Source organism: Prevotella sp. HCN-7019, from assembly GCF_037890215.1.
In the GTDB taxonomy this organism is placed as follows: Bacteria; Bacteroidota; Bacteroidia; order Bacteroidales; family Bacteroidaceae; genus Prevotella.
Window position 1 is genome coordinate 807,402 of sequence record NZ_JBBKBO010000001.1, and the last position, 57,671, is coordinate 865,072.

Below are 57,671 nucleotides of genomic sequence, written 5' to 3' on the forward strand. Positions count from 1 at the left end.
CTTGAAGATGTATTCGCTCTTCACTTTGTCCTTATATACGGTCACAATCTTGTTTATGCTGTCGCTTACGGCCTGTACGTTGAGCGCCGGATCGGCCACAATGTCGTTGATGTTGCGCTGGAGTTGCATCTGCATGAGCGTGAGTTCCTTTATCTTGGAGCAGTCGTAAGAACCCTTTACTTCATATGCGGAGGCCATCGAAGGATAGGCAGCCTTCACTTCTATGGTCTCGGTGGAGTCGACTGCGATGTTGATTATCTGTCCAGCGATGCGCAGACGGTAGAACTCCGGCGTGCCCATGTCTTTTCCGCTGAATGAGAACGAACCGTCCTCGGCCAGTTTCACCGAGTCGGATGTGACAGGACCGTTGAGGCTCATGTGCTCAAGATAGAGTATGGAGTCCTTGGCATCGGTGATGTTTCCTGTTATCTGGAATTTTCTTTCGTTGCATGACGATACGGCCATGAGCATGGCGACGATTGCAGCAAAAGTGATGTGGCTGTAGCGATTGTTTATCTTCATATACTGTGTGTTGTTTTCATTTTCTGTCTGCAAACTTAACAAATTTTTTCGTATATAAGGCGCTTCCACAGATATTTTTTGCTTATACGGACAAAGGGCAGGCCCGCGGGCCTGCCCTTTGCAGTTTTATCGGTATCGGGCGCTGTGGCTCAATATCTTATTTTGATGAACTTCACGCCGTGTGTCGGGATGAAGTAGCGTGTGTCTGTGGTGCTGATGTCCTTCTGACGCCACAGGTCGCGGGCGTAGCTCAGACGGCTGATACCGAGTTTGTCGAAGTAGGATGCGAAGTCAACGGTAGCATTTTCGCTGCCCACGTTGAATATACCTACAGCATAGCTGCCGTCTGCCAGCGGGCGTTTCCATATCTGTATGTCGCCATCTACGATCTCGCGCTTGGCCTGGCGGCCGAGGATATCCTGGTTGACGGCGTTCACTTCGTTGTTGCAGAGCAGTCCGAAAGTGAAGTCATCGATGCGTGATATGTCGCAGCCTATGAGCATGTTTGAGGCAAGGAGCGACCACAGGGAGATGTGGCTGTACTGCTCTTCGGTGGTGAGGCGTGTCTCACGCAGGTTGGCACTCCAGCCCACCATGCCTACGATGAGCATGTCGGGATCGTTCCAGCAGCCGGGTTCGGCGTAAGGATAGAGTTCGGCTTGTCTCACGAACCCTATGTCGTAGAGCGATTCCCAAGTGTCGGTGATGTCGCCTGTGGTGCGCCATGAGTTGGCGTCAACGGCGTGTCCCCACTTCCACACGTCGGCCATACCGTACTGACAGAGGCTGTAGAAGATGTCGCGCGGCTGTTCGCGCAGATATTTCTGCATGTGGAGATATGGTCTTACGTAGGCAGCCACGCTGCGGTCGCTTGATTTTTCGAACTCGCGTGAGTAGCCGCACCAGTCATATTTCAGATAGTCCACGCCCCAACTGTTGTATGTCTTGGCGTCCTGTTCCTCATGACCGAGCGAACCAAGATAGTTGCCGCAGGTGCGGTCGCCCGGTGAAGAGTAGATTCCGAATTTCAGACCGTTGGAGTGGAGCCAGTCGCCCAGACCTTTCATGTCGGGGAACTTGTCGTTCACGGCGATGGTACCGTCTGCGTTGCGCTCGGGAGCTTCCCATGCGTCGTCAACATTGATGTAGCTGTAGCCGTAGTCGGCCAGTCCTTTTTCGATGAGGGCACGCGCCGACGACATAACTTTCTCCTGCGATACGCTGAGGCCCCAGCAGTTCCAGCTGTTCCAACCCATAGGTGGTGTGAGCGCAATCTTGTCGCCCACCTTTATTGTGAATTTCTGTTCGGTCTTGCCTTTGGCGTTCTCGCCGATGATGGTCATCTCGTAGTCGCCGCGGTCTTTGATGCTTCCGCTTATGACACCATTTGCAGCATCGAGCGTCAGACCTTCCGGGAGATGTGTGACGGAGAACTTCATCGGGCGCTCGCCTGACATCGGTATGCGGAAGATGACGGGTGAACCGGGACGCACACCATAGACCAGCGGACCGTTGTAGCGCGGTGTGGCCGGAGCGGCCGGTGTGAGAATGTATTTCGGAATGTACGTGGTTACGTTCTTCTTGCCGGTCACGGCGTCAGTGCATGTCACTTTTATCTGTACACATTTGCCTTTGCTGTATGCCAGGTCGAACGATTTTGTGCCGTTGCCCTTGACAGACAGTTTCTTGTTTATGTGCTGCAGGCTCTCTCCGTTTTCGGTATCGGTGACGTCGATGTCGAGAATGATTTTGGCGGTAGAGCGGTTTGTGTTTTTAAGTGTGGCGGTGCATACCGGATTGTCGCCGAGCGATTTCTGTGCGAAAACAGTCTTCATGCCGTCTATGCGGTTGGGCACGCTGATGCTGACACCGCTTCCAAACATGCCACCGGGATCGTTGCCGTTATACACTCTTACGGCAAGCACATTCTCACCGTCCCATTTTATGGCTTTGTTCTTGGCGGATACGGAGTATGTACGTACGCTTTCCCATGCCGAAGAGTATCCGCCCTTGTCGGCAGGAGTCTGTCCGGTCTTGCCGATAAGCACTCCGTTGAGGTATGTCTCGTCGGCATCGTCTATCTTGCCCATGTTGAACAGCACGGTCTCCTTGACGTCGGAGTCGTCGAGCATAGACTGCGGCATGGTGAAGCGTATGCGGTACCATGCATAGTTGTTGGGATTCTGTGTGCCCTGTTCGTTCCATGGTTTGAGTATGGACATCGACTGCCAGCCGCTGTCGTCGAACGAACTGTTTTTCCATTCCATATTGTCGCCTTTATGGAATCGGGCTTCCTTCAGTTTCAGAGTCTGGGCCGTCGTGCTCAACATAGTGGCTACCGACAGGCACATTGTCAGTAATATTTGTTTTTTCATATCAGGTAGAATGGTTTGATTGTTTTTTCTTATGACAGGATTTTTAGGTTTTTGTGTAAAGGCAGGGGCTGAATAAGCGTTTGCAGATGCAGGATAGACCTGCCTGTAACATATCCACAAAGGTACAATAAAATTCAACAGATGTGTCGCAGGATACATGTTTTTTTGTTTTTATTCTATCAAATAACAGGGCAAACACAGGCTTTGCAGGAAATCAACGGTGATAGTTGTCAATAAAGCGCCGGCATCAGTCGCGTACATGTGTTGTTGCTTGCGGCTGAAAATGAAGCCATCGGGGACAGTTACGAATTTTCAGTGTCCTGCGGTTTTTCCGTCGGAGTTTTCAGTTCTACCCCAAAAAATAAGCGAGTATTTGCGGACAGACTCTCCTTCGGACGCAAATTCGCGAAAAATAAGAGCTATGCTTAAAATATTGAACATCAATAATTTATCTTCAGGATATATTTTCAAGTCCTGCAATAAGCACCATTTCAGCATGCGATTAAGTACATATCAGGGGCTGAAATGCTTAATATTACACCCTGAAACAGACGTAACCGTAGGCTGAAACGGGCTTAATCGGAGTGAAAGACGGATTATACGGGATGGCGCTATGGTATATACGTCATGGCTGTAAAGCCCGAATGGGCCTTCGGAGTGTTGTATTTAACAATTCTTTACATCTCTTTTGCGAAAATATTTTGTCAAAAAAAAGTCAAGAAAATCTGTAAGTCCGTCGCCCGGGTTTTCTTGAAAAGAGCCGATATTGTGTGTGAAGCGACGCACGGGAAGCATGTGCCTCACCGGAGTTGATGACAGACCGTTAGTGGCAGCGTGAATTTATTGATACGTGAAGAGATTTGCTTTACGGTTTATACCGCTCCGCGTTGTCCGGAACTTTTCTTCGTTCTGTGATACTTCATGAATAAAACCATGCTCACGGAATGTCTGAAGAGTCCGGGCGCAATGTGAATACATACGTCGTATTGGGAAGAAATGTGTTTCCGGTGCAGTATTGTGCAGAAGCGTGATATGCCACAAAAAAGGGACGCACCATTACGGCGCGTCCCCATATTGAATGATTTCCGCTTGCGCGGGCTATGGCCTTAGTATTTGATGATCTTCTCGCTGGACGATCCAGACTTGCTGCGTACATTCACGATGTAGAGTCCGTCAGGAACATCGAATACGTCAACCTCGACGCTGCCTTCACCCTTTCCTGATTTCATCTTCTCACCATGAACAGTCACGAGCTGCCATTTGAATTTTCCGCTGTCGTTTGTTGTGATGGTGAACTTGTCGTGTACTCTGCGCGGGTTCACGGTCATGTTCTTGTTTCCGGCAGCACTCTCTGTATCCTTGATGTCGGTGGATGTCTTTATTATAGGACGTTCTGCAGTGACAGAAGGACGCAGGTTTTCTATTACAGGCCATCCGTCCTTGTCCCATGTCACCTTGTCGAGGAATACTTTTCGGCCAGAACCAGTGTCTTTGGCATCATAGCCGTGATACAGCATCCAGTACTGGCCTGCATCGTCGAGTACGAGTTCGGAGTTATGTCCCGGACCTACAACGTCAGGACTGCGGTAGAGCAGGTTGGAGAACTGATTGTCGAGTGCGCGTTCGCCTACTTTGTTGACATACGGACCCATCAGATTCTCAGAGCGTGCCACCATTACATGGTATGTACTGTTGCCTCCCTCGCAGCAGGAACCTGCCGATCCGAAGAGATAGTAATAGCCGTCACGCTTGATGATGTAAGTGCCTTCTGTGAGTGTACCTGCTATCTTCACTTTCTCAGCTCCTTCCTTAACGGACAGTCCATCGTCGGAAAGTTCTATGGCATATATGCCGCGGAACGAGCCCCAGAAGAGGTATTTGCGACCGTTGTCTTCAATGTAGAACGGGTCAATACTGTTCTGAACGCCTATCTCGTTGCTCAGGAACAGTTTCTTGGCGTTGAGGAACGGACCTTCCGGACTGTCGGCAACGGCGCATCCGATACCGCATTCCCATTCCTTGCCCCATTCAGATTTGGAGAAGTAGAGCACATATTTGTCGCCTATCTTGTTGATGTCGGGTGCCCAAAGACCGCCGTTAGGTACCATCGAAGGACGTGTGGATTCTGTGAATGCAGTTCCGATGAAATCCCAGTTAACAAGATTCTTTGATTTGTATATCGGTGTGTTGCGTGTGTCCTCTGTACCATAAAGATAGTAGTTACCGTCTTCGGCACGTATCACAGTCGGGTCGGGCACGCTGACGTTTATCACCGGATTGCTGTATGTATCGGTGCTCTTCTCCGGAACTTCAGGCTTAACCATTTCTTCCGGTACACTTGCTGTGCTGCCTGTCACCTCTACACTGACAGTGCTGAATGCAGAACCGTTGTATGAGGCATTCACTGTCTGCACGCCTACAGTATAGCTTCCGTCCGGAACATTCAGTGTCACCTTGCGGGCATTGTATGCGTTTCCCGGCTGGTTTACCTTGCGCAGACCGTCTTTTTCGCCTCCTATGAACGAGTTTCCACCGGCTATCACCTTTCCGTCTGCATTCATGACATAATATTCGAAAGTCTCGTTGCCTTTGGCACCTTCGGGCATATCCCATGTCAGAACGAGTTTTCCGTCCACTGTCTCAGCTTTCAGGTTCTCGGGTTTCTGAGGTGTTATGACGGTTGTATTTGTGTTTCTGGTGGTAGAGAAGATGTTTGTCAGACCGTCGATGCCGGGATAGAACGAACCGTCAGAGGTCTGTGAGAGTGTCACGTAGTCGTTCACACCGTCACCATTGTAGTCAACGAATACCACGCATCCTTCAGAACCGCCACCAAGACGGAAGTTTTCTTTGAACGAAGCGTTGCCGTCGCCTATGCCGATGAAGCATGTCTGTGTGCTGAGTCGTGTTGACCAGCCAAGGTTGAAGATGTCGAAATTGCCGTCGCCGTCCCAGTCCATTACGCCGTACTGGCGGTTGGTGCTGTTCTGTCCGCGCATTTCTGACAGACCTGATGTGCCCTTTGATGTGTAGCTTACGGTTCCGTTGTCGGCTATTGTGGCGGTATATACACCGTAAACATATTTTCCGCGTCCGTTGCCGCTCCATCCGGAGAGGAATATGTCAGGTGTTCCGTCGTTGTTGAAGTCGGCCACAGCGATGGCTCCTTCGGACATAGCCGGGATGTCGCCGTCGGTCACATACTGTCTGCGGAACTGTCCCGGATGCTCCGGATCGTTGAGGAACAGATCAGTGAAATGAGTGTTGTCGCCGTCGGTTGTTCCAAGTTCGTCACGGTCGTTGGAGTTTGAGTTGACGAAGAAATCCACATATCCGTCGTTGTTGAAGTCGTAAGCAAGAACCTGTCCGCATTCGAAGTGATACTTCTTGCCGTCCTGTCCGTATTCAAGTACATAAGGATCTGTGAGGAAATAGGATACTTCGAATACTCCTCCGCCTCTGTTCAGCAGTATGACATTGGCGTCTGTGTATGTTGTCGGATCATTGCTCTTGTTTGTCTGATAGCCTATGCCGACGATGTCGGGCAGACCGTCGTTATTGAAATCGGCCACATCTCCCGAAAGAATCATGCGCATGTCGAACTCCACAGGGTTGCCTTCAGAGTTGACGAATTGTGGCTCGAACTGTACAAAAGTTCCGTCGCCGTTGCCGAGGAATATTCCTTCGCGGCTGATGTTATCGACATATGGCTCTTCGTTATAGGCTCTTCCGGATGTCTCGAAAGCCACTATATCCATTATTCCGTCCTGATTCATGTCGCACGCGGAGATGGAAGGTCTGTCTGCCACGTTGATGCTTATGCCATCGTTGAAATATGACAGATCGTTGTAAGTGTTTCCTACTACGAACCATCTGTATCTTTTCTCCGGATCGATGGTCAGTACGTGCGTCATTCTTGTTTTTTCCCAGCTTTGTCCGCCGGCATTGTTTGTTGTGTATGTACCTATTCCGGCAACCACAAGGTCGCGCATTCCGTCGTTGTTCACATCAATGGCGACGGCATTGGAATTGTGCGCTCCCCATTCTTGTCTTGTAGCACTGTTGGGCAGGTTTGTCTGTGCCTGTACGGCAGACACTGCCAACAGCATTCCGATTAATGTTGTAGATTTCTTCATGTTTTTGTTTTTTGAAAATAAACAAGTAATAAGTTAGGTTATGCAACTGAATTTTCATTCAGTGGATATCCGGCAGCCGAAGACGGGATGTTATGTTTTTCTTCGGTTTGGGTATCCGTTTCCGGCTGCCGGATATTAAGAGTGATTCATGCGTATTGCCTGCTTTGCAGCAGCATGAAAATGCTTATGAATGTCCCGTACGATGAATGTTGTATGTTCAAAATTTGTGTTTTGTCAAGTATCAGCGGGTGATTCATCTGCTACGGGATTCTTTTCAGTATTCTTTATTTCTCTATGTCGGCCGATGGGGGAGCGGCTTTCTTGTCAGCGCCCCATGCTTTGTTCGGATGACGTCCCATGACCAGGACGAGCTTACCGCCGTTCTTTATATCGTCATGGCTGAACCATGGCTTGTTCCATGTCTTGCCGTTGAGAGTAGCACTCTGTATGTATTTGTTCTCGTCAGAACAGTTCTTGGCTTCTATTTCGAATATCTTGCCGTTAGGCAGTGTCACCTTCACGTTGTTGAACAGCGGACTTCCGATGTTGTATGACGGGAATCCGGGTGTTACAGGATAGAATCCTATCGAAGAGAAAACAACAAATGAAGTCAGACCGCCGCCGTCCTCGTCGCCAGGAATACCCATGACGTCGTTGCGGAACCATGTCTTGAGCACTTGTCTTACGCGTTTCTGGGTTTTCCACGGCTGTCCTGCGTAGTTATATAAATAAGGAATGTGCAGTGACGGTTCGTTTGCCATGGTAAACTGTCCGATGTTTCCTGTCTGGTCGGGCAGTTGCTCGTAGAACTCACGTTTGCCTCTTCCCATCGGTTCTGCGAATGTCTGGTCGAGATTTCTTGCAAAGTTGTCGCGTCCACCCATGAGGTTTATGAGATCCGCCATGTTGTGCTGTACATCCCAGCGGTAGGTCCATCCGTTGTTCTCGTCGTATGCGTCGCGTGCTCCCAGACCGCCAGAGAAACGGTAGTCGAACGGTTCCAGGAAGTTTCCGTCCTTGTCTTTCGGATGGAAGAAACTTGTCTTGCTGTTGAATATGGTGCGGTAGTTGCGTCCGAGTTGTGCGTAGTGGTTTGCCTTTTCGGTGTCACCCATGAATTCGGCTATGCGTGACAGACACCACATGTCGTATGCTGTACCAAGTGTAACGGCCACCGGCTGTCTCTTTTCAAATCCTGATACATTCGGGTCTGTCTCCTTTTCGCCTTCACGCAGTGCCGGGATATATCCGTTCTGTTTGTAAAAATCGTCTATCCATCCGGCCTTGTTGCCCGACCATGGAGCGAGGGTCTTTTCCTCAATTCCTTTTCTACAGTATTCGAATGCACGGTTTGCATCTACCTTCACTCCTTTAAAGAGAGCGTCGGCCACCATTGCCACACCGTGGTTGGAGTTCATTCGTCTTGAATCACCTGTTATTTCCGGGAAGGTAGGCATCCATTCTGTGCCCATCTGTTCGGCCATACGCAGGTAAGATTCTATTATATGGCTCTGCTTTTTCGGCTCAATGAGTGTGCGCAACGGATGTGCGGCGCGGTATGTATCCCAGATCCAGTCATCTGTGTAGAACGGTATTCCGCCGTCCTCATGCACCTGACCGTCGTACGCGCTGAAGTAACGGCCGTCCTCGCTTAGGCATACCGGACGTTCGAATGTGCGGTAATACGATGTGTAAAGTACTGTTTTCTGGTCTTCGCTTCCTCCTGTGACTTTGATCTTAGACAATGCGTCGTTCCATATCTTGCGTCCTCTTGCAGCGACCTTGTCCACATCGTAGCTGTCCTGTTCGCGCATCAGGTTCTTGCGGGCCTGGTCTTCGCTGATGAAAGATACGCCGTAGCGCAGTCTTACCTTCTGTGTTCCGTCTTTATATCTTAACACCGCGCAGGCATTCTCGCCCTGTGCCATAGATGTTCTGCCGTCAAATCCGTCGGCTGCGAGTATTCCTGTGGATGTAGGTGTTGTTTCTGTTTCTAAATATATGTATACTTTTGTTCTTTCGTTGAGCTGCTGATATCCGCTCACGTAGTTCTTTCCTATTTTTATCATGCCGTTGGCTGAGTTGACAATGACATATACCGGTTTGTCTTTTTTGTAGAAGTTAAGCTCGTATACGGCACTCTGTCTATCCACGGCATAGCGTGCTCTCATTGTGTTGTCGTCGAGTTCGATGTCGAACGAATACGGTGTTATGCGCTCATTGTCGTAGTTCACCGATACCACCGGATGCAGTGTCTCTCTTTGGCTTGGGCTGATGCTGAATGCTGAACGCTCGCGATGGTTTGTTACAATTACCGGCAGTCCGTTCACGTGTTCTGATGTGTAGTCGGCTCTTGCCGGATAGACTCTCAGCATACTGTTCGGAAGTTGTACCGTGGCGAATGTAGGTACGAGCAGATGACTGATGTTTCCGATGTAAGGGTTCACATAATCAACGGGTTCTTTTGTCTGTGCTCCGATCCTGTTGCACACCGTAAGGCACATGGCAATAGCCATAAGTGCGATAAAGTTTTTTTTCATGTAATAAGTCCGGGTTTTAATTTTATGGTAAAAATAAAAGGATTGTTCTTTTTCGGATCTGTTTTTGTGAATGAAAATCCCCGCACAAGTACGTGCCTGTGCAGGGATTTTTTAGTCATATGTTTTTTCAGTCTATGTCACTGTTGTGATCAAGACTGTCATTAAACGGTTTCGGTTCGTGTTTGTCGTTTCCTTCTGTCGGCTTGTGTTCGAAGCGGCGCTGTCCTCTGCGTTCACCGTTCTCGCGTCCCGGTCTTGGGCGACGCTCGCCACGCTCAGGTCTCGGACGACGCTCATGCTCAGCATATCCTTCCGGTTTCGGAATGAGTACGCGGTGAGAGAGTTTGTACTTACCGGTCTTCGGGTCGATTTCCATCAGTTTCACTTTTATCTTGTCGCCCTCCTTTATTCCGGCGTCCTCAACTGTTTCGAGGCGTTTCCAGTCTATTTCAGATATGTGGAGCAGTCCGTCCTTGCCCGGCATTATTTCAACGAAGCATCCGTAAGGCATTATCGAACGTACTGTACCGTCGTAGATTTCACCTACTTCAGGTATTGCAACAATAGCCTTTATCTTGCTCATTGCAGCGTCGATGCAGTCTTTGTTTGCAGCGCTCACCTGTACTTTGCCTACACCGTCCACTTCATCTATTGTTATGATGGCACCGGTATCTTCCTGTATCTGCTGGATGATCTTACCGCCCGGGCCTATCACAGCGCCGATGAATTCCTTCGGTATCTCTATCTGTACGATACGCGGAACCTGCGGTTTCAGTTCTGCCCTCGGTACTGCTATTGTCTCAGTGAGTTTGTTGAGGATGTATTCACGGCCGGCCTTTGCCTGCATGAGAGCCTTCTCCAGAATCTCGAAGCTCAGTCCGTCGCACTTGATATCCATTTGTGTTGCAGTCAGACCGTCCTTTGTTCCGGTTGTCTTGAAGTCCATATCGCCGAGGTGGTCCTCATCGCCGAGGATATCACTCAGTACGGCATACTTATCTTCACCCGGGTTTTTGATAAGTCCCATTGCAATTCCGCTAACCGGTTTCTTCATTGGAACACCGGCATCCATCAGTGCAAGAGTACCTGCGCATACGGTAGCCATAGATGAAGAACCGTTGCTCTCGAGTATCTGCGAAACGAGGCGCACTGTGTAAGGGAAGTCCTCTGGAATCTGACCCTTAAGTCCGCGCCATGCCAGATGGCCGTGACCTATCTCACGACGTCCTACTCCGCGCTGTGCCTTTGCCTCGCCAGTACAGAACGGCGGGAAGTTGTAGTGCAGCAGGAAGCGCTGGTAGCCGTGGTCGAGTACATCGTCAACGAGTTTCTCGTCAAGTTTTGTTCCCAGTGTACATGTTGTGAGGCTCTGTGTCTCTCCACGTGTGAAGATTGAGCTTCCGTGAGGCATTGGCAGTGGTGAAACCTCGCACCATATCGGACGGATCTCATCAGTCTTACGTCCGTCGAGACGTTTTCCTTCGTCGAGGATGCAGCGGCGCATAGAGTCGCGCATCACGTCGTCGTAGTAACGGCTTATCATGCCGTGCTTCTCTTCGAGTTCTTCAGGTGTGAGTTCTGTGTGTGCGGCGTCGTATGCAGTGGTGAATTCCTCGATGATCTGCGAGAAAGCCTCCTCGCGTTTCTTCTTGTCGTGGTCGCCTGCTTCGGCAATAGCGTAGCATTTGTCGTATGTCTGGCGGCGTACTTCCTCACGCAACTCGTCGTCGTTTACCTCGTGGCAGTATTCGCGCTTCACGTCGGTGCCGAGTTCCTTCGACAGTTCCACCTGCAGTTCGCACATCGGCTTGATGGCGTCCATGGCAGCCTTGAGCGCACCGATCATGTCCTGTTCCGACACTTCTTTCATCTCGCCTTCCACCATCATGATGTTCTTGGCTGAAGCACCAACCATGATGTCCATGTCGGCACTCTTCATCTGCTCGAATGTAGGATTGATAACATACTGTCCGTCAACACGTGCTACACGCACTTCAGAGATTGGACATTCAAAAGGAATATCTGAACAAGCCAGAGCGGCTGATGCTGCAAATCCTGCCAGAGCGTCGGGCTGATCAACGCCGTCGGCGCTGAGAAGCATGACGTTCACATAAACCTCTGCATGGTAGTTGGAAGGGAAAAGCGGACGCAGCACGCGGTCAACAAGACGTGATGTGAGAATCTCGTTGTCGCCGGCCTTGCCTTCGCGCTTGGTGAATCCGCCCGGGAAACGTCCGGCGGCGGCATACTGCTCTCTGTAATCTACTTGAAGAGGCATGAAGTCTGTTCCGGGAACTGCATCTTTTGCGGCACAAACAGTGGCGAGGAGCACTGTGTTACCCATGCGGAGCACACATGATCCGTCGGTTTGCTTTGCCACTTTCCCGGTCTCAATGCTGATGGTTCTTCCATCAGGCAATGATACTGTTTTCGTAATTACGTTCATCTAATATAACATCTAATAAAATAAAATCGGACAAAGATAATTAAATAATGTTGAATGAACTACAAATCAGCCGTTTTATTATTATTTTTTATGAAAACAAATATATGTCTTTCTGCCATGTTGTATGGAGGTTCTGGTCTTGCGTTTGCAGAAGGTGTGATCAGTTTATCTTTTCTCTGCTATCTTGTGTGCTTTTCCATGCTGTGCTTCCTTGCGCTTATATGATAGGAAAATTGTTGCATTTTTACATTATTTTCGTTAAAATCGCGCCATTGTGAATACAATATTTGCATATTTTGCCTATCTTTGCATTTCTCCCGCTTCGGTTATGCAGGTTGCTAGAACGTGGGGCGGGCATTGTTTCTTTTAAAAATTTAAACGTATGAGAAAACTTCTACTTTCGTCACTTGTGTTTATCAGTGCCTCACTGAATGCACAGACAAGTTTTAAAAACGGTTTGCTCACCTACACGGTGACAGGTGCTCAAACAGTTGAAGTGTCCGGTGCCGACAGCAAGGATGAGTCGGACGCACCTGTTTATGATTATGTGGTACCCGAAACTGTTGAGAACGAGGGCGTCACATATAATGTCACAGCCATTGGCGAAGACGCTTTCTATTGGAGCGACCTCAAGTCGATCACTCTTCCGGAAAGCATTGAATCTATCAAAAGCGCGGCTTTCAAGTCTACAACAAATCTTACTTCCATAACACTTCCTTCCAACCTGAAGTATATCGGCGACTATGCTTTCAACTCTTCTGGACTGACAAGCATAACAATTCCCGCTTCAGTTGAGGAGATTGGTTCCAGCGCTTTCTTTACCTGCAACTCACTCGCTTCAGTGGAGTTGGGTAGTGGTCTGAAGACCATCGGTTCTTCGGCGTTCTACAAATGTCCGTTTACCACAATCGAACTTCCTGAAGGCATTAAGAACATTCCGACTGCGCTGTTCTACGGATGTGCCAATCTTACTTCGGTGAAGATGGCGGCTGATGTCGATTATATCGGCGACCGTGCGTTCCGCGAGTGTAGATCTCTCCCGTCAATAGACATTCCTTCAAGTGTTACATACATCGGTGAAGACGCGTTCCTCGGCTGCACCTCACTCACAACTCTGCAGCTTCCGGCATCGCTTGAGGACGTGGGCGTGAACTTTGCGGCCAACAGTGGCATCACATCTCTCACCGTTGAGGAAGGCAACAAGAACTTCGTGGCAGAAGGAGGAGTTGTTTACAGTGCCGACAAGAAAGTGCTTTACGCCGCACCAACCAAAGGCCTCTACGAACTCACCCTGCCTGCCGCATGTATCGGAATTTATGGCGGAGCCTTCTCTGGCAGCGAGATAAAGAGCGTCACACTTCCCGAAGGATTCCTTGCAGTGGACGGTTTCGCTTTCTGCGAGTCTGCACTTGAGAGCATCAATCTGCCGTCATCAATCGTTATGATAGGCGAACAGGCTTTCGCGGCTACAAAGCTCACAGAGGTTACACTGCCCGATCGCACAGAGGAACTCTACAGTGCCGCTTTTGCAGGATGCGACAAACTCACCACAGTCACCATTCCTTCCGGTCTCAAATTCATGTATAACCGTGCATTCCTCGGCTGTACAGCCCTGAAGACCCTCAACTGTCTTGGAGCTACTGCGCCCGAACTCGAAGAGATATATGAGGAATACGAGAGCCAGTTCTACGGCGTATCAGGTGCTACACTCTACGTTCCGAAAGGCTGCACCGCATCTTATCGTGACGCCGGTTATGCTTCATACTTCACAATAGAAGAGACAGAGAACGGTGTATTCACACATGTTTCCACAACTCCTGCCGAAGGAGCTACGGTAGAACCGGGCTGGATGCCGATGTCATTCGAGGTTGAATTTGCCGAGCCTGTCACAGTTGTAAACGCCACACCTGCCGCAAGTCTTCTTGACGGACCGCTGGCCGGAGGTTCTGAGATTCTGCCGGACAATGGATGGAACGCCACAGTGAGCGACAAAAACAACAACACACTCGTGCTTTGGGGCTCTGACTACGACGGATTCACATGTTCGTTCAAGGCCGAGAAAGGCAAGGAATACACAGTTGTCATTCCTGCCGGAATCGTAAAGAACGCCGCTGGTGACCTCAACGAGCAGATTGTTATCAAGTTCAACTGCGACGAGTCTACAGGCGTTGGAAACGTAGATGCTTCTGAAAATGTAAAGGTTACAGCACGCTACAACATCAACGGCCAGAAACTGAACACAGCCGTTAAGGGTATCAACATAGAGAAGATGTCAGACGGAACAGTACGCAAGGTGCTTGTAAAATAACATGCTTATGTTCTGATCGCATGGTTTTCCGCCTGCGTAAGACGGCATAATTCCAAAGGGAGACAGACGTTCCGGAATACAGTTTCCGGCGCCTGTCTCCCTTTTTCTGTATATACGTTTTTTGTTAATTGTGTTAAAACCGCACCAGCAGCGCAACAACGTCAGCATATAATGACTATATTTACGGCATGTTGGGTCCACGCATGCAGATGACATGAACTGTGTGGAAATGTAGTTCCTTAATAATAAGACTTATGAGAAAGTTTATGCAGTTGTCGCTTGCGCTTGTTAGTATCGCACTGAACGCGCAGACAAGTTTCAGAAGCGGTCAGTTTACCTATACAGTGACAAGTCCCCGAACGGTTGAAGTGTCGGTTGCCGACAACAAGGATGCGTCGGGTACGCCGGTCCATGATTATGTCATACCGGCCACGGTGAGGCACGAAGGCACCACATACCGTGTGACGTCGCTTGGCGAGGACCTTTTTTACCGCAAGGACCCAAGGACGGTCTCCATTCCAGAGAGCGTCGATTCGATAAAGACCGGAGCCTTTCTCTCTGCCGATAACCTTACCTCCATTGCTTTTCCTTCAGGGCTGAAGTATATCGGCGGTGCCTCTTTCAGCTCTTCCGGACTGAAGAGTATCGTCATACCTTCCTCTGTTGTTGAGATAGGTGAGAACGCGTTTTTCTCCTGCAAGTCTCTTTCTTCTGTCCAGCTTGGCAAGGGACTGAAGAAGATAGGCAGCGCGGCGTTCTTCGGCTGTGCACTGTCTTCTGTCGAGCTTCCCGAAGGCATTGACAGCATACCCGAGGCCCTCTTCCACTGTTGCGCCAGTCTCCGTTCGGTGAAGATGGGTTCCGGCGTCTCTTACATAGGCGACCTTGCATTCCGCGAGTGTTCCTCGCTCACGTCGATAGACCTTCCGTCCGGTGTCACCCATATAGGCAACGACGCCTTTCTCGGCTGCACATCGCTCACAAGTCTGCGGCTTCCGGCGTCGCTTGAGATTCTCGGCACATGCTTCGCTGCATGCAGTGGTATCACGAAGCTCACTGTGGAGAAAGGCAACAGCCACTTCGTCACGGACGGCGGAGCCGTGTATGATGCCGGCAGAAGAGTGCTTTATGCCGTGCCGTCAAAAGGACTTCAGAGCATCACCGTGCCGTCCGGATGTCTCAGAATATACCGCGGCGCGTTCTGGGACAGCGACATAAAGAGCGTGACATTGCCTGAAGGAATACAGAAGATTGACGATAAAGCCTTCCTCGGGTCGGCACTTGAGGACATCAATCTGCCGGCGTCCATAATATATATAGGCGAGAGGGCTTTCGCTCATACTAGGCTCACCGAGGTGACACTGCCCGAACAGATCGATAGGCTCAGCGACGCTGCCTTTGCGGAGTGCGCCGGACTTGCCACCGTCACCATGCCACAGGGACTCAGGTACATCTGTCACCGTGCGTTCATCGGGTGTCCTGCACTTAAAAGGATAAACTGCCCAAGCACTACGCCACCCGAATTTGAAAAGGAGGAATCAGAGCAACTGAAATCCTTTACCCTCGTCACGGGTGCCACGCTCCGTGTCCCGAAGAACTGTTCGGCGTCTTATCGCGATGCAGGATACGCGGAGTTTTTCGACATAACGGAGATGTAGTAGGATGTATCTGTCAGGACAGTGAGGCCAATGGGTACGTTGAGGCTGTTCCTGCCTTTCCGGATTGACGGCTGTCTGAAGGGCGGAAGACGTAAGAATGTCTGTTTTGCGGCAAATAAGCATGGCCGCGGTGCGTTTCGATAAGAAATAATCATTAACTTTGTCCGACACAGATATTATACACGAAAAACAAAGTTTATGATTATGAGAAACCTTCAACGCCGGTCTGCCGCATTCTTCATGGCGGCCCTCATATTGCTTGCCGACCTTGTGCCGCTGCCGACTCTTGCAGCCCGTAGTACAGATACTGCCGCACGGAACATGGCCGACAGCCAGTGGCGCGGCCGTCGAGTGGCATTCCTCGGCGACTCCATCACCGACGCGCAACGCGTGGGCACCACCCGCTGCTACTGGGAATATCTGGCCGATATGCTCGGCATCGTGCCGCTGGTGTATGGCATCAACGGCCATCAGATGAGCGATCTTGCCGGTCAGGCACGCCGTCTGCTCGAGGAACGTGGCGACAGCGTGGATGCCATAATGATATTCGCAGGTACAAACGACTACAACTGTGGCGTGCCCGTGGGTGAATGGTATGAGACGGGCGAGCGCGAGACCGTTGTCGGCGGAGGCGGAAAGGCCGTGCGCAAATACCGTACGCCCGTTATGAGCGACGCCACGTTCAAGGGTCGCATCAACATACTGATGAATTTTCTCAAGACAAATTATCCCGACAAACAGATAATACTGCTCACGCCTATCCACCGTGCCTACGCATGTTTCGGACCGGACAACATACAGCCCGACGAGCGTTTCGCCAACAGCATAGGCGTGTTTTTCGACGAGTATGTCGAGGCTGTGAAGGAAGCCTCCGGCGTTTGGGCTGTGCCGGTGATAGATCTCAACAGCCTGAGCGGGCTCTATCCGCTCAACGATTCGCACGTACGCTATTTCAGCAATGGCAAGACCGACCGTCTGCATCCCAATGCCGCAGGCCACAAGCGTATGGCTCAGACCATTGCCCGTCAGATGTTGGCACTGCCGGCTGTGTTTGATTAATATACAGCGGCCGTGTCTGCATTTTGTTGTGGTAGCATTTCCGGCATCAGGAACAGCCGCGCGCATATTCCCGTGTGGATGTCATTTCGGGGAGAAAAATGCAAGATGATAATTGATTATCGTTAATCATATACAGGCCGAATGTTAAAATGCGATGCGTGAGAGTCGCGTTTTTTTGTCCGGTCTTTGTTTTTATGCGTAAAAACAGAGTTTTTTCATACTTCTCATAATGGGTTGATATTCAGATAGTTTTCTGCTTGCGATGTTTTCCTGATGCTTCTTCGGGCTTGCGAAACAGTCTTTATTGCATGCCGAAACAGGCCGTTTCGGAGCATGATACGGTCCATTTTGCGTGCCGAAATGAACTTTATGACGTGCCGGAATGGACCGTTTTGCAAGCCGGTGGTTGCCTGGCCGACTCTCTGTTGCGTCCCCGGTGTATGTCGGAAAGCCTTTTGGGGTTCTCCCGTGCAGTTTTTATGACGGCGTGAGATGAACTCTGGCGGGGATTTGTTTTAACTTAAAACTGTTAATTTTGTGCTGCATAAAAAGTGAAAGAATATTGCTTTTCCGTCTGCCATGGTGCCTGTATCTCACTATGATATTATATGAGGCAGGATAATGTCCGGCATTATAAAAAATGATAAAACATGCTTCTTTCATTTGCTTTTGCATCCACCTTTCACTATATTTGCATTCGCGTAACCGGCAGAGGCGTCCTTGCGCTGCCGCCTGTCGTTACAACCTGCACTACTGACATAAACCGAAAAACATGAAACACAGACTGATTATTCTTATTGCATTGCTCCTGAAGGGCTTTGTTTGTATGGCCGGCGATTTTGTTCCCGGCCGAGGTGTGAATATTGCCCACTGGCTTTCGCAGTGCTATTACAAGGACATCCCGAGAGAGAAGTTTGTCACTGCCGACGATTTCAAGGAGATAGCACGGCAGGGATTCGACCATGTGCGCCTGCCGCTCGACGAAAAGGAACTTTGGAATGCGGACGGTACACGTAATAAAGAGGTGTTCGGCATACTGCACGCCGGCATAAAGAGCGCGATAAAGAACGGTTTGAAGGTTGTCGTGGACCTGCACATTGTGCATGCACACGACTTTAATGCCGGAGCCGAGGGGCGTACCAACTCGTTGTGGGACAGTGAGGCGGATCAGGAACATCTGTGTCGTCTGTGGGAGGAACTGTCGGACGAACTGCACAAATACAGCAACGATGATGTGGCATACGAGATAATGAACGAACCGGTGGCCCCCGACCATGAGGCGTGGAACAGGCTGGTGGCAAAGGTGTACGACGTCATCAGGAGCCGTGAGAAGCACCGCCCGATAGTTGTGGGTTCCAACATGTGGCAGCAGACTGCTACGTTTGAGCATCTGCGTGTGCCGGAAGGCGACGACAACATTATCCTGAGCTTCCATTTCTATGAGCCTTATTTCTTCACACACTACAAAGCCGGATGGACCGAACATAAGGATTTTGGTGGAACGGTACACTATCCCGGAGAGATTGTCACCGCCGAGGAGCTGGCTGCCATGACCGGCCGCGACCGACAGCTGGCCGAGGGTTGGGTTACTGTGTGGGACCGTCAGCGTCTGAAGGATAATGTGATGAAGGCAAAGAAGAAGGCCGACGAACTGGGACTTGTGCTCTACTGCGGCGAGTTTGGAGTCTATAGCCGTGTGCCGGAGGCCGATGCCCTGCGATGGCTTGGCGACCTTACGGGTGTGCTCGACGAGCTTGGCATATCGTGGGCGTTGTGGAATTACAAGGACGGTGGCGGCTTCGGCCTGCGCAACATCAGGACAGGCGAGTGGAAGACGCGCTATGTCGACGCTCTGATGCACCGTTGAGGCCTTTATGACATGTCTGCGTCTGACGCGCACATATATAGATATGTATTGTCCGCTGACAATATCACGGCATGCGCCGGTTCCGTTTTCGGGGCCGGCGCTGCTGTTTCCATCGGTCTTGAATGGACATGCCCGGGCAGCCGGTATCGAATCAGTAAAACGGGTATTTATGTCCGTTAAGAAGGTATCGGGCCGTTGGAATAATAAGAATAAATTTGCAGCGTACAATAAAAACAGACTGATATTATGAACATAAAGACTGTAATGATGACGGCTGTGCTGGCTGTCGCGTCGGCGGCCGGTGCTCAGACAGCCGGTAAAAACAAGATTGATATGGAGAAACTGGAACTTACACAGGAGTGGGACAAGACGTTCCCGAAGAATGAAAAGGTTGTTCATGAGAAGGTGACGTTCTGCAACCGTTACGGTATAACGCTTGCGGCCGATCTGTATAAGCCTGTAGGAGCAGAGGGCAAACTGCCGGCCGTGGCGGTGAGTGGGCCGTTCGGTGCTGTGAAGGAGCAGGCGTCGGGACTCTATGCGCAGGAACTGGCCAGCCGTGGATTTCTCACCATTGCCTTCGATCCGTCGTTTACGGGTGAGAGCGGCGGCAGTCCGCGCTATGTGGCATCGCCAGACATCAACACCGAAGATTTCTGTGCGGCAGTCGATTTTCTGTCGGTGCGCAACGATGTCGATACAGCCCGCATCGGTATTCTTGGCATCTGCGGATGGGGCGGCATGGCTCTCAACGCGGCAGCGGTAGACACCCGCATAAAGGCTACGGTGGCTTCGACCATGTACGATATGAGTCGCGTGACGGCAAACGGATATTTCGATGCCGGCGACAACGCCGAAGCACGTCAGGCTTTGCGCCGTCAGCTCAGTGCCCAGCGCACCGAGGACTACCGCAACGGAACGTATGCGCGTGCCGGAGGAGTGGTGGATCCGCTGCCGGAGAATGCACCGCAGTTTGTGAAAGACTATTACGCATATTACAAGACGGAGCGCGGCTATCACAAACGGTCGCTCAACTCCAACGACGGATGGAACACAACGTCGTCGCTCTCGTTCCTCAACATGCCGCTGATGACATACATAGGCGAGATAGGCAGCGCTGTCATGATAGTGCACGGCGAGAAAGCGCACTCGCGCTATTTCGGTGAGGACGCCTTCAAACGTCTGAAGGGTGACAACAAGAAACTCGTGATAGTGCCGGGAGCCAACCATACCGACCTGTACGACAACATGGAGAAGATACCTTTTGACGGGATTGAGGAGTTCTATCGCACGTATCTTCGTTGATGCATACAGCCGTGTGGAAGTCTGTGCGGGTAGGCGATTGCTGCATGGCGGACTTGGATATATGGATGTTTTGCAGTGGAATGATATCTAAAACTATACAATATGAAGTATCTTATACAGTTTGTCGTCGCTCTTTCGATGGTGTGTCTGGCAGGCGGTTTCGCAGCCTGCTCGGAGGAGAACGGTGCGGCGGCCGGGACAGTTCAGCCACCGCCCGGTACTGACGGCGGAGGAGCAGATGAAGGAAACAGTGATAATGATGAAATAAACGATACTATTATGAACAACAGAATAAACATAACCGTGGGCGGCCGGACGTATGTTGCGACGCTGGCCGACAACGCTGCGGCACGGGCTTTTGCAGCCCTTATGCCACTTACAGTAAGTATGAACGATCTGAACGGCAACGAGAAATATCATTATCTTGAAACGTCGCTGCCGGTGGAAAGCAGCAGGCCGGGGACTATACATGCCGGTGACCTGATGCTTTATGGCAGTTCGTGCGTGGTGCTTTTCTATGAGACGTTTGCTTCCGGGTACAGTTATACGAGGCTGGGAAGGATAGACAACCCTGAAGGACTGGCCGGTGTGCTGGGCAGCGGAAGCGTGAATGTGACGTTCAGCAGGACGGACAGTGGAAAGTGACGGCCGGAGAGGAAGTGTTCCGGAGTGTTGCGGAAGAGATATAACAGGTTGATATATAAAAGCAAGACATCCTGCGCGTCGGGTGATGACGGCAGGATGTCTTGCTTTTATTTGTGTATATGACGTGAGGTGTCGTGCGTTTGGCAGACACGTTTGCGTCATTCTTTCTTCTCGGCTTTGGGTTGCAGTGTCGCCGCATATTCCTCGGGCGACTTCAGCAGACGTATGGCCTCCTTCAGCTGTTTGTCGTAGCGCAGGCTGTTCTCCAGGGCTCCGCGCTGGAAGTAGTAGGCCGTTATGATGTCGGAGGTGAGCATCTGTTTTATCTTCTGCTTGTTGTAGTCGAAGTCGAGGTCCTTTGCAATGTTGTGCTTCAGCTTTTTCTCCAGTGCCTCGAACTCCGGTTTAGCATCCTCGTAGTAGCCTTCGAACTTGGCAAGTTTCACAAGTTCTTCGAGACATTTCTCGCTCACGCGGTCGTAAGTGAAGTTGCTGTTTATGACACGCTGCTTGAATTCCTCATAGTCGGCGTCGCTTATCTCGAACTCTGAGGCCGGAGCTATCGTAGGATGGTTCTTGATGTAATCCACCACATAGTTGAACATGAGGTCTGTGGTGTCCACGCGCTGCAGATAGTATGCTATGTTGGGCAGCGAGTCCGGCTCAATCTTGATGTCCGGTTCGATGCCTCCGCCGTCGTGCACTATGCGTCCGTTACGTGTGCGGAACTCTCGTGTGAGCGAGTCGGGCACGTGCTCGGTGTATCCGCCCTGCGAGTGTTTGTAGTTGATTGCCTGTATGCAGCGTCCGCTCGGGGTGAAATATTTGGCAGTGGTGAGTTTCAGATTGCCGTTGTATGGCAGCTGTACGTTTGGCACCTGTACTAGTCCCTTGCCGTAGGTGCGTGTTCCCATTATCACGGCGCGGTCGAGATCCTGGAATGCTCCGCTGGTTATCTCGCTGGCACTTGCAGTTATCTCATTCACAAGCACTACGATAGGCATCACCGTGTCGATGGGTTCGACGGTAGTCTTGTAGTTCTGGTTGGAACGCTGCATCTTGCCCTTCATCGACAGCAGGTCGGTGTTCTTTGGGATGAAGATGTTGAGAATGGCCAGCGCTTCCTGCACAGAGCCTCCGCCGTTGTTGCGCAGGTCGATCACCAGACCCTTGGCTCCTTGCTTCTTCAGATCGATGAAGGCGCGGCGGAAATCCTTTGAGCAGTTCTCGCCGACGTACGAGTCGAGGTCGATGTAGCCTATGTCGCCGTCCTGCATGCCGTAATATGGCAGGTCGGGCATCTGTATGGCCTTGCGCTGTATTTTGAATGTCATGTCCTTGCCGGTTGACGGACGGTGTATCTTCAGCTCGAGTGTGGTGCCCGCATCGCCGCGCAGATGCTCGCTGACGTATGCGTTTGTCTTGTCGGTCATGTCCTCACCGTCGATGCTAAGTATGATGTCGCCTTTCTTCAGACCCACTTCTGCGGCAGGCATGTTCTCGTAAGGTTCGTTTATTACGACGCGTTTGCGCGTGAAGTTATAGCTTATTATCGAACCTATGCCGGCATATTTGCCCGTGAGCATCTGCTTGAACTCAGCCGATTTGTCCTCCGGATAATATTCCGTGTAAGGGTCGAGGCTGCGCAGCATGGCCTTTATGCCGTTGCCGATGACCTCGTCGGCGTTGAGCGTATCGACGTACATGAGGTCAAGATTTTTGTATATGGCATTGAATACGTCCAGATTTTTGGCCACCTTGAAGTTGTGGTCGTCGTTTTTCTGTGCAAGAACCGTCGCGGCGCCAAGCAGCATCACGCAGAACAATATGGTTTTTCTCATAATCGGCTTTTATATTAATATAATGTGGTAAGTCTTTATAAAGCGTTGCAAAGGTAATGTAAGTTGCGGGCAGTACAAAATAAAAAGTATTTATTTTTCATAATGCGACGTGGCGGAAAGCCGGATTTTGTGTGTCGGAACGGTGGCGGAATGCGAAAAACGGAGTATGTTTGTCATATCGATATTATATATTTTGCATCATAAAAATGTCCGGATGAGTCCTGAAAATGCTGTTTTTATGCCCGAAAAGGCCGATAAACACGTTTTTTTGAAATAAATTTGAAATTTTTCGCGAAAATGTTTGGTGGTATGAAATAAACGCTGTACCTTTGCATCGCAATTAAGACAAATGCTTCAATAGCTCAGTTGGTTAGAGCACCTGACTGTTAATCAGGGGGTCGTTGGTTCAAGCCCATCTTGAAGCGCACTAAAGGAACTGCATCAAGCGGTTCCTTTTTTGTTTATATATATTCCGTAAACATGATGGTTTGCGGTTCTCGTATCATTGTCATACCCGGCTTTATGTGGAAAGGCAGCGCATTGCTTATGTCGCGATATGAATGATATGGTAGAGCGTCCGCGGTGCTTTATCTTTTTGTTTGAATAAAAAATCCGGCCTCGTCCGATAAGTATTGGGAGAATGAAAGTTGCGCACAAATTCCGGAAAATCAGAAAAAGAGGAGTCTGAATATCATGAACATTTTGCTCTGTTTAATATTTCCGCATGATATGCGTATGCTTTTCGTGTTTCTCCTTACGGCCGATATCCGTGTTTTCATTGGAAACTCGGACGACGTACTTACAGTTTTTCTTGACTTTTTTTTGACAAAATATTTTCGCAAAAGAGGTGTGAAGAAATGTTAAGTACGGCATCCCGAAGGCCCGTCCGGGCTTTACTGCCATACCGTATATACCGCAGCGCAGTGCCGTATAGTCTGTCTTTCACTCCGATTAAGCCTGTTTCAGCTTCCGGTTACGTCTGTTTCAGGGCGTGACATTAAGTATTTCAGCCTCTGATATGTACTTAATCGCATGCTGAAATGGTGCTTATTGCAGCACGGGAAAATGGTTACTGAGTGTAATTGCTTGACATTCAGTGTTTTGTGATAATCTCTTATAATTCGCGAATTTGCGTCCGACTGAGAGTCTGTCCGCAAATATTTGTTTATTTTTAGGGGTAGAACAGAAAACTCGGACGAAAAAATCGAAGGATACTGAAAAACAGTAAGTGCCCCATATTGTTTTGTGTAACCATAGGAAACATTTTCGTGGAGTTGGTGTTATGTATTTATTCGCCCGTCAGCATGATTATTCGGTTCTGTGACCGGAGGTTTCCTGATTGGCGGCATGAGCTCCGCAACTGCGTGTCTTATAGTGAATTAATTTGCAAAGCTTTTGCAGAAAAGACGTAAAATATTTGTGCACATGCGGAATAATTCGTAAATTTGCAGCATTCAGAGGAATGAGGGGCTCCGATACAGAGCTCCTCATTTTATTTAATCAATGATATATGATAGACAAAAACGTCGTAAAAGGTATTGTAGAACAGTGGCTGGAGGACAAGGACTATTTTCTTGTCGATGTTGAAGTCAGCCCGGATGATAAAATCGTGGTGGAAATAGACCATGCCGACGGTGTGTGGATCGAAGACTGCGTGGAGCTGAGCCGTTTCATAGAAGACCATCTCAGCCGCGACGAGGAAGATTATGAACTTGAGGTAGGATCTGCCGGACTGGGCCAGCCGTTCAAGGTGCCGCAGCAGTATGCGTGCTTTGTCGGCAAGGAAGTCGAGGTACTCGACGGCGACGGACGCAAGGTCAAGGGCGTGCTGAAAAGCGTCGATGGCAACACGTTCGTTGTGAGTGTGGCCGAGAAAGTGAAGGTCGAGGGCAAGAAGCGTCCGCAGATTGTCGAGGTTGACCACACGTACGAAATGGACAAAGTGAAATATACAAAATACTTAATAAACTTCAAATAAAGCTATGGCAGCAATGAAAAAAGAAACGGTCGTGAGCATGTTCGACTCTTTCAAGGAATTCAAGGAGACGAAAAACATTGATCGTACAACGTTGGTGAGCGTGCTTGAGGAGAGTTTCCGCAACGTTCTTGCCAAGATATTCGGCAGCGACGAGAACTTCGACGTCATTGTCAATCCTGACAAGGGCGACTTCGAGATATACCGCAATCGCGTGGTTGTGGCCGACGGCGAGGTGGAGGACGACAACAAACAGATATCTCTGACCGAGGCAAGAAAGATTGAGCCCGACTACGAAGTGGGTGAGGATGTTTCGGAACGCGTCGATTTCACAAAGTTCGGACGCCGTGCCATCCTCAATCTGCGCCAGACTCTGGCTTCCAAGATACTCGAACTGGAGCACGATTCGCTTTATAATAAATATAAGGACCGCGTGGGACAGATCATCGCCGGTGAGGTTTACCAGGTGTGGAAGCGCGAGGTGCTTGTGGTGGACGATGAGAACAACGAGCTCATACTGCCCAAGATGGAGCAGATTCCGAGCGACACATATCATAAGGGTGAGACTATCAGAGCAGTCATCCACCGTGTGGACAACGAGAACAACAACCCGAAGATCATCCTTTCGCGTACAAGCCCCGTTTTCCTCCAGCGTCTGCTCGAGGCTGAGGTGCCTGAGATTGCCGACGGATTGATATCTATCAGAAAGATTGCGCGCATGCCGGGAGAGAGAGCTAAGATTGCTGTTGAAAGCTACGACGAGCGCATTGACCCGGTAGGAGCCTGCGTCGGAGTGAAAGGAAGCCGTGTGCACGGCATCGTGCGCGAACTGTGTAACGAGAACATCGACGTCATCAACTATACCGCCAACACCAAACTCTTCATCCAGCGTGCGCTCAGCCCGGCAAAGGTTTCGAGTATCAACATCGATGAGGAGAACCACAAGGCAGAGGTGTTCCTCAAACCTGAGGAAGTGAGCCTGGCCATCGGACGTGGCGGACTCAACATCAAGCTTGCTTCGATGCTTACCGAATACACCATCGATGTGTTCAGAGAGATCGACGACAACGAGGCCGACGAGGATATCTATCTCGACGAATTCTCCGACGAAATAGACCAGTGGGTGATCGACGCCATCCGTTCTATCGGACTCGACACTGCGAAGGCCGTACTCAATGCGCCGCGTGAGATGCTTGTCGAGAAGGCCGACCTTGAGGAAGAGACCGTTGACAACGTGCTCAGAATTCTCAAGGCAGAATTTGAAGGATAGTGAGGCAGAGCGTGGTCCGCAAATGATGCGGGCTGCGCCTTGCAGTTATAAATCAGCTGATTAGTTATACGGATTTTAGAAGAAAGAATAGAGAAATGCATCGGTCGCGTCTGTTTGGCAAATACTTCGCGGCGTGTGCATCATGAAAAAATAAAATATGAGCATCAGGTTAAATAAAGCATTACGTGAATTGAATATCGGACTCCAGACGGCAGTGGAGTTCCTTGAAAAGAGAAGTGAACTGGGCGAAGTGAAGCCGGAACCGAGCTTTAAGCTCAACGACGAGCAGTATCAGGCCCTTATGCATGAGTTCCAGCAGGACAAGGAAGTAAGAACGCAGGCCGAAAAACTTCTGCTGAAGAAGCCGAAGGAGAAGAAGCGTGCGCAGGAACCGAAGGAACAGCGTGCGGAAAAACTTCTCACTGCTGCTAAACAGCAGCAATACAAGCCATTGGGCAAGATAGATCTCGACAGCATCAACAGACCGGCTGCCGCGAAGAACAGTTCTGCGCCTGATGCGGAAAAGGCTAAGGAACCCCAGGCTGTTGCCGTCAGTCAGGTGAAACCCGTTGAAGAGAAAGAACCTAAAGTAACAGAAACCATTGATGCTCCGGCAGCAGAAACAAAACCGGCTGCCGTCGATGCACCCGTTGAAGAAAGTGAAAAAAATAATACCGACAACGTGATTGAAGAAGCAAAACCGGAAAAGAATGTCGTGAAGGCAGAACCGGAAGTGGTGAAGACTGAGCCTGAGAAGAAGGAGGATGCTGAAAAACAGCATGCCGAAGAGGGCGCCAAGGCCACTACCACCATCTTTACGACCAAGAGTGAGAAGAAAATCCTGAATGCTCCTAAGGTGAATGTGCTCGGACGTATTGACCTCGACTCGCTCAATCAGAGCACACGTCCGAAGAAAAAGACAAAAGAGGAGAAACGCAAGGAGCGTGAGGAGAAAGTGATGCAGCAGCGTGGCGAGAAGAAGAAACGCGAGCGCATCAACAAGGTGAGAGTGGACATCAACGCCGCATCTCAGCAGGACATGCAGCGCGCTGCCGACAACAAGGCCGGCGCCGGAAAGAAAAAGAAGAACAAGAACCGTAATCATAAGCCCATCGAGGTGAATGAGGAGGACGTTGCACGCCAGGTTAAAGAGACGCTTGCAAGACTTACCAACAAGCAGAACCAGAACAAGAAAGGCGCCAAGTACCGTAAGGAGAAGCGTGAGGCAGTGCAGGAGAAGCTCAACGAGGAGCGTCTCGAGGAGCGCAAGGAGAGCAAGGTGCTCAAGCTGACCGAGTATGTCACCGTGAGCGAACTTGCCAACATGATGAACATCTCCGTCAACCAGGTCATCGGAACTCTTATGAGTGTCGGCATCATGGTGTCGATCAACCAGCGTCTGGATGCAGAGACCATCAACCTCGTGGCTGAGGAATTCGGATTCAAGACCGAATATGTGAGTGCCGAAGTGCAGGAAGCCATCACCGAGACTGAGGATGACGAGAACGACCTTGTGCCGCGTGCACCGATCGTTACAGTCATGGGTCACGTCGATCATGGTAAGACTTCGTTGCTCGACTACATACGCAAGACAAACGTTATCGCCGGTGAGGCGGGCGGTATCACACAGCACATCGGTGCCTATAACGTGAAACTGGAGGACGGACGACGCATAACCTTCCTCGATACTCCGGGACATGAGGCCTTCACAGCCATGCGTGCACGTGGTACACAGGTAACCGATATCGCCATCATCATCATCGCTGCGGACGACAGTGTGATGCCTACAACCAAAGAGGCCATTGCTCATGCACAGGCAGCCAACGTGCCGATGGTGTTTGCCATAAACAAGATTGATAAACCGGGAGCCAATCCCGACAAGATACGTGAGGACCTCGCCAACATGAATCTGCTTGTAGAGGAGTGGGGTGGAAAGTACCAGTGTCAGGAGATAAGCGCAAAGAAAGGTATCGGTGTGAAGGAGTTGCTCGAGAAGGTGCTGCTCGAAGCCGAGATGCTCGACCTCAAGGCAAATCCTGCGCGCAAGGCTACGGGTTCCATCATCGAGTCTTCACTCGACAAGGGCCGCGGCTATGTGTCAACCGTACTCGTGTCCAACGGTACGCTGAAAGTGGGCGACAATGTCATCGCAGGAACCAATTACGGCCGTATCAGAGCCATGTTCAACGAGCGTAACAGCCGTATAGAGAGTGCAGGACCGGCTGAACCGGCAATCATTCTCGGTCTGAACGGTGCGCCGACAGCCGGTGATACATTCCACGTTCTGGAGACTGAGCAGGAAGCTCGCGACATTGCCAACAAGCGTCTGCAGCTCCAGCGCGAGCAGGGACTTCGTACACAGAAGCGTCTTACGCTCTCCGATATCAGCCACCGCATCGCCCTTGGTTCTTTCAAAGAGCTCAACATCATTGTCAAGGGAGACACCGACGGAAGTATCGAAGCGCTCAGCGATTCGTTCATCAAGCTCTCTACAGAGAAGATCAAGGTGGATGTTATCTACAAGGCAGTGGGTCAGATCTCCGAAAGTGATGTCACACTGGCCGATGCTTCTGACGCCATCATCGTCGGCTTCCAGGTTCGTCCGTCAGCAGCAGCACGCAAACAGGCCGAGCAGGACGGTGTTGAAATCAACACATATTCTGTCATCTACGATGCCATCGACGACGTTAAGTCAGCCATGGAGGGTATGCTCGACAAGGTGAAGAAGGAAGTTGTGACCGGTCAGGTGGAAGTACGCGAGGTTTACAAGATATCAAAGGTCGGAACTGTTGCCGGTGCTTACGTCACAGAAGGAAAGGTTCACCGTACCGACCGCGCACGTGTCGTTCGCGACGGAATTGTGGTTCATACCGCAGATATCAATGCTCTGAAGCGTTACAAGGACGACGTTAAGGAAGTTGCAACCAACTTCGAGTGCGGTATCAGCCTTGTCAACTTCAATGATATTCAGGTTGGTGATATTCTCGAGACATTCACAGAGATTGAAGTACAGCAGAAACTCTGATCGGGAGTTCTGCACAAAGCAGACCGGAATTCATAGAATAACATCATACTTACACCGGGAAAGTGTCTTTAAAGGATGCTTTCCCGGTGTTTTTTATGCCTAAAAACCTGAAAAATATCCATTTCATCGGCTATCGTACCGGAGTATCCTGATTTTATATCACCACCGGATAACCTTCTTTTAATAGTGCGGCAATTATGGGAAATACAGTTTCTTGTTTCGCATGGAGGGCTGTGTGTAACACATATTACGCGGTTTCGCTGCAACATACGCCATTTTTTCATTATATTTGTAGAACGTAAGATGCAGTCCGTCCCGGCTGTTATACAAAACAGTATGTGCATTCCTGCTGCCATTGCATCAGCTTTTCCTCGTATCTGCAATGCGTAGTTGTCTGCCATAAGTGCTGGTCCGGTGTTGCAGGACAGATGTCTGCCGTACGCCATATGAGTAAAGTCTCTGTAATGTATGAACAATCGAGTATAATGTAAAAAAGATATTGGCTTATGAAAGGATTCTTTTCAAAACTTCTTGCACTTGTCGGATTCGGTGAGAAGGAAAACGAACTGTCGGTCGTTGATAATTCTACGGTGAAATCGCTCGATTTGAACCGTTTTAAGGGAATGTGGTTTGAGATTGCCCGTTACGACCATTTGTTCGAACGCGACATGACTCATGTCACGGCAACCTACACACTCAAGCCAGACGGAACCATCGACGTGCTCAACGACGGATACCGCAAAGGCATGCACAAAAGCATCAAGGGAAAGGCAAAAATGCCCGATTCCACCGAACCGGGCAAGCTGAAGGTATCGTTCTTTCTGTGGTTCTATGCCGACTATTATGTGTTCGACATCGCGCCTGACTACAGCTATGTGGTCATAGGAAGCAGTTCGCCCGACTATCTCTGGATAATGAGCCGCACGAGCAGTCTGCCCGATGAGACTATGCAGAAAATACTTTCAGATCTCCGTAGCCGTGGTTACGACACGTCGCGTCTCATTAACGTCAAGCAGGTTTAGCTCATGCATACGGCCGGAATGTTCCTCCTGTGGTTCTCGCGTGCTTCTTTTGTTATGCGCGTGTGCTTTATGTCTGTCTTTTTTCTTGTGTTCACGGTTTCGGCAAAGGCCGGCAACCTGCCGGTGATATATATCGACACGCCTGACTCTTCGACCATAACATCGCGTGATGTATGGACAAAAGACTGTCTTGTAAGGATAGTTCTGCCCGATGGAACCGTGGATTTTTGCTCACAGAACGTCGATATCAAGGGGCGTGGACATTCCACGTTTGCCAAACCGAAGAAACCGTATGCAATAAAGCTCGACGGCCGTCACTCTATTCTCGGCATGGCTCCCGGCAAGCGTTGGGCTCTGCTTGCCAATTTCATGGACCACAGTCTGCTGCGCAATATGCTCGCCCTCGAGGTGGCGCGCCGTACGTCGCTGGCCTGGACTCCCGACTGCCGGCCTGTCGATGTGGTGGTTAACGGCCGGCCACAGGGATGCTATCTGCTTTGCGAGCAGGTGAGAGTTGCGCGCAACCGCGTTGAAATCGACGAAAACCGCGGTTTCCTTTTCGAACTAGATAGCTACGATGACGGCGATCCACGTTTCGTTACTGCATGCCGCCGACTGCCGGTCAACATCAAATCGCCCGACCCTCTGACTGAAGAAATGAAGGAAAAGGTGCGCCTTATGTTCGATGAAATCGAGCAAAAGCTCTATTCTCCACATCCGGATATGCGCGAAATATACGATAAATATATCGATGCCGAATCGTTCGCTGACTGGTGGCTGGTGCACGAGATAGCACAGAATGCCGAACCGAACGGACCGCGCAGCTGCTACATGTATTGCGATGAAGGCGGCAGGCTGACTGCCGGGCCGGTTTGGGATTTCGATCTTGCTTTCATCACCGTGGGAGTGGACGCCGGAGGCGACTTGCGTCCGGCGCGTCTCAACCGTAAAGACGTGCGACTGCTCACCACCGACAGTCTTTACAACCGCAACGCGTTGTGGTACAACCGTCTGCTGTCTGATCCTGATTTTGTTGCCATTGTGAAGCGTCGCTGGCAGGAACTGAAGTTACAAATCCCCGATGTAATCGCCCGTTTTGACAGTTGGCGCACTATGATTGAGCCTTCCGCCATTGCCGACGAGCACATGTGGGCGGCGCACGATCCCGCCCGTTTCGACACGTTCATAACCTTCCGCTCATCTTCTGAAAACCTCAGACGGACATTTCTTGAGCGCGTCAGCCGTATGGATAGTCTGATAGAATCGCTCTGACTGTGCAACACTGAGGCCGGGGATCGTGCTGCGCCCAACGTCGACAGGAGTAAGACTGAAGCTGTAACCGTAGCTTTTAATAGTTCAGGGATCGGGTTACCAAACGGTTGCCTTATGTTCTGATATCCCGTTGAAATCGTTTGTTTTTGCATAAATATACAAATTCAAAAGTAAAAAATTTTGACAAAAATTTTTCGCGAAATAGAAATTTGAGAACACTCTGAGGCTTGCAAAATGGTGCTTTCTGCATCGCCGCGTCGTCGCGGAATTTTGTCGGCGCAGCTCAATTTTCGAAGGTGGTTTGCGAAAATGCCTTTATGACGGTGCGAAACAGTCTGTTCCACACCACAAAACAGACTGTATTGGGGCGTGATATGGGCCGTTTTGCATGCCGGAATGGCCTCTTTTGCATTGCATTCCGGATGTTGTTGTTTTGTAGTTTTGTTTAATATGTTGTGTGACAACGCGTTACGTAACCCTCTCAAAACTCGCGAATTTGCGACCGGACGGACGCCTGCTCGCAAATATTCGATTCTCGTGAAGATATCGATGTATAAATATTCATTCATGTTTCTTATTCCTGCATATTTATGCAGTTTCTCTTTTGAAGTTCCTGTCCGCCTTCATTGACGTCCGTGTAAAAGTCGGTGCGCATGGTGTCTTTTTCCTGTGACGTGTCAGGCGAGCCGTCAACACATTGATTTTTATTGAAATACTTATGTACAGTATTTATTTTTTATTATCTTTGCACGATATAAACAAATGCCGGAAGGGAAGGTTTCCGCGACCGGCCGTGTGAAAAGATGGATAGCAAAAACAACAATCAGAATGAATTTGTGCGCAAGGTGGCCGAGCAGAAATATGCTTTCGGCTTCACCACTGACGTACATACGGATATAATAGACAAAGGACTTAACGAGGACGTGGTGCGTCTCATTTCGCAGAAGAAGGGCGAACCAGATTGGATGCTCGACTTCCGCCTCAAGGCATTTGAGTTCTGGAAGACGCAGAAGCAGCCGTCGTGGGGACATCTCCATCTGCCGGAGATAGACTATCAGGCCATTTCCTATTATGCCGACCCGATGGCAAAGAAGAAGGACGACGGCAAGAAGGAGATAGACCCGGAGCTGATGAAGACGTTCGACAAGCTGGGTATTCCGCTCGAGGAGCGTCTGGCACTGAGCGGAGTGGCTGTGGATGCCATCATGGACTCGGTGTCGGTGAAGACCACGTTCAAGGAGAAACTGGCCGAGAAGGGCATCATATTCTGCTCGATAGGCGACGCCATAAAGAATCATCCCGACCTCGTTCGCGAGTATCTTGGTTCTGTCGTGCCCTATCGCGACAACTTCTTCGCAGCGCTCAACAGCGCTGTGTTCAGCGACGGATCGTTCGTATATATCCCCAAAGGCGTGCGCTGTCCGATGGAGTTGAGCTCATATTTCCGCATCAACGCCCGCAATACGGGTCAGTTTGAACGCACACTGATAGTGGCCGACGACTCATCCTACGTGTCGTATCTCGAAGGATGCACCGCCCCGATGCGCGACGAGAACCAGCTGCACGCCGCAATTGTGGAGATAGTGGTGAAGGACAACGCCGAGGTGAAATACTCAACCGTACAGAACTGGTATCCGGGCGACGAGAACGGACGCGGCGGTGTGTACAACCTTGTGACCAAACGCGGCGACCTGCGCGGCGTAAACTCCAAACTGTCGTGGACACAGGTGGAGACCGGTTCGGCCATAACGTGGAAGTATCCGTCGTGCGTACTGCGCGGCGACAACTCGCAGGCCGAGTTCTACAGTGTGGCTGTTACGAACCATTATCAGCAGGCCGACACCGGCACAAAGATGATACACATGGGCAAGAACACCCGCAGCACAATCATAAGCAAGGGCATCAGCGCCGGACACAGCCAGAACTCTTACCGCGGACTGGTGAGAGCCACGGCCGGAGCCGACAATGCTCGCAACTACAGCTCGTGCGACAGTCTGCTGCTCGGAAGCGAGTGCGGCGCGCATACATTCCCTTATATGGACATACACAACGACACGGCGGTGGTGGAACACGAGGCCACGACGAGCAAGATAAGCGAGGACCAGCTGTTCTACTGCAACCAGCGAGGCATCTCTACCGAGCATGCCATCGGACTGATAGTGAACGGCTACGCCAAGGAAGTGCTCAATAAGCTGCCTATGGAGTTCGCCGTAGAGGCTCAGAAGCTGCTCAGCGTATCGCTTGAGGGCACCGTGGGCTGATACATATTTTCTATATTACCGTAAAACGATTTTCAATATGAGAATAACAGGTGCTGCTGTTTTGATACTCGTTATGTGTATGGTTGCCTCCGACATGAGGGCGCAGGACGATGTCACAAGACGTTGGGCCTTCGATATAAGGATAAGTCCGGTGAAGCCGGTCGTATCGCTCAACGAGACGCCATCAAAGCAATATGACCCGATAAGATCGGGTGGAGGACCGAATTTCTCGGCACATCTCGAATATTTCATACCGCATACAGGTTTCTCGCTTGTGGGCGGTTATGATCAGGAGACGATGGATTTCTTTGCGGGTGACGTGTCCGCGGAGTTATCGCAGATAATGTTCGGTGGCAGATGGTATTTCCTTTCGCCCAGCAGTCCGCTGCAACCATACCTCGGAGCAGGCACCTATTGGAATGTGGCAGGACGTAAGTCGTCGGGAACAATGAGTATGTCCGGCTCGCAAAACTATGAGCGGAACTATCGCGTCAGCTGTCCGTTGTTGAGCGTGGCGCCATCTGTCGGGCTCGATGTCTATTTCTTCTCGTGTCTGGCTGTGGAACTTGACTACGGTTTCCGTTTCGCTATTGACGGCCGTACTACGACAGAGACAAAATACAACGGTGACGGACAGACCTATGCCGTGCGCTCCCCGATGCACCGCCACGCCTTTTCGGCTGGACTGAAAGCTTCGTTCCCGTTCCGCTTCACGGGCAGCGATTTCAGTGGTTTGCTCGATTCCATATTGGGGATAGAGCGTAGCGGAGGCAGCAAAAAGGTAAAATTAAATTTGGATAATTATTAAACACTTACGTCAGAAATACAAACAGTTATGTTAGAGATAAAAGACTTGCATGCCAAAATAGGCGATAAAGAAATATTGAAAGGTATCAACCTTACGATAAAGGACGGCGAAACACACGCCATAATGGGCCCAAACGGTTCGGGAAAATCTACTCTCAGCGCGGTACTTACGGGCAATCCGCTCTATGAGGTGACCGCCGGCACGGCCTTCTTCAACGGCAAGAACCTGCTGGAGATGAAGCCGGAGGAGCGCGCCAACGAAGGAATATTCCTTTCGTTCCAGTATCCTGTGGAAATACCGGGCGTGTCGATGACCAACTTCCTGAAGACCGCCGTCAACGAGAAACGCAAGTATCAGGGGCTGCCGGAGCTGAAGACTGCCGACTTCCTGAAGCTCATGAACGAGAAACGCAAGATTGTTGAACTCGACAGCAAATTCACACGCCGTTCGGTGAATGAAGGATTCAGCGGCGGAGAAAAGAAGCGCAACGAGATATTCCAGATGGCAATGCTTGAACCGAAGCTCGCCATTCTCGACGAGACTGACTCGGGTCTGGATGTCGATGCGCTGCGCATCGTAGCCGAAGGTGTAAACAAACTGAAGACACCGGAGTCGAGTACAATCGTCATAACCCACTATGAGCGTCTGCTCGATATTATCAAACCCGATGTGGTTCACGTGCTCTATAAGGGTCGCATAGTCAAGACCGCCGGACCGGAACTGTCTAAGGAAATTGAGGAAAGAGGCTACGACTGGATCAAGGCTGAAATCGGAGAGGAGTGATTATGGGAAGTGAGAAACAGTATATAGACCTTTACAATTCGGGACGCGACGCGTTGTTCGGCCATAGTGCCGCAGCTCTCAACGCTGTGCGCGATAAGGCCTTCGACGACTTCTGCCGTCTCGGATTTCCCACACGTAAGGTGGAGAAATACAAATACACCGACATCAGCGAGATATTCAGTCCTGACTACGGTCTCAATCTCAATCGTCTGGACATTCCTGTGAATCCTTACGACGCTTTCCGCTGCGACGTTCCGAACCTCAGCACGTCGCTCTATTTTGTGGTGAACGACGCTTTTTACAGCCGTCTGCTGCCCAAGTCTTCGCTTCCCGAAGGCGTGTATGTGGGCTCACTTAACGCTTATGCCGCTGAAAATCCAGATTTCATCGCCAGATATTATGCCCGCATTGCCCGCACTGATGCCGATGCCGTGACAGCACTCAACACCATGTTGGCCCAGGACGGACTGCTCGTCCACGTGCCGCGCAACGTGAAGGTGGAGCGCGCCATACAGGTGATAAACATTCTTCGCGCCGATGTCGATCTGATGGTCAACCGCCGTGTGCTCATCGTTCTTGACGAAGGAGCAGAGGCCAAACTGCTTTTCTGCGACCATACTGCCGACGAACGCCGGTTCCTCGCCACTCAGGTGACGGAGGCTTATGTCGGAGCCAATGCGTCGCTCGAGCTTTATTGCATGGAGGAGACACACCATCTGAACAATCGTGTGAGCAATGTCTATATCGATCAGCAGGCAGACAGCCGTGTGAGCCACAACGTCATAACCCTGCACAACGGTGTGACGCGCAACTGTTTGGAGCTTGCTCTTCGCGGTCAGGGCGCTGAATGCAACGTCAACGGATTCGTCATCGCCGACAAGAACCAGCATATCGACAACAACACTCTCATCGATCATCAGGCGTCGCATTGCACGAGTCATGAGCTCTACAAGTATGTGCTCGACGGCCATTCCACCGGTGCTTTCGCCGGAAAGGTGCTTGTTCGTGAGGGTGCTCAGAAGACAGTGTCCGACGAAGTCAACCGCAACCTGTGCGCCACAAAGGAAGCACGCATGTACACTCAGCCTATGCTCGAGATTTATGCCGACGATGTGAAATGCTCTCACGGTTCTACTGTAGGCCAGCTCAACGATGCGGCGCTGTTCTATATGCGCCAGCGCGGTATCTCGGTTAAGGAAGCCCGTCTGCTGCTCGAGTTCGCCTTCATCAACGAAGTGGTCGACAAGATTACGCTCGAACCGCTGCGCGACCGTCTGCATTATCTCGTGGAGAAACGCTTCCGCGGCGAATTGTGCAAGTGCGAGGGCTGCCGTCTGTGCAAATAAAATATGTTCCAATCATAAAAACAAAATCATGGCATACGATGTAAACACCATCCGCAAGGATTTTCCGATACTTTCCACCACTGTCTATGATAAGCCGTTGGTCTATCTCGACAATGCCGCCACGACGCAGAAACCGCTTTGTGTGCTCGACGCCATGCGCCATGAGTATCTCAATGCCAACGCCAATGTGCACCGTGGAGTGCACTATCTGTCGCAGCAGGCTACCGAACTGCATGAGGCAGCGCGCGAGACGGTACGTAGTTTCATCAATGCCGGCAAGACTGAGGAGGTGATATTCACCCGCGGAACTACCGAGAGCATCAATCTCGTGGCATCCTCTTTCTGCGACGCATTTATGAAGGAGGGCGATGAAATCATCGTTTCCATGATGGAACATCATTCAAACATCGTGCCGTGGCAGATTCAGGCTGCTCGTCGAGGCATTGCCGTTAAGGTGATACCTATTAACGATAAGGGCGAGCTCGACATGGAAGCGTATGCCGGTCTGTTCACCGAACGCACGAAGATTGTAAGTGTAGCCCATGTGAGCAACGTTCTCGGAACGGTAAATCCGGTGAAGGACATCATACGTATTGCCCACGAATACGACGTGCCGGTGCTTATAGACGGTGCGCAGAGCACGCCGCATTTCAAGGTGGACGTGCAGGATATGGATTGCGATTTCTTCGCTTTCAGTGGACATAAGATATATGGTCCTACCGGCATAGGTGTGCTTTATGGTAAGGAGAAATGGCTCGACCGCATGCCGCCATATCAGGGTGGAGGCGAGATGATAGAAAGCGTGACTTTCGAGAAAACCGTTTTTGAACATCTTCCGTTCAAGTTTGAGGCCGGAACTCCCGATTACGTGGCCACCCGCGGACTTGCCGTGGCACTCGATTACGTGAACGGAATAGGTATTGATAACATCTCTGCGCACGAACGTGAGCTGACGTCTTATTGTATGGAACAGATGCGCACTATCGATGAAATCGCGCTTTTCGGCACGTCGGAGCATAAAGATGCTGTTGTATCGTTCCTCGTCGGCAACATCCATCATCTGGATATGGGCACCTTGCTCGACCGTCTCGGCATAGCTGTGCGTACCGGTCATCACTGCGCACAGCCTGTGATGCAACACTACGGAATACAGGGCACTGTGCGCGCGTCCTTCGCCATGTACAACACGAAGGAGGAAATCGACGCGCTGGTAGAAGGTGTCAGACGTGTGAGCCGTATGTTCTGAGTTTCTGAAAATGATTCCGCTTTTTCACGAAAAACTAAATTCTATCTGTTGTTACGACTCTTTCCGTCGTGCAGGAAAGTGTCGTAACATTGTTGTAAGGTATTGTAAAGGACTGTCATTCTCGGTTGTTTTCATTCTTTTTTTCTTCATTCCATCGGTTCTTCCGGCAGAGCCAGTTCAGAGCGAGGGTCATCGTACTTATCTCAAGGCGCTTTCGCTGACCGAACACGGACAGAATGCCAAGGCGCTGTTTCTGCTTAACCGCCTTTCGGACAGTCTGTCAATGACAGGCAAGGGCCATTCTGACATAAAACTACTCATGGATGTCAACCGTCTGAGAGCGGAAAATTATCAGTCGCTTGGAGACCTGGACAAGGCACTGCGCCTGTATCGCAGTGCGATGAAAATGGCCAAATCGTTGTCTGACGACCGCAGTTACGCACGTCTGTGCAACGATATCTTCGGTATATATTATTCTTCCCGACGTTTTTCCGATGCTGTGGATCTGCTACGGCGTGCTCTTAAGATAAACATATCTTTAAACGATTCTGCCAGTATACGCAACAATTATAATAATCTTGGACTTGTATTTTACGACCGGAAAAAGTACAGAGAAGCGCTCTGTTACATGGACAGTGCCTTCAGATATACATCGTCCGGTGACAGGCTCGGGCAGTCGTTGATATACACAAATCGTGCCGAAGTGTTCTGCAAGCAGGGCAATTATGCACGTGCAGAGGCTGAACTGTCGAAAGCATCACGCCTTCAGACCGGATTGAAATTCAATCCTGACATACTTCAGACAATGCTTAACACAGCCTATGTCAAGGCTTTGCTCGGCAAAGAGAGTGATGCTCGCCGTACGGTAAAGCTCATTCATGCCCGTCTGCCAGAAACTCCGCTCACGGTACAGACACGTTCCTATAGGCAACTTACCGACATATCGTTCATTCTTGGCGATTCCATCGAGGCATTGCACAATATTCTGAAGTATGAGGAAACGGGTGATTCTGTTTGGCGTGACAATAGCGACGAGCAGTTGCGGCAGCTTCTTGTAGCCTACGACTCCGAACGTCTGAAAAACATGAACAGCAGTCTGGAGGCATCGGTTGATATTTATCGAACCATTGCAAGCCGTCGTACGCTCATGGTATGCATCGTAGCCGTGTTTCTTGTTATACTTGCTGTGCTCATTGTTCTGCTTTTGTTGCGCATCCGTGCCGATCGACGCAAGAACCGGCTGATAAATCTCCAGCGTGACAGACTGCTGCTTTATGAACAGCGTGAGCACGAAAGACGCCAGCGGGAAATGAACCACCAGCTGGACAGCAAGAACCGACAGCTCACTACTTACACTATAGATCTTGCATCGATAAGCGAATTCCATCGCAAATTATGCGACGAATTAACTGAAGTTCGCGATGGAATGGCAAAAAACAAGAACCTGGACCACACAAAGCTCAACGAGATAATACACGCCCTGCATCATTATAACGATAAACCTGTGAGCGAGGATTTCAGAGTGTATTTCGATGAAGTGCACCCAGATTTTCTCAATCGTCTGTCGCAGCTTTATCCCAATCTCAGTAAGATAGACTTGCGTCTGTGCGCCTATCTGCACATAGGTATGTCAACAAAGGAAATTTCCGCTCTTACCTGTCGCGAAGTACGGAGTGTCGAGTCGTCGCGTCATCGACTGCGTAAGAAACTCGGTGTGCCTCCGGGTGTGAGTATTCACGAATTTCTTGCCGATATTGCGGGATAACGATATATATGCAGTGGTAATGCAGTGGTGCCGGACATCTGCATAAAAAGGGAATTAATGTAATTTTGTGACGTTAATTCTTTAAAAGTAAAGCAAATGTACAGAATTCCACGCTTTTTTATTAAAAGACACCTGTTTGTGGCTTTCCTGGCTCTGGCTGCAAGCGGTGCCCGTGCCGATAGCGGTGATGTGGTGTTTGGAGAGACTTTCGACACCGAAGACGATTTTGCCCGCTGGACACTTGTTGACAACAACGGCGGACGCACATGGGAATTTCTCAACGGTGCGGCGGCCTACATGTTGGATTATCAGACCGGCCTGCCGGGCGATGACTGGTGCATCTCTCCGGAGTTCCATCTTTCTGCCGGAAGAGTGTACGAACTGAAGTTCTATCTTGGAATAAATTCGATGCCGGAAAATCTGAAGGTTTTTCTTGGTACTTCATCCGAACCTTCAACATTCACCAAAGAGCTTGCCGATTATAATAATGTCACTTCTTCAGACTCCGGAACCAAGACGCTGAAGATATATGTCAACGCTGACGGAAACTACCGTCTGGGCTTTTACGCATACAGTCAGCCGAATATGCATCGTATAGACATAGATAATGTGTCTGTGACGGACATCGCTTCGGCAGGTGTGCCTGGTGCAGTTGCAGGTCTGACAGTTGTTCCGGCGGAGCTTGGTGGTATGTCGGCCGATCTGTCGTTTGTGGCTCCTGACGTTACTGCCACAGACGAGACGCTGACAGCAAATGTTGATATCAACATCTATCGCAATGGCGGCGAAGAGCCTGTAAAGACATACAAAGATGTGAAACCAGGCGCACCGTTGACCTGGAAAGACACAGAACCTGCCCACGGATTCAACACCTATCGTGTTGTAGCAGCAAATGCAGAGGGCGAGGGTGCTGCTTCCGAACAGAAAGTTTTCGTAGGACTCGACACTCCGGTGGCTGCCACCAACGCCGTGGCAAAACTCAATGCAGACAAGAGCGTCACTGTTACGTGGACTGCTCCGGCTGCTTCGGTCAACGGCGGATACGTTGATTTCGACAACATGACATACACTATATCCCGTGGTGATGAGGTGATTGCAACTTCGCACAAGGGTGAGAGCTATACAGACAAGGTTCCCGTGGAGCACGGCCAGGCTCTTGTGGCTTACACCATTACGCCTGTCGCAGGCGGACAGAGTGGTGAACCGGTTGTGTCATCGTCGGTTCTGAGTGGTGTTCCGCTTGTGTTCCCCTACAAAGAATCGTTTGCCGGACAGAAGCCAGTTGTTCCATGGTATGTTGATGGAACTGTAGCCGACTTCGAATGGCATACCATCGGTGACGATGAAATGGGCGAATTTGAAGAGGTTATGACGCAGGACAGCGACAATGGAATGATAGTTGCCGAGTCCAAATATGCTGATTATGGCGCTCGTTCGCGCTATGTGTCGCCGCTCATCGATCTTTCCGGTGCAGTAAATCCCGAACTCCGCTTCTGGTTCTACAAGGCCCGCAGTCCATGGTATGACCCGGAGTGGGACGGAGAAGTGAACGACCGCCTGCAGGTTCAGATATCTTTCGATGGCGGCGAATGGCAGGACATCGACAATGCGGTGTTCTATCAGAACGAGAATTCCGACGGATGGGTAGAGTGTGTTGTCAATCTGCCGAAGCAGGAAGCATCGTTTGTGAATATCGGATTGCTCGCTACGACCGAAGCTGATGCCGGAGCATATCGAAATATGTATGTTGACAACATAAGCATTGACGAATCCGAATATGTCAATGACCTTGCCATCACATCGTTCACGGTCGACAATAAGCGTGCCGGCATAGGCGATGAAGTGACTTATACAGCCTCTGTCTTCAACCGTGGTGGTAACACAGCCGCAGGCTATAAGGTTGATTTCGTGTGCGACGGTGAGGTTGTGGCCACGGCCGACGGAGCTGATGTCGAGCCGGCCAATACCGTAAACGTCACATATAAGGTAAAAGCCACACCGGCCGATGCCGTTGCCGACAGCCACGAATGGCAGGCTGTCGTGAAGTATGATGCCGATGAATTCGACGGAAATAACGCTTCCGAGACACTTTCCACATCTGTGCGCCGCTCCGATCTTCCTGTTGTTGACGGACTTTCTGCTACAGGAACGCCCGGTAATGCATCGCTCACATGGAATGCTGCCGCCTCAATCCCGGCTGTGGAGCATGGCGAAATGCAGACTGTGACCGACGATTTCGAGGATTACGAGCCGTTCATCATCGACAATATCGGTCTGTGGAACGTTTACGACGCAGACAAATCGACCACCATGGTGTCGCCCCGTATCCCCAACAGCTACGAGCATCAGGGCGAGCCGATGGCCTTCCAGGTGTTCAATATTGAACAGGCAGGTGTATGGGTTGATGGCAACATGGATGACGCCTTTATGCCAGTGAACGATGCAAGCAGCCAGATGCTTGTGTGTCCATCTGTCGACTGGCCTGCCGAAAACGACGACTGGCTCATCACTCCGCGCCTCGACGGCCGTCAGCAGACAATATCGTTCTATGCCAAGGCCGCTACATACGATAGCGAATGGATAAACGTATATTACTCTACGACAGACAACCACCACGACAGCTTCGTCAAACTGAACGAAGACGACCACATCGCCGTTAGTGACGGATGGCGTAAGTACACATACACCGTGCCAGAAGGCGCGCGCTATTTCGCCGTACGATGTGTACGCCGCGTGGTGATGCTAATGATCGACGACTTCACATATGCTCCTTATGACGGCAGCCAGGAAGCAGCAGAACTGCTCGGCTACAACGTCTATCGCGACAATGTCAAGATAAATACAGAGCTTGTGACCACCAATAAGTTCACCGACACCGAAGCTGGACATTCCGAAGCCGTATATACGGTTACGGCAGTTTACGACAGCGGTGAGAGCGCTTACTCCAACGAGGCTGTGCTCACAACCAACGGTATCAGCCGTCCAGATGCTGACGCCACGGCTACTGAAAGTGCGCGCTATGCCATTGACGGCCGCCGCCTCGATGCGCCTGAGCGTGGTGTGAACATTGTAAGAATGACCGATGGAAAGGTACGTAAAGTTATTGTGAGATAAAGCAAATGCGTTAATAGCAGGATGGGGAGCTCGCCGTGAGGCGGGTTCCCTGTTTCGTTTTTACAGGAACGGATAATGGCTGTCTTCTTCCGGGGCGACAATTCCTGGATGCGTCTGCAGTGTTTCCGTCTCCGGTTGTTTTTCGGCATGTTTATTTGTTCTTCCTATAAGAATATGCATATCGCACGGACGGCAACTCCTCGAGAGACCGTTAATTGCAGACGGATGGCCTACAACACGCATATACGCAGATTATGAAATAATAATGAAACTATAATATATATCAGTCTGATATGTCTGTTGTACTGTCTCCGCGCGATGTATTCCCTTTTCGCATTGTGCCATAAGGTCTGTTTCGCATCGTAAAACAGTCTTTTTCGCCTGCCGATATAGCCTTTATTGCACGATGAAATGGACTGTTTCATGGCGTGATTAAGCCTTTTCTGCATCGTGGAAGTATGCCTGTCGTCTTCTCGCAGTGTTTTTCCCTCGTTTTCTTATTGCCTGTATTGACTTTCTGCTCTGTTTATGATGTACTGCCATCATTGTTTTCAGATTTCGTTTGTCAGAATATTTTACTTGCTGCTTTGCATGTTTATGCGTTTTTATTGGTCTGTAGTAAGTTTCTGTCTGGTTCATTCTGTGGCGGCAGGAAAAACGTCAGTTCGACGCTATAATGATAAAAATGTGACGCATGAAGAATATTTTGTACCCGAAAATGGCTATATTTGCATTCGGTCTTCGTCTGACTCCGAATGACCTTCTTTTGTTTTACTTTATACGATATACCGTGAAAACCGCGGCATGAATGTGTCGTGGCAGGAGAATACAACTATTATTCATAACACTAAAAACCTACCAGAAAATGAACAGATCAATCATTGTGTCAGCATGTATGCTGATGTTTGCCTCACATTCTGCTGTTGCGCAGAAAACGGTTTCCGGATTCTCAGAAGTCAGGATTACCGATGGCGACAGCAAACTTATTGACGGCCAGGAACGCACAGAGCCCGACATCTATTATATCCCGAAAGATGACGGTACCTATCACGCTGTACGTCTGACTGTAGCACCCGACGGACGGTCGGACATGACCGTGCCGTATATCTACATGAATACCTCGCGTTCGGTGTGCGTGAGTTGGAAAAGTTCGGCCGACGGTGCGGGCTCGGTGGTGAGATACGGTCGCGATGAAAGCAGTCTGACCTCGTCGGTGGAAGCCGGATCCAATCGTATAGCCGGTACATACTACTGGAATTCGGCTGTTATAGACAATCTTGAGCCAGATGCTGTGTATTACTATCGCGTAGAGAGTAAGGCCGGAACGAGTGCCATTTACCGCTTCCGTACTATGCCGTCACCTGGCTCAAAAAAGAAAATACGTGTGCTGATGATAGGCGATCACCAGCGCAACGAGCGCTCGGATTACGAGTGGATGATCAACGCAGCGCGCCGGACTGTGGCTGAGAGATATGGCGACGCGCCGTTTGAGGACAACATAAGTTTTATAATGAACGTAGGTGACCAGGTGGACGGCGGCTTGAGCGAACTGTATGAGACGGTGCATCTGTTCAAGTCGAGGTCGGTATCGCCTTCACTTCCCACAATGACTGTAGTGGGTAACCACGAATATCGCGAAGATCCGGACCTGCGTTTGTATAAAGGCCATTACCGTTACGACACGCTATCCTACGCAGGCATCAGCAGTGGCACGGCCTCATACTATGCTTATCTGGCCGGCCGCACACTCTTTGTGGCGCTCGACTCCGACGACCCTTCAGCCGCTCAGAAGATGTGGGTGCGCAAGGTCATCGCGGCTGCTGCGGCCGATGAAAATGTCGATTTCATCGTGAGTGTACAGCATCGTCCGCTCTATGCCGAACAGTATTCAGGTGACGTATCGCCGTGGATGCTCAATGAGATAATGCCAATTCTGTCGTCCACGCCCAAGCATGTGCTCAACTATTCCGGTCATCATCATCTCTATGCCCGCGGACAGATGACCGATACGCCTGTCTATCATATCATAAGCGGTGGCGGAGTAGGCACTTCGGCCGAAGGTTACGAACAGCTTTGGGGCAAGACTCCCGACAATTTCAATCATGAGGAGGTGCAGAAGACAATCGACCACTGGACTTATCAGATAGCAGAATTCGACCCTGTAGAGCTCACTATGACAGTAGAGACATATTCAATAGGCAACTCACGTCTGGCTCTCGACAATGTGCTGGTTGACCGTTTTGTGCGTCGTCTTGGCGACAGCAGTGCTCCTGCAGTGCCTGTCGTGAAGGCTGTGCAGGGTGATGTTACCTTGCCTTATGTCTTTACTCAGGAAGCTAAGGATGACGATGTGGCTGCTGTGGAGTATCAGATTTCAAAAAACAGTGACTTCACCGATATTGTGCTCGACCGTCTTACCACCTTTGAGGACTTCTACGGAGTGGATGACAAGTACATGCCGCTTGATATAAACGCCGGTAAGGACATCACGCGTCTGTCGTTAGAGAATGGTTCTCTGCCTGACGGCACATATTATATACGTACCCGCAACCGTAATGACAACTTGCAGTGGTCGGACTATTCCGCTCCGGTCAACTTCACTGTAGTCGGTTCTACCGCACAGGCCGCTTTGTCACTCGACGGTCGTTTCTTCCGCACCGGCAGTGAGGTTGCGTTCAAATACGATGGTGCTCCGGTTGGAACAGATGCCTGGGTGGGTGTATATGTTTATGGTAAGACTCCCGGAACGGCCGACCTTTCATACCATTTTGCTTATACCGACGGTGTGTCGGGCACGTGGCGCTGTCGTATCGACGACCCCGGGGCCTATTTCGCAGTGCTCTTCAAAGATGGCGGATATACGGAGATAACCGACCGTGTGGAGTTTGTGGTGAGCGATAACTGCGACGACCAGACACTGCCTACCATCAGTACGGATAAGAAAGTGTACGCTGAAGGCGATCCGGTTGTGGTGAGCTATGACAATGCACCGTGCATTGACCGCGACTGGATAGGACTTTATGAACGCTCGGCGGTACCCGTCAGCTCAAGATGTCCCACTTATGCTTATGTTGGAAACACTCCGCAGGGCAGCCTTACGCTCAATGTGGCAGGTACAATCAATTTTGAATCGCCTCTCAAAGCCGGTGTTTACTTTGCCGGATATTTCAACGCTGACGGTTATCATGAGTCGTGCGGACGTGCATCCTTTGTCATCGGCCGTCCTGTGATACTCGAGGCCGGTCGCTCCGAATATGCTTCCACTGAGAATGTGGAGGCCTTCTACGAGGGTCTGCCGTGCTTCGGCGACGAGCAGGTGGCTGTTTATGGCAGCGACGGACTCTACGGATGCTTCCCTATGAGCGGTGTTGGTGGCAAGGTGGATATAGGCCGTCTGCCTGCCGGACGTTATGAACTGTGTGTTGTTACTGATGGCATGATCGAGATTTCCGAACGTACATCTGTCACAGTAACCGCATCGACATCCATCAGCGATGTTTTTTCTGCCCGTGCGGAAGTGACTCTTGTGGGAGACAATCTGCATGTTGTGTCTCCTGAAGGAGTGCACAGTGTAGAACTGTATGGCTCAAATGGCACTCTGTTTGCATCCCATCGTGCTGACGGTTCGGAGACCGTTGTCCTGCCTTTTCGCGGATACACTGGTGTGTGTATAGTGAATGTGAACGGCCGTGTGGCCGGCAAGCTGATGTCAAAATAAGGGGAATATGACACAACGGATATTTTAACATAGCGTCACCGACTTCTGCCGGTGACGTTTTTTGTTATGTTGTGTTGCGTAATATGCCAAAAACACTTATTTTTGTAAGTGTTTACAAAAAGGAAGCTTTAACAAATACCGGATATAATGAAATCTTTAAGACATTTTGCAGCCGCCCTGGCCTTAGTGGCAGCGGGCGCAGCATGTATGCCTGCCACGGCCGGCGATCTGATAACTTATGTTGATACGAGCATCGGAACCGGTGCCAACAACGGCGACTTTTCCCACGGCCGCGAACCTTTGGGACAGTGTATGCCGGCGGTGCTTGTGCCATATGGTATGAACTTCTGGACGGCGCAGACAGAAAGTTCGGAAGGTCACGGCGTGAGTCCTTACTATTACAACAAGACGCGCATGCACGGATTCCGCAATTCCCACTACATAAGCGGCGGCAGCACGCAGGACTACGGCACAGTGTCCATAATGCCTCTGCTTGACACTCTGAAGTGCATGCCTGAGGACAGAGCGTCGGAGTTCAGCCATCTCGACGAGGTGTTGCGTCCCGACTACTACTCGGTAGAACTTTTCGGCGGCAATATCAAGGCCGAGATGACGGGCACATCGCGCACCGGCATATTCCGTTTCACCTACCGCAAGGCCGGTACTGCCTATCTCGTCATTACTCCCAACAGCGACGAAGGACAGGGACAGGTAAACATAGACGCGGCGCGTGGCGAGGTGACTGGCTGCAATCCGGTTCACCGTATGTATCTGCGTACCGGCCAGCCGGCCGGCTTCAGCGGCCATTTCCTGGTGCAGGTGAAGAATAAAGTCGTCGGCTGCGGTACTTACGACGGCCGTACGATATACGCGGGACGGACCTCTGACGGCGGACGCAAGAACATAGGAGCCTACCTTAGCTTCAAGGTGAAGGCCGGCGATGAGGTGATAGTGAAGGTGGCCTCGTCGTTCTGCGACGTAGAAGGCGCACGCAACAACATGCAGGTGGAGAATCCTTCGTGGAACTTCAACAAGGTACGCTCTTCCCTGACACGCATCTGGAAAGACCATCTCGGCACTGTGAAAGCCGAAGGCGGCACCCGTCAGGAACTCGTTAAGTTCTACACCTCGCTCTATCATGCCTCTTTCAGTCCCAACGCGCTGAGCGATGCCGACGGACGTTATCCCTCGTTTGCCGGTGGAAAGACCATAGAGCGCGCCTCCGGTGTCTATTACGACAACTTCAGCCTATGGGATACGTTCCGTGCTCTCCATCCGCTCATCACGCTGCTACAGCCCCGTCTGTCGGGCGACATGATGCAGTCGTTTGTCAACAAATACGAGCAGAGCGGTTGGCTGCCCATGTTCTCGGCTTGGAACAGCTTCACCCAGGAGATGATAGGCGACCATGCGGCGTCGCTCATAGCGGAGGCTTACTTCAAGGGTGTGCGCAATTTTGATGTGGGTAAAGCCTATGAGGCGCTTGTGAAGATGGCGTTCGAAACGCCCGAAAAATACGAAGACTACGCCGACGGCAAGGGACGCCGCGCGCTGGACGATTATATCAAATACGGATATATACCTCTTGAAAATCCTGTGAAAGAGGCTTATCATGGCAAAGAACAGACATCGCGTACGCTCGAATATGCCTACGACGACTATTGCGTGGCGCGTCTGGCGAAGGCGTTGGGCCACGATGACGTGGCTGAAAAACTGCTCCAGCGTTCCAAAAACTACCGCAACGTATTCGATCCGCGAACAGGTTACGTCAACGGACGCCACGCCGACGGACGCTTTGCCGATGGAAAGAGACCCGACCGCGGCCATTCGTTCATCACCCAGGGCACGCCTTGCCAGTACAGCTGGTATGTTCCGCACGATGTGTATGGCATGATGGAGTGTATGGGCGGACGCGAGGAGTACATCCTGAAGCTCGACTCCATGTTCTCGTGCAACCGCATGTGGCACGGCAACGAGCCCGGACACCAGATAAGTTTCATGTACAACTACGCCGGACAATCGTGGAAGACCCAGCGCGAGGTGCGCAACATAATGAACACCGAGTATCGTCTGGGAGCCAACGGACTGTCGGGCAACGACGATTCTGGGCAGATGTCGGCGTGGTATATCTTCGCCGCCATGGGCTTCTATCCCGTATGTCCGGCTGCGGGATACTACAACATATCAGGCCCGACGTTCCCCAAGCTCACCATAAAGATGGGCAACGGCCGCAAGTTTACGATTGTGGCGCGCGGCGTGTCCGACAAGAACATATACATACAGAGCGTCACGCTCAACGGCAAACCCTACGACAAGAGCTACATCAACCACGACGACATAGCCGCCGGCGGCCGCATGGAGTTTGTCATGGGCGACACACCCAACAAGGAGTGGGCAAGTTCTAAGGAGAGCTGTCCGCCGGGACTGAGCCTGTAAGGCCTCTGCCTGTCGTGTGATAATGGTTCCGGCAGCGACGGCCGGGACCATCAGCGGCGGCATTTGAGCAGTGCGCAGATGAGCCACGCGGTGCATACGGCTCTCGCTGTGAGCGGAGCTTCCACCGGAAAGACTGCCGCCACGAATGCCAGTTGGGCGTTGATGAGCCGCCACATGCGTCCGTAGCTCACTTCCTCCTCAAGCACATCGGAGTAGTATTGACGGAGTTTCTCAAACGGTTTGCATACTGTTTCGATCAGGTTCAACGGGCTTTTGACGTTATCGGTCTTGCTCTGCGAAAGGATGATATTCTTTTCCATATTGTCTGTTATGCGTTTAAAGTGTATGTTTCTTATTTGATTTTGCAAACGTAATGCATTATCTGGAAATAACACTTCCACTTTTTCTGCGAACAGTTAATTAAAGTTATAAACACACATAAACATCATTCAGATACGATATAAGATGCTGAAACCACACTTTTACGAAGGACTCATAGAGGCCGGATGCGACGAAGCGGGGCGCGGATGCCTTGCGGGCAGCGTGTTTGCGGCCGCCGTCATACTGCCTGCCGACTACAATAACAGTGCCCTGAACGACTCAAAGAAGCTCACGGAGCACCAGCGTTATGCCCTGAGAGAGCAGATAATGGCCGACGCCGAGGCATGGGCCGTGGGGGAGGTGACGCCGGAAGAGATAGACAAGATAAACATTCTGAAGGCCAGTTTTCTTGCCATGCACCGTGCGCTCGACCAACTCAAGGTGCGCCCGGAGGCGATAATAGTGGACGGCAACCGTTTCGTGCCTTACCACGACCTGCCTTACACCACCGTGGTGAAGGGCGACGGCAAGTATCAGGCCATTGCCGCGGCGAGCATACTGGCAAAGACCTTCCGCGACGACTACATGAAACAACTCGACAGCGAATATCCCTGCTACGGCTGGGCAGGCAACAAGGGCTACCCGACGGCGAAGCACCGCCAGGCCATACGCGAGCACGGCGTGTCGCCATACCACCGTATGAGCTACAATCTTCTGGGCAACGAGGAGCTGTCGCTCGACTTCAAGGACTGACCTTACGGTCTTTCCGCCGTACTCATGATGTGTGCCACGTATGGCAGACAAATGACGGCCGGCAAACCACTGCGCCTGACGCATCGGGGCGGAAAGCCCATTCTGAAGCCTTACAGCCGCTTTATGCCGGCGAGGTGGAGAATGTTTCAACCTAAATCAATTATGCAATGAGAATGAACAAATACGGCCGTGAGCTCGAACTTATCATACTGCTGACAAACGAGACGCCGCTCACGGCCCTGCAGATATCCGAACGGCTGGGCATCACGCGCCGCAATCTTTACTATTATTTCGACTATCTGAAGGACTGCGGATTCCGCATCATAAAGAAGGGAACGTACTATCAGCTGGACCGCAACTCGTCGTTCTTCCGCCGGCTTCACGAGAACATCGCCGTGACGGAGCGCGAGGCGGAGTATATCCTGAGGCTGCTGGACAGTGAGTCGAAGCAGGACCCGACGGCCGCTTCGGTGCGTGTGAAGCTGTCGCGCTCGTATGGTCTGACCGACATATCGAATCCGGAGGTGAGAAAAACGGTGAACCGCAACGTGGCGATGCTCAAGGATGCCATAGCGGCGAAGAGGGTGGTGAAGCTGTGCAGCTACTCTTCGCCTCACAGTGCGACGGTGTCCGACAGAATAGTGGAGCCGTTCCTGCTGATGAACAACGGACTGGAGGTGCGTTGTCACGACCTCAGTTCGCACACGAACAAGACGTTCAAGGTGTCGCGCATGAAAGGAGTCGAGGTGATGGACGTGGGTTGGATGTATGAGAAAGAGCATAAGCAGGTTTATACCGACGTGTTCATGTTCAGCGGCGAGGAGTGTAGGCGTGTGGAGCTGAGGCTCGGACAGTTGTCGCACAATCTGCTTGTGGAGGAATATCCTGCATCGGAAAGCCACATCACTCCCGACGGCGAGCGGTGGATTTTCGCGGCCGACGTGGTGTCGTTCCATGCTGTCGGGCGCTTCGTGCTCGGTCTTTACGACGACATCGAGATATTGGGCTGCGACGACTTCAAGGCTTATATAAACGAGAAGATATCGCACATGCAGGCCCGTTGACTCTCATCGGTTGAATAACGGAAGTTGCCTTTTTTTGAGATAAAACCGATATGGGCAACTTTCAGATTGTAACCGGATTTCGAGTTTTTGGGGGTCAGTTTTCTGTTCTACCCCGAAAAATAAGCAAGAATTTGCGGGCAGACTCTCTGTCGTGAGCGAATACGCGAAATATGAGAGGATGATGCAAGTCGTTGAATAGTAAAGACTTATGTCTGATGTGTATTTCTTCGCCCTGCGATAAGCACCGTTTCAGCATGCGATTAAGCCCATATCAGGGGCTGAAATAAACCAAATCGCATCCTAAAACGGACCGAATCAGACCATGAAATGGGCATTATCGGAAAGCAAAACGAATTATTCCTGACTACGCTATAGGGTATGTCAAAAGACAGTTCGGACTGAAAGAACCTTTATTACATCGGATTTAACATTCGTTCACACCTCTTTTGCGATTTTATTTTGTCAAAATAAAGTCAAGAAAAATCGTAAGTCAGGCCTTCGGGTTTTCTTTAAAACACTGATGTTCGGTTTGGAAAATTCAGGAATTTTCCCGCTGTTTCATGCCGTTTTATGAATAAATCTGAATCCAGGTGCAATTTTCTTACATCACAGTAAAGGCTTTATGGATTTGCCATAAAGCCTTTACCTGAAACCCGTCTGTCCTCTCCTGTGGGGCAGACATGCGCAAACGGCATTATCGGTTATTTCCTGTAGTCTTTCTCTATCTTCCTTATTTCTTCGGCTACGATGCCCGCAATCTTTGTCGCGCCCTCACGGTTGGGATGTATTCCGTCGCCCTGCATCAGCGCTTTGTCGCCTTCGAACGGTGTGTGAAGGTCTATTATGCGCGCTTTCTCTTTTTTAGCCACACGGCGCAGATTCGGTATTATTTCGTCGGTTATCACCGAATCGTTTATTCCCGCCGAGTTCTCCCACGCCTTTACCGGCAGTGCCAGACATATCTCCGGCTTCGTGTCGAGTGCTTTCAGCTCGCTTATCATCCGGCGGAGATCGCTTTCAAACTCGTCGCCATGCACCCAGTTCTGCGGTTTGCTGTCGTTTGTGCCGAGCTTTATCACCACTACATCAGGTCTGAAATCCTTAACGTAGGTCCACTCCGGTTCGTTCATGTAAGGCCAGTCGCCCTTAGACAGCAGTGTGCGTGCGCCCACTCCGAAGTTCTTCACGTTGTATCCGTCGCCCAGCATCTGTTGCAGGCGTGCCGGATAACCGTAGGTACTGCTCATGTCGATGCCGCATCCGTCGGTGATGCTGTTGCCTATGCACGCCACTCTCACGGCGTCCTTGCGTGGCGCTTTCAGGTTGTCGAGCCACGAGGTCATGTCCTCCAGCAGCTGTTTGTGGTACACAAAGTTGGTATGCGAGCCGAATCCGTGCTCGCCTTCGGCGTATGCATACATGGCCGCGGGTATGTCGGCGTTGCGCAGTGCGGCGTAGTAGGCCACTCCGTTGGGCACGGGTGGCACAAGTGTGTCGTCGGTGGAAAGGAGTATGAGAGCCGGCGGTGTGATGTGACGGCGCACCTGCAGTTCGTTGGAGTACAGCTCGACGTATTTGCGGTCGTGCCTTTTCTCGCCGAGGAAATTGTGTACAGAGCCGGCGTGCGTCTTGCTTTCGTCCATTGTTATCACCGGATAGAACAGTATTTGGAAGTCAGGACGCGACTTCGTGGGGGCGTGTGTGGCAAGCGTTGACGCCAGATGGCCGCCGGCCGACGAGCCCATGATGCCCACGTCGTAGGGATTTATGTTCCACACCTCGGCGCTGTCGCGTACCATGCTGATGGCTTTCTCGGCGTCGCCCACGGGTATGGTCAGGTCGCCTTGAGGCATGCGGTAGGTCAGAATCATGCAGGCGATGCCACGTTCGTTGAAGAACGGAATCCAGTTGGTGCCCTCGTTCTCCATTGCCAGCCCCCCGTATCCGCCGCCGGGGCATACCACTACGGCTCTTCCCGTGGCCTTGCCGCTTTCGGGCAGACACACCATCATATTGGCCTTGCCGTCGGGTGTGAGGTTGATTCTGAACTGTCTGTTGTCTGATGCCTGTGCAAATACGGTGCACAACAGGGCAATGATTGCGATGCAGGTTTTCCTTTTCATATGGTTTACGGTTTTGATTTGTCCGGCAACTTTTGTATTTTTTGCGTCTTATGAAACGCATATTGTTATATCATATGTCGTATTTGATAATACATTATTCGGTATGCCGGAATTTGGTGACACAAAGATAACATAATATTAATGAAAGATTTGCTTGTGTATTATATTTTATGTATCTTTGTTATTCAAATGTTTTGAAACATAGTATTTATTAATTTATTTAGTCATTATGTACAATCAGAAATTCAAGGATATTACGGTTTCTGAGGTGATAAAGGATTGTGAGGGAATCAGTCTTGGTAAAGATGTCTTCTTGCTGGATGATTTTTCAAAGATAAAAGACCCAAACTATATATTCCGGATGCGTTGCCTGCTCATGTCACTTTGTATTGAAGGCGAGTGCGGCTATACAGTTGACACGACGCGTCATAACATCCGCCCCAAAGACATCTTAATTATCCGTAAAGGACAGACCATCTCCGACTGTTGGCAGAGCGCTGACTACAAGGGCATGCTGTTGATCTTCTCGTACAATTTCTTTGATGAGGCCATCAAAGGTATGCGCGGACTGTCCTCCCTGTTTCTCTTTGCAAAGAATCATTCGGTATGTAATCTTGAGTCGGAGGAGGCCGACAAGCTTGTCGACTATTACAATCTGATAAAGAAGACCGTTGAGAATGACAAATTGTATTTCCGCCGTGAAACAGTGCAGTCGATCGTCGCAGCCATGCTCTATGATATAAGCAGCGTGATAAGCCGCATACAGAAGGGTGTTGTCGCGGGCTCGCGTGCCGAACGCATTTTCATGGATTTCATACGCATAGTGGAGAAGAAGTTCCGCTCAGAGCGCCGTGTGAGCTGGTACAGCGAGCAGCTCGGCCTATCGCCGAAATATCTTTCGGAGACGGTGAAAAGCGTGAGCAACCGAACTCCTAACGAATGGATAGACTACTATGTGATGCTCGAGCTGCGTGTGCGGCTGCGAAACACCGAAGCCACCATAAAGGAGATAACGCAGGACATGAACTTCTCGAGCCAGTCGTTCCTTGGCAAATACTTCAAGGAACATGCGGGAATGTCGCCTTTGGAATATAGAAAATCCATTAAATAATTAAAGCGTCTGCTTGCGGCAGACGCTTTTTTTGTTTGTTGTCAGAGCTTTATGCCCTGTTTTTCGAGTTCTTCTGCCACGGCGCAGAGCTCGTCGTACCATTCCTGTCCGAAACGTCTTATGAGCGGTTCGCGCAGAAACCGATGGACAGGCAGATCTATTTCCTTTCCTTTCTTCACGGCGTCGCGGCATACGTCCCAGCGGTTGTAGTTGAGTGCTGTGCCGCCGTTGCCTAGGCGTTTTTCGCGGATGGGGTAGAGTGCACAGCTTATGGGCTTGCAGAAACGCGTTTTTCCGTTGCGGTAGGCACGCTCCAGGGCGCACAGGCAGCAACCGTTCTCGTAGCAGGTGAACACGCAGTCCTTGCCCTCGACAATGCTTGTCACGAGGTCGCCGTCGCGGTCGGTGTAGGCCACGCCCTGTTTGTCGACCACCGACTGTGCTCTTGCCGACATGTCGCCCCACACTGTGTCGAGCGCGTCCTCAATGCCTGCAATCTCGTCTAGAGTGACAGGCGCACCCGCGTCTCCCTCTACGCAGCAGATGCCCTTGCATGCTTCGAGATCGCAGCAGAACCGTTCTGTGATGATATCCGACGACACCAGTACGTCGCCCACTTCTATGATAGGAGGTATATACATTGTTTTCAGTTTTTGATATGATGTTTTTCCGGAGGCAGTCATGTGTCTAATGTCACAGGGATAAGCCGCCGGTGTTGCGTTTTACCACTTTATCGGCTGTTCGCCGTTGGCTTCGAGATATCTGTTGCAGAGCGAGAAATGATGGTTGCCGAACCATCCTCCGCGGTTGGCCGAGAGCGGTGAGGGATGCACCGACTGCAATATGAGATGTCTGGAAGCATCTATGAGCTTCGATTTGGAGCGTGCATATCCGCCCCAGAGGATGAATACAAGATGGTCGCGGTCGCGCGACAGAGCCTGTATGGCGGCGTCGGTGAACTCTTCCCACCCTTTGTGCTGATGGCTTGCAGCCTGATGTGCGCGCACTGTGAGAGTGGCGTTGAGCAGCAGCACGCCCTGTTCGGCCCATCGTGTGAGGTTGCCGGAGCTGGGCATCGGCGTGCCGAGATCGTTCTGTATTTCCTTGAATATGTTGACAAGCGACGGCGGAAACTGCACACCGTCGTTCACAGAGAAACTCAGTCCGTGGGCCTGGCCGGGTTCATGGTAAGGGTCCTGGCCTATGATGACTACCTTCACCTTGTCGAACGGACACAGATTGAAGGCGTTGAATATGAGATTTCCCGGCGGATAACATTTAGTTCTGGTGTATTCGGAGCGCACGAATTCGGTGAGACTGACGAAGTATGGTTTCTCAAACTCCATGCCGATGTGTCTGCGCCACGATTCTTCTATCTTTACGTTCATTGCTTTATGCGTCGTTGTATGATGCACAAAAATACAATTTTTTCTTCGAAGTGCAAAACATTGCGGCGCTTACTCATATCCATAAACAGCATGACAGGGCGTGTGACAGCACGCAGGCCGGTCGGCTGTCATACAATAAGGTCGTCTTTTTTCAGGCGCTTCCGCTTCATGGAACGTCTCAACAGCACATTGCCGAATGTTATTACACCTATACGTCCGATGAACATCAGTATGATAAGTATTATTTTGCTACCGAGTGTGGCCGACGAAAGGATACCGCAACTCAGTCCTGCGGTGGCCAGTGCGGACGATGCCTCGAATATGATTTTGAGGAAATCGGTGTCTGTCGGTTCGAATAGAGCCATCAGATATATTCCGATGAAAAGTATGAATGAGTAGAAAACAAACGTCGTAATGGCTGATTCCACGCGGTAGTTTGGGATGATATGATTCATTAAAGATACGTTCTTTCTCAGTCCTAGTTTGTTTTTCGTATAGGCATATATGGCCGATAGGGTTGTGGATTTAAGACCACCGCCGGTTCCAGAAGGCGAAGCTCCGATATACATTGCCAACGACAGAATGAGAAGGGATATTGGAATCATATTGCTTAAATCTACGGTGTTGTAGCCAACTGTGGTCATTGCCGACATCGACTGGAACAAAGAGATAAGTATGCGGTCGTCCACATCGTACTGTTGCAGTGATGGTTCGAAGAAGAACAGGTGTATTGTGCTCCACAGCGACAGGAGACATGTAATGCATATTATCACCTTTGTTGTGAAGGATATGCAGTGATTCTTTCGCGTGAACTTGTGCAGTATGTCGGTCATCATTATAAATCCCATCGCTCCCATATAGCTGAGAATGATTATTATGATGTTGGCATAGTAGTCGCACTGCAGGCTTACGAGGTTGTCGGAGTAAATACTGAAGCCCGCGGTGCAGAATGCCGAGATACTGTGAAAGAGTGCCGACCATAGCGGTTGGTCCATTCCTTTCCAGGCGAAATAAGGATACAGAAGCAGCGTACCTCCTATTTCGAAAAAGAATACGAACTTAACGATGTTCTTTATCATTGTCTCGTTCTGCATGTCTTCGGGGAAGGAGAACTGCGCTCCGAACATGTTGTTCTTGAAATTTCCGAGGTGATGGGTTATCCTTAGCATGATGAACGAAGACAGAGTCATGTATCCGAGACCGCCTATCTGAATGAGCATGAGGATGACAAGCTGTCCGAAGAATGTGTAGTCGTTGGCAAGATCGGCTGTGGCAAGTCCGGTTGTTGACAGAGCTGATACTGCATTGAACAGGTTGTCGATGAATGATATGTCTTTCTTTGTGGCAAGCGGCAGCATAAGGGCAAGCGTTCCGAGGATAGTGTATCCCAGATATCCTATGACGAGCTGCTTTTGTGGATTTGACGAATGAAAGCCTAAAGAGATGATTTTTTCGGGATTGATGCGCAGTATGCACTTCTGAACGGTGCTCTTGAGCTTTTCTTTCTTCATTTTCTTATGTCTTTTCTGTGTTCCGGACGTTTCTTTGACATGGTGAAATCCGGTGAACTGTATTTCTTATTATACTGAAAACAAATGTGTTGCGTGCTTTGTACGGTATCATTATGCCATACATATTGCGTAACAGGCCGCTAAATTACTAAATTCAGACTGAATAAAACAGAAAAGTTACTAATAAATAAAAAAACAAGGCTTCCTGTAAAGGGAAGCCTTGTTGTGTATAGTCAATAATGTCTTTACTTGTTGTCCACAATCAGGTTCTCACCAGTCATGTCGGCCGGCTGTTCCAGACCCATGATGTGGAGGATAGACGGAGCAACGTCGGCCAGACGTCCGTCCTTCACGGTAGCGCTGTTGTTGTCGGTCACGTAGATGAACGGTACCGGGTTGAGTGAGTGAGCTGTGTTAGGAGTTCCGTCCTCGTTGATTGCGTTGTCAGCGTTGCCGTGGTCGGCGATGATGATTGCTTCATAATCGTTTGCCTTGGCAGCCTCGATCACTTCCTTCACACAGTTGTCCACAGCGTGTACGGCTTTGGCGATGGCATTGTAGATTCCGGTGTGGCCTACCATGTCGCCATTGGCGAAGTTCACAACAATGAAGTCATACTCCTGTGTGTTGATGGCGCCTACCAGTTTGTCTTTTACT

Annotated in this window: 36 protein-coding genes and 1 tRNA gene (2 of these 37 cut by a window edge); 24 read left to right on the forward strand and 13 right to left on the reverse strand. The window is 50.5% G+C overall.

Annotated elements, in window-relative coordinates:
- The 5 genes from WKT13_RS02740 to pnp form a co-directional block, all read right to left on the reverse strand.
- Positions 1-522, reverse strand: the 5' portion of a protein-coding gene (locus WKT13_RS02740) for a TlpA disulfide reductase family protein (RefSeq protein WP_340322717.1). The gene continues 654 nt to the left of window position 1, outside the view; only the first 522 of its 1,176 coding nucleotides appear in the window; the start codon lies at positions 520-522; the stop codon falls past the left edge of the window.
- 149 nt (positions 523-671) lie between these two features.
- A complete protein-coding gene (locus tag WKT13_RS02745; RefSeq protein ID WP_340322718.1) occupies positions 672-2,897 on the reverse strand; it encodes a putative Ig domain-containing protein in 2,226 nt (741 codons plus the stop codon).
- A 1,106-nt stretch (positions 2,898-4,003) separates the two neighbouring features.
- A complete protein-coding gene (locus WKT13_RS02750; RefSeq protein WP_340322719.1) occupies positions 4,004-7,033 on the reverse strand; it encodes a family 43 glycosylhydrolase in 3,030 nt (1,009 codons plus the stop codon).
- A gap of 284 nt (positions 7,034-7,317) precedes the next feature.
- On the reverse strand, positions 7,318-9,573 hold the full coding sequence (locus WKT13_RS02755; RefSeq protein ID WP_340322720.1) for a GH92 family glycosyl hydrolase: 2,256 nt from the start codon (positions 9,571-9,573) through the stop codon (positions 7,318-7,320).
- 127 nt (positions 9,574-9,700) lie between these two features.
- The gene (gene pnp / locus WKT13_RS02760; protein WP_340322721.1) at positions 9,701-12,019 is read right to left on the reverse strand and encodes a polyribonucleotide nucleotidyltransferase; all 2,319 of its coding nucleotides are present in this window, start codon (positions 12,017-12,019) and stop codon (positions 9,701-9,703) included.
- Positions 12,020-12,401: 382 nt separating this feature from the next.
- Between pnp and WKT13_RS02765 the strand changes: the two genes are divergently transcribed.
- From WKT13_RS02765 to WKT13_RS02790, 6 genes are all read left to right on the forward strand, one after another.
- A complete protein-coding gene (locus tag WKT13_RS02765) occupies positions 12,402-14,327 on the forward strand; it encodes a leucine-rich repeat domain-containing protein (protein ID WP_340322722.1) in 1,926 nt (641 codons plus the stop codon).
- A gap of 254 nt (positions 14,328-14,581) precedes the next feature.
- On the forward strand, positions 14,582-15,985 hold the full coding sequence (locus WKT13_RS02770; RefSeq protein WP_340322723.1) for a leucine-rich repeat domain-containing protein: 1,404 nt from the start codon (positions 14,582-14,584) through the stop codon (positions 15,983-15,985).
- 204 nt (positions 15,986-16,189) lie between these two features.
- Entirely contained in the window at positions 16,190-17,044 is an 855-nt protein-coding gene (locus tag WKT13_RS02775) for an SGNH/GDSL hydrolase family protein (RefSeq protein ID WP_340322724.1), read from the forward strand.
- 772 nt (positions 17,045-17,816) lie between these two features.
- Positions 17,817-18,911 carry a glycoside hydrolase family 5 protein gene (locus tag WKT13_RS02780; protein ID WP_340322725.1) on the forward strand — a complete coding sequence of 365 codons (1,095 nt, stop codon included), beginning with the start codon at positions 17,817-17,819 and terminating at the stop codon, positions 18,909-18,911.
- A gap of 267 nt (positions 18,912-19,178) precedes the next feature.
- On the forward strand, positions 19,179-20,216 hold the full coding sequence (locus WKT13_RS02785) for an alpha/beta hydrolase (RefSeq protein ID WP_445323555.1): 1,038 nt from the start codon (positions 19,179-19,181) through the stop codon (positions 20,214-20,216).
- Positions 20,217-20,318: 102 nt separating this feature from the next.
- Positions 20,319-20,861 carry a cyclophilin-like fold protein gene (locus tag WKT13_RS02790; protein ID WP_340322726.1) on the forward strand — a complete coding sequence of 181 codons (543 nt, stop codon included), beginning with the start codon at positions 20,319-20,321 and terminating at the stop codon, positions 20,859-20,861.
- Between the two features lie 158 nt (positions 20,862-21,019).
- Here the strand turns inward: WKT13_RS02790 and WKT13_RS02795 are convergent, their stop codons facing one another.
- Complete coding sequence (locus WKT13_RS02795; RefSeq protein WP_298621373.1) at positions 21,020-22,702, reverse strand: S41 family peptidase; 1,683 nt, start codon at positions 22,700-22,702, stop codon at positions 21,020-21,022.
- Positions 22,703-23,053: 351 nt separating this feature from the next.
- Between WKT13_RS02795 and WKT13_RS02800 the strand changes: the two genes are divergently transcribed.
- The 6 genes from WKT13_RS02800 to WKT13_RS02825 all read left to right on the forward strand — a co-directional run bounded on the left by WKT13_RS02800 (position 23,054) and on the right by WKT13_RS02825 (position 31,266).
- Positions 23,054-23,127, forward strand: a tRNA-Asn gene (locus tag WKT13_RS02800).
- Between the two features lie 1,085 nt (positions 23,128-24,212).
- The gene (gene rimP / locus WKT13_RS02805; RefSeq protein ID WP_298618106.1) at positions 24,213-24,680 is read left to right on the forward strand and encodes a ribosome assembly cofactor RimP; all 468 of its coding nucleotides are present in this window, start codon (positions 24,213-24,215) and stop codon (positions 24,678-24,680) included.
- 4 nt (positions 24,681-24,684) lie between these two features.
- A complete protein-coding gene (gene nusA, locus WKT13_RS02810; protein ID WP_298618105.1) occupies positions 24,685-25,947 on the forward strand; it encodes a transcription termination factor NusA in 1,263 nt (420 codons plus the stop codon).
- A 157-nt stretch (positions 25,948-26,104) separates the two neighbouring features.
- Positions 26,105-28,972: a translation initiation factor IF-2 gene (gene infB, locus WKT13_RS02815; RefSeq protein WP_340322727.1), complete on the forward strand. Its 2,868-nt coding sequence runs from the start codon at positions 26,105-26,107 to the stop codon at positions 28,970-28,972.
- 506 nt (positions 28,973-29,478) lie between these two features.
- Positions 29,479-29,994 carry a lipocalin family protein gene (locus tag WKT13_RS02820; protein ID WP_340322728.1) on the forward strand — a complete coding sequence of 172 codons (516 nt, stop codon included), beginning with the start codon at positions 29,479-29,481 and terminating at the stop codon, positions 29,992-29,994.
- Positions 29,995-30,063: 69 nt separating this feature from the next.
- Positions 30,064-31,266 carry a CotH kinase family protein gene (locus WKT13_RS02825; protein ID WP_340322729.1) on the forward strand — a complete coding sequence of 401 codons (1,203 nt, stop codon included), beginning with the start codon at positions 30,064-30,066 and terminating at the stop codon, positions 31,264-31,266.
- 164 nt (positions 31,267-31,430) lie between these two features.
- Here WKT13_RS02825 and WKT13_RS02830 read toward each other — a convergent pair whose 3' ends face one another.
- A complete protein-coding gene (locus tag WKT13_RS02830) occupies positions 31,431-31,835 on the reverse strand; it encodes a hypothetical protein (protein WP_340322730.1) in 405 nt (134 codons plus the stop codon).
- 234 nt (positions 31,836-32,069) lie between these two features.
- Here WKT13_RS02830 and sufB point away from each other — a divergent pair, with 234 nt between their 5' ends.
- The 9 genes from sufB (at position 32,070) to WKT13_RS02875 (ending at position 48,743) form a co-directional block, all read left to right on the forward strand.
- Positions 32,070-33,527: a Fe-S cluster assembly protein SufB gene (sufB, locus tag WKT13_RS02835; protein WP_340322731.1), complete on the forward strand. Its 1,458-nt coding sequence runs from the start codon at positions 32,070-32,072 to the stop codon at positions 33,525-33,527.
- A 37-nt stretch (positions 33,528-33,564) separates the two neighbouring features.
- Positions 33,565-34,335 carry a hypothetical protein gene (locus WKT13_RS02840; protein ID WP_340322732.1) on the forward strand — a complete coding sequence of 257 codons (771 nt, stop codon included), beginning with the start codon at positions 33,565-33,567 and terminating at the stop codon, positions 34,333-34,335.
- 27 nt (positions 34,336-34,362) lie between these two features.
- Complete coding sequence (sufC, locus tag WKT13_RS02845; protein WP_298618099.1) at positions 34,363-35,118, forward strand: Fe-S cluster assembly ATPase SufC; 756 nt, start codon at positions 34,363-34,365, stop codon at positions 35,116-35,118.
- A gap of 2 nt (positions 35,119-35,120) precedes the next feature.
- Positions 35,121-36,464 carry a Fe-S cluster assembly protein SufD gene (gene sufD / locus WKT13_RS02850; RefSeq protein ID WP_340322733.1) on the forward strand — a complete coding sequence of 448 codons (1,344 nt, stop codon included), beginning with the start codon at positions 35,121-35,123 and terminating at the stop codon, positions 36,462-36,464.
- Between the two features lie 28 nt (positions 36,465-36,492).
- The gene (locus WKT13_RS02855) at positions 36,493-37,710 is read left to right on the forward strand and encodes an aminotransferase class V-fold PLP-dependent enzyme (protein WP_340322734.1); all 1,218 of its coding nucleotides are present in this window, start codon (positions 36,493-36,495) and stop codon (positions 37,708-37,710) included.
- A 10-nt stretch (positions 37,711-37,720) separates the two neighbouring features.
- On the forward strand, positions 37,721-39,475 hold the full coding sequence (locus WKT13_RS02860; RefSeq protein ID WP_340322735.1) for a tetratricopeptide repeat protein: 1,755 nt from the start codon (positions 37,721-37,723) through the stop codon (positions 39,473-39,475).
- Positions 39,476-39,571: 96 nt separating this feature from the next.
- The gene (locus WKT13_RS02865; RefSeq protein ID WP_340322736.1) at positions 39,572-42,589 is read left to right on the forward strand and encodes a CARDB domain-containing protein; all 3,018 of its coding nucleotides are present in this window, start codon (positions 39,572-39,574) and stop codon (positions 42,587-42,589) included.
- Between the two features lie 865 nt (positions 42,590-43,454).
- The gene (locus WKT13_RS02870) at positions 43,455-46,307 is read left to right on the forward strand and encodes a fibronectin type III domain-containing protein (RefSeq protein WP_340322737.1); all 2,853 of its coding nucleotides are present in this window, start codon (positions 43,455-43,457) and stop codon (positions 46,305-46,307) included.
- A gap of 147 nt (positions 46,308-46,454) precedes the next feature.
- Positions 46,455-48,743: a GH92 family glycosyl hydrolase gene (locus WKT13_RS02875; protein ID WP_340322738.1), complete on the forward strand. Its 2,289-nt coding sequence runs from the start codon at positions 46,455-46,457 to the stop codon at positions 48,741-48,743.
- A 50-nt stretch (positions 48,744-48,793) separates the two neighbouring features.
- On the opposite strand, the gene WKT13_RS02880 is transcribed toward WKT13_RS02875, so the two are convergent.
- Positions 48,794-49,063: an ATP-binding protein gene (locus WKT13_RS02880; RefSeq protein ID WP_298618091.1), complete on the reverse strand. Its 270-nt coding sequence runs from the start codon at positions 49,061-49,063 to the stop codon at positions 48,794-48,796.
- 145 nt (positions 49,064-49,208) lie between these two features.
- Between WKT13_RS02880 and WKT13_RS02885 the strand changes: the two genes are divergently transcribed.
- Positions 49,209-49,817 (forward strand): ribonuclease HII, encoded by a 609-nt coding sequence (locus WKT13_RS02885; protein WP_340322739.1) that lies wholly within the window; start codon positions 49,209-49,211, stop codon positions 49,815-49,817.
- 167 nt (positions 49,818-49,984) lie between these two features.
- Positions 49,985-50,881 carry a helix-turn-helix transcriptional regulator gene (locus tag WKT13_RS02890; protein ID WP_340322740.1) on the forward strand — a complete coding sequence of 299 codons (897 nt, stop codon included), beginning with the start codon at positions 49,985-49,987 and terminating at the stop codon, positions 50,879-50,881.
- A gap of 701 nt (positions 50,882-51,582) precedes the next feature.
- Here the strand turns inward: WKT13_RS02890 and WKT13_RS02895 are convergent.
- Positions 51,583-53,004 (reverse strand): GDSL-type esterase/lipase family protein, encoded by a 1,422-nt coding sequence (locus WKT13_RS02895; protein WP_340322741.1) that lies wholly within the window; start codon positions 53,002-53,004, stop codon positions 51,583-51,585.
- Between the two features lie 229 nt (positions 53,005-53,233).
- On the opposite strand from WKT13_RS02895, the gene WKT13_RS02900 reads away from it, so the two are divergent.
- Complete coding sequence (locus tag WKT13_RS02900) at positions 53,234-54,115, forward strand: helix-turn-helix domain-containing protein (protein WP_340322742.1); 882 nt, start codon at positions 53,234-53,236, stop codon at positions 54,113-54,115.
- A 41-nt stretch (positions 54,116-54,156) separates the two neighbouring features.
- Here the strand turns inward: WKT13_RS02900 and WKT13_RS02905 are convergent, their stop codons facing one another.
- From WKT13_RS02905 to gpmI, 4 genes are all read right to left on the reverse strand, one after another.
- Positions 54,157-54,756 carry a DUF3109 family protein gene (locus WKT13_RS02905; protein ID WP_340322743.1) on the reverse strand — a complete coding sequence of 200 codons (600 nt, stop codon included), beginning with the start codon at positions 54,754-54,756 and terminating at the stop codon, positions 54,157-54,159.
- Positions 54,757-54,837: 81 nt separating this feature from the next.
- A complete protein-coding gene (gene ung, locus WKT13_RS02910; protein WP_340322744.1) occupies positions 54,838-55,503 on the reverse strand; it encodes a uracil-DNA glycosylase in 666 nt (221 codons plus the stop codon).
- 128 nt (positions 55,504-55,631) lie between these two features.
- Positions 55,632-57,014, reverse strand: coding sequence for a TrkH family potassium uptake protein (locus WKT13_RS02915; protein WP_298618081.1), 1,383 nt, complete (start codon positions 57,012-57,014; stop codon positions 55,632-55,634).
- 245 nt (positions 57,015-57,259) lie between these two features.
- Positions 57,260-57,671, reverse strand: the 3' end of a protein-coding gene (gene gpmI / locus WKT13_RS02920; protein WP_298618079.1) for a 2,3-bisphosphoglycerate-independent phosphoglycerate mutase. The gene runs 1,112 nt beyond the window's last position; the window shows 412 of its 1,524 coding nt (coding positions 1,113-1,524); its start codon lies beyond the right edge, outside the window; it ends in the stop codon at positions 57,260-57,262.

Coding starts and splice junctions, on each gene's coding strand:
- sufB (WP_340322731.1), top strand. CDS start 32,070: ATGGATAGCAAAAACAACAATCAGAATGAATTTGTGCGCAAGGTGGCC.
- rimP (WP_298618106.1), top strand. CDS start 24,213: ATGATAGACAAAAACGTCGTAAAAGGTATTGTAGAACAGTGGCTGGAG.
- WKT13_RS02785 (WP_445323555.1), top strand. CDS start 19,179: ATGACGGCTGTGCTGGCTGTCGCGTCGGCGGCCGGTGCTCAGACAGCC.
- WKT13_RS02875 (WP_340322738.1), top strand. CDS start 46,455: ATGAAATCTTTAAGACATTTTGCAGCCGCCCTGGCCTTAGTGGCAGCG.
- WKT13_RS02775 (WP_340322724.1), top strand. CDS start 16,190: ATGAGAAACCTTCAACGCCGGTCTGCCGCATTCTTCATGGCGGCCCTC.
- WKT13_RS02765 (WP_340322722.1), top strand. CDS start 12,402: ATGAGAAAACTTCTACTTTCGTCACTTGTGTTTATCAGTGCCTCACTG.
- WKT13_RS02750 (WP_340322719.1), bottom strand. CDS start 7,033: ATGAAGAAATCTACAACATTAATCGGAATGCTGTTGGCAGTGTCTGCC.
- WKT13_RS02770 (WP_340322723.1), top strand. CDS start 14,582: ATGAGAAAGTTTATGCAGTTGTCGCTTGCGCTTGTTAGTATCGCACTG.
- WKT13_RS02825 (WP_340322729.1), top strand. CDS start 30,064: ATGTCTGTCTTTTTTCTTGTGTTCACGGTTTCGGCAAAGGCCGGCAAC.
- infB (WP_340322727.1), top strand. CDS start 26,105: ATGAGCATCAGGTTAAATAAAGCATTACGTGAATTGAATATCGGACTC.
- ung (WP_340322744.1), bottom strand. CDS start 55,503: ATGAACGTAAAGATAGAAGAATCGTGGCGCAGACACATCGGCATGGAG.
- pnp (WP_340322721.1), bottom strand. CDS start 12,019: ATGAACGTAATTACGAAAACAGTATCATTGCCTGATGGAAGAACCATC.
- WKT13_RS02855 (WP_340322734.1), top strand. CDS start 36,493: ATGGCATACGATGTAAACACCATCCGCAAGGATTTTCCGATACTTTCC.
- WKT13_RS02795 (WP_298621373.1), bottom strand. CDS start 22,702: ATGAGAAAAACCATATTGTTCTGCGTGATGCTGCTTGGCGCCGCGACG.
- WKT13_RS02895 (WP_340322741.1), bottom strand. CDS start 53,004: ATGAAAAGGAAAACCTGCATCGCAATCATTGCCCTGTTGTGCACCGTA.
- WKT13_RS02745 (WP_340322718.1), bottom strand. CDS start 2,897: ATGAAAAAACAAATATTACTGACAATGTGCCTGTCGGTAGCCACTATG.
- WKT13_RS02840 (WP_340322732.1), top strand. CDS start 33,565: ATGAGAATAACAGGTGCTGCTGTTTTGATACTCGTTATGTGTATGGTT.
- WKT13_RS02880 (WP_298618091.1), bottom strand. CDS start 49,063: ATGGAAAAGAATATCATCCTTTCGCAGAGCAAGACCGATAACGTCAAA.
- WKT13_RS02820 (WP_340322728.1), top strand. CDS start 29,479: ATGAAAGGATTCTTTTCAAAACTTCTTGCACTTGTCGGATTCGGTGAG.
- WKT13_RS02890 (WP_340322740.1), top strand. CDS start 49,985: ATGAGAATGAACAAATACGGCCGTGAGCTCGAACTTATCATACTGCTG.
- WKT13_RS02900 (WP_340322742.1), top strand. CDS start 53,234: ATGTACAATCAGAAATTCAAGGATATTACGGTTTCTGAGGTGATAAAG.
- WKT13_RS02830 (WP_340322730.1), bottom strand. CDS start 31,835: ATGAATGAATATTTATACATCGATATCTTCACGAGAATCGAATATTTG.
- sufD (WP_340322733.1), top strand. CDS start 35,121: ATGGGAAGTGAGAAACAGTATATAGACCTTTACAATTCGGGACGCGAC.
- WKT13_RS02755 (WP_340322720.1), bottom strand. CDS start 9,573: ATGAAAAAAAACTTTATCGCACTTATGGCTATTGCCATGTGCCTTACG.
- nusA (WP_298618105.1), top strand. CDS start 24,685: ATGGCAGCAATGAAAAAAGAAACGGTCGTGAGCATGTTCGACTCTTTC.
- WKT13_RS02905 (WP_340322743.1), bottom strand. CDS start 54,756: ATGTATATACCTCCTATCATAGAAGTGGGCGACGTACTGGTGTCGTCG.
- WKT13_RS02885 (WP_340322739.1), top strand. CDS start 49,209: ATGCTGAAACCACACTTTTACGAAGGACTCATAGAGGCCGGATGCGAC.
- WKT13_RS02780 (WP_340322725.1), top strand. CDS start 17,817: ATGAAACACAGACTGATTATTCTTATTGCATTGCTCCTGAAGGGCTTT.
- WKT13_RS02860 (WP_340322735.1), top strand. CDS start 37,721: ATGATTCCGCTTTTTCACGAAAAACTAAATTCTATCTGTTGTTACGAC.
- WKT13_RS02915 (WP_298618081.1), bottom strand. CDS start 57,014: ATGAAGAAAGAAAAGCTCAAGAGCACCGTTCAGAAGTGCATACTGCGC.
- sufC (WP_298618099.1), top strand. CDS start 34,363: ATGTTAGAGATAAAAGACTTGCATGCCAAAATAGGCGATAAAGAAATA.
- WKT13_RS02865 (WP_340322736.1), top strand. CDS start 39,572: ATGTACAGAATTCCACGCTTTTTTATTAAAAGACACCTGTTTGTGGCT.
- WKT13_RS02790 (WP_340322726.1), top strand. CDS start 20,319: ATGAAGTATCTTATACAGTTTGTCGTCGCTCTTTCGATGGTGTGTCTG.
- WKT13_RS02870 (WP_340322737.1), top strand. CDS start 43,455: ATGAACAGATCAATCATTGTGTCAGCATGTATGCTGATGTTTGCCTCA.